Consider the following 57,671-nt stretch of genomic DNA (forward strand, 5'->3'; position numbering starts at 1 on the left):
ACACACCCAGCCAACCAGACACCCCAATCACAGGCCGACAGCAGCTGACCGTTCTACACCCTCAATCATGAAGAGCCGGATTGGTGACCGCTGCGCTGATGGGCATCCCCGTTGGGCGCTGGCTGGATCGTCATGGACCGCACGGGATCATGACCGCCGGTTCGGTTCTCGCCGTCGTGGCGCTGCTGGCGGTGGCCGCGGCACCGACCTATCCGATGTTCGTGGCCGCATGGATTGCGGCCGGCGTGGCCATGAGCGCGGTGTTCTACGCGCCGGCGTTCGCGGCGTTGACCCGGTACTTTGCCCCCGACGCGGTGCGGGCGCTGACGTTGCTGACCCTGGTGGCCGGGCTGGCCAGCACCGTCTTCGCCCCGCTGACGGCCACCCTGGCGAGTCAGATGAGTTGGCGAAGCACCTATTTGGTCCTGGCAGCGATTCTGGCGGTCGTGACCATTCCCGGTCACCTGCTCGGGTTGCGCCGGGAATGGCCGGCGATCACCCATGCGCACGACGTCGAGACGCCGACCCGGATCGCCCGAAGCCGGGCGTTCGTCGCGTTGACCGTCGCGTTCGCGTTGGCGGCGCTGGCCTCTTATGCCGTCATCGTCAACCTGGTGCCGCTGATGACCGAGCGCGGGTTCAGCACCGGCGCGGCGGCGGTGGCCCTGGGTGTGGGTGGCGCGGGCCAGGTCCTGGGCCGCCTGGGCTACCACCGGCTGGTCGAGCGCTTCGGTGTGGTGACCCGCACCGTCGTCGTCATGGCCGCGGTAGCGCTCACCACGGCCCTGCTCGGCGCAGTCACGTCCCTGGCCGCGCTGGTGGCGATGGCGGTCGTCGCCGGTGTGGTGCGCGGCATCATGACCTTGCTGCAGGCCACTGCGGTCACCGAACGTTGGGGTGCAGCGCATTACGGGCATCTGAGCGGCATACTGTCCGCACCCGTCATGGTCACCACCGCCCTTGGCCCGTTCGTCGGCGCAGTGTTGGCCAGTTGCCTGCACAGTTACGCGACGATGTTCATCGTTCTCGGGCTGGCTGCCGCGGTCGCGGCCGCCCTGGCCGCGGCGACCGCGCCGCACGGCGATGCGGCGGCCGTCGACCACACGTCGGCGAACATGGGGACTAGACGGTGAGCCGCTCCCGTTCGGCGGCGAGGCGATGGTCGCGCACCCACGCCTGAGCGGCCATTTGCGTGGCGTCCCACGGCGATCCCAACGGCGGGGTGTAGGACAGGTCGAGCTCGCTGATCGCCTCGACGGTCATCGCGTGGAAGATGGCGGCGGCATAGGTGTCGACACGTTTGGACACTTCCGCGCTGCGGTGCCCGACGAGCTGGGCGCCGAGCAGCCGGCCGGTGGACACGTCGCCGGTGATGCGGATGTTGATCGGCGTCGCACCGGGGTAGTACGCCTTGTGATCGTCGGGCGTGGCGGTGGTGCTGACCGGTGTCCAGCCGCGGTCGGCGGACCGGGCTTCATGTTCGCGCAGCCCGGTGCGCGCGGCCACCAGATCGAAGACCTTCACCGCCTGGGTGCCCAGGCTCCCGGCATAGCGGGCGGTGCCACCGAGGGCGTTCTCGCCCGCCACCCGGCCCTGCTTGTGAGCGGTCGTGCCCAGCGGTAACCAGGTCAGTCCGAGCAGGCGATGGTGGGTGTGCACGCAGTCACCCGCGGCAAATACGTCCGGCAGGTTGGTGCGCATCTGCTCGTCGACGGCGATCGCTCCTTTGGCGCCCAGCTCGGCTCCCGCGTCGGCCGCCAACTCGACATCGGGTTTGACACCCACCACGACCAGAACGAAATCGGCGGTGCGCGAGAGACTGTGCCCGTCGTGGGTGGCGGTGACGGTCAGCGCGCCCGACTCCGACCGGCCGATCGCGTTGACGGTGGTGCTCGTGAGTACCTCCACGCCGTTGCGGGTCAGCTCGGCGTGCACCACAGCGCCGAGTTCTGGGTCGACGGTGGGCAGCACCTCGGGCAGCGCCTCGATCTGGGTGACGGCGATACCGCGGGTGGTGAGCGCTTCGGCCATCTCCAGGCCGATGTAACCGGCGCCGATGATGACCGCAGTTCGGGGGTTGCGGCGGGTCAGGGACTCCATGACGGCGAAGGTGTCGCCCATGGAGTGCAGCAGATGCACCCCGTCGCCCGGGCCGAGCGGGTCGGGCCCGGTCAGTCCGGTGATCGGTGGACGCGCCGATACCGCACCGGTCCCGACGACCAGTGCGTCGTAGCTCAATTGCGCTGGTGCACCGGAGCTGTCGAGCACGTCAAGGGTGTGTTCGACGACGTTGATCTTGGTGGCGGTGGTGTCGGTGAGCACCCGCATGCCGGTGGCGGCCAGATCCGCCGCCGTGCGATGGGCCAAGCCGGTCCAATGGGTCACCTCGCCGGAGACGTAGTAGGGGATGCCGCAGATGGAGAAGTTCGGGTAGGCATCGGCCACCACCACGGTGACCTCGGTCGCCGGGTCGAGCTCGCGGATGCGCAGGGCCGCGGAAATGCCGCCGATCGCGATGATGTGACGGGGTGCCATCGGAACGCTCCTTGAAGGCGTGAGGTGGGCAGGATTCGCCGCGCCGCTTCGGATGTGGCGGCGCGTGAGTGCTTGGGGTTGGGTGAACCGGTGCTAGTGAGGTGCGCCAAGTCCGGTCATGCGGGTGTGAAGTTCGATGACGCGCGCGGCGATGTCGTCGCGGATCAGCCTCATCCGCTCCAGTCCCTCGATGCCGCGCAGGGACGGTTCGTCGGTGTCCCAGACTTCCACCGGTGTGCCGCCCACCGGCTCGACATGGGCCTGGGTACCCAACACGACGACCCGATCAGCCCCGGCAACCATGGCTTCGGTCAGCTGTGTGGCGGTGTGGGTGCTGATATCGACGCCCAGCTCGGCGAGCACCTGCACCGATTGGTCGTTCACCCCCGGCGTCGGGTTGGTGCCCGCCGACGTCGCGATGATGCGCTCACCGCCGTGATGGCGCATGAGCCCTTGGGCCATAACGGATTTCCCGCTGTTGTGCACGCAGACGAACAGCACAGTGGGAGCTGAATCGGTCACGGATGTCTTTCCTGATGCCGCCGGCAGTCAGCCGGTGATGGAGAGGTGGAGGTCGCCGATCAGCCGGCGGACGAGCTCTTCGATCTGATCGCGGATCGGGCGCACGGCATCGAGGCCCTGGCCGGCCGGATCGGGCAATTCCCAGTTCAGATAGCGCTTGCCGGGGAACACCGGGCAAGCGTCGCCGCAGCCCATCGTGATGACCACATCGGCGGCCTGCACGATCTCATCGGTCCAGGGTTTCGGGTACTCGCCGGTGATGTCGATACCGATCTCAGCCATGGCCGCAACGGCCATGGGGTTGATCTCGGTGCCGGGTTCGGAACCTCCCGACCATGCCACGGCACGATCACCGGCAAGGTGGGTGAAGTAGCCCAACGCCATCTGGGAGCGTCCGGCATTGTGGGTGCACAGAAACAGCACCGTGGGCTTGCCGTCGACAATCTTGCCCTCCACGCGGGCCAGGGCATGCAGGCGCTGACGGGCGAACCGTTCGGCCAGCAGCGGCAGGAAGTTGGGAATGGTGGCCCGTCCGGCGAATTGGTCATAGGACGAGTGCAGGAACCGTTCGATGGTCTCCGCACCGAAGGTGTCCTCGAACTCGGTCCGTAGCCGGCTTGTGGCGGTCTTGAGTGCGAGCTTCTGGTCGATGGACAAGGTTTCGCGCGGTTGATGGGTGGCAGGGGTCTGTGTCATGAGGTCGGCTCCGTTCTCGTCACTGGGTCGGTGCGTTGGTGCTCGGAGGTGTGGTGGTGGAACCGCTTTCGCAAGGCCAGTGAGACGTAGACCAGGGCGACCAGGACCGGCACTTCGATCAACGGGCCGACGACACCGGCCAGGGCTTGACCGGAGGTGGCGCCGTAGGTGGCGATTGCCACGGCGATGGCGAGTTCGAAGTTGTTGCCCGCGGCGGTGAATGCCAGGGTGGTGGTGCGTTCGTAGCCGAGGTCGAGCAGGGAACCCAGCAGATACCCGCCACCCCACATGATCGCGAAGTAGGCCAGCAGGGGCAGCGCGATGCGCACGACATCGAGTGGGCGGCTGGTGATCTGTTCGCCCTGCAGCGCAAAGAGAATGACGATGGTGAACAGCAGGCCGTACAGCGCCCACGGCCCGATACGCGGCAGGAATGTCGATTCATACCAGGTGCGGCCCTTGGCTTTCTCGCCCAGGCGCCGGGACAGGTAACCGGCGGCCAGGGGGATACCGAGGAAGATGACCACCGATTTTGCGATCTGCCAGGGCGAGGTGTTGATGGTGGTTTGTTCCAGGCCGAGCCAGCCCGGCAGCACCGACAGGTAGAACCATCCCAGAACGGCGAACATGACGACCTGGAAGATCGAGTTCAGTGCGACGAGGACGGCGGCGGCTTCGCGGTCACCACAGGCCAGGTCGTTCCAGATGATGACCATGGCGATACAGCGGGCCAGGCCGACGATGATCAGCCCGGTGCGGTATTCGGGCAGGTCCGGCAGCAGCAGCCAGGCCAGGGCGAACATCAGTGCCGGACCGAGGGCCCAGTTCAGGATCAGTGAGGACAGCAACAGTTTGCGGTCGCCGGTGACGGTGTCGAGGCGGTCGTAGCGGACCTTGGCCAACACCGGGTACATCATGATCAGCAGGCCCAAGGCGATGGGCAGCGAAATCCCGTCGATCTGAACCTTTTCCAATGCCGTGTTCAGGCCAGGGATCCAGCGACCCAGCAGCAGGCCGGCGACCATCGCCGCACCGATCCACACCGGCAGGAACCGGTCCAGGGTGGACAGCTTGCCCACGACGCCCGTCGCGGTGCTGGTGGCGTCGGTCATGCGGTGACTCCCATTCGGGTATCGGCGCCCAGCAGCACGGTCAGGCTGGCGAGCGCTTCGGGGACGACGGCGTAGTAGACCCAGGACGCGCGGCGCTGCGAGGTGAGCAGCCCGGCATCGCGCAGGACTTTGAGGTGGTGCGACACGGTTGGCTGCGACACCTGCACTCCGTCGGATATGTCGCAGACGCAGGCCTCGCCGCCTTCGCGGCTGGCAATCGCCGAAAACAGTTGCAGCCGAACCGGGTCGGCGAGCGCCTTGAGCTTGACCGCCATATCGGTCGCTTCTGTCACCGACAGGGGTTCCCGCAGTAGGGCACCCGGCGGGCAACATGCGTCTGGATCGGTGGCGACGGCATGTTGTTTCGACATGCATCGATATTGACAGTTATCGATACCGAGCGCAAGGCGGTGTCGGGTGAACGGTTGGCGAACGTGATGAGCGACGCGCTGGCGGCCGAGCGGCCGCGGTGGCGTGCCCGCACGACATCGAGGTCAGTGGTCGGAATCTGGATGCCACGAACGCAGGCGGCGCAGCAACGCATCCTTCTTGTAATGGTGACCGCTCATGCGGTGCAGGATGTCATCCAGGGCCGTCAATGCGTCGTCGATGTGCGGGCCCTTGTTCAACATCACGCATTCGGCGCGTTCCCCCATCGCGGCGTCGCTGATTTCGGCGCGTGAGGGCAATCCCGTGGCGGCCAGCTGCTCCAGGACTTGTGTTGCCCAGATGACGGGCAGATGTGCGGCCTCACACAGCCACAGGATCTCTTCTTGCAGTTCCGCGAGGCGCTCGTAGCCCACCTCGACCCCGAGGTCACCCCGGGCGATCATCACACCGAGACGGGGCCGCCGCATCGCCGTGAGCAGTAGTTGCGGCAGGCGTTCGAAGGCCCTGCGCGTTTCGATCTTCAGCACGATACCGATCCGTTCACCGCCCGGGCGATCCAGTAGCTCGTGCAGCTTGAGGACGTCGGCGGGATCCTGCACGAACGACATCTCGACCAGATCGGCGATCTGTACGGCCGTGTCGAGGTCGGCGATGTCCTTGTCGGTCAGTGCCGGCACCGGCAGGGCAGTGTCCGGGACGTTGATGCCTTTGCCTGCCCGCAGTTTGGAGCCCGTCGCGGACGCGTGGTCGATTCGCACCGCCAATTCGTCGGCCCGTACGCCGACGATCTGCCCGCTGATGCGGCCGTCGTCGAAGTGGATGGCCTCGCCGATGCGGGCGTTGTCGAACACTTCGGGCAGTGTGCAGCCGATCCGGGGCGCACCAACGGTATTCATCGGTGCCGGCGAACAATCGCGGGTGACTGTGAGCACGTCGCCGCGGTGCAGAACCAGGCTCTGTTCGAGTTCGGGCAGCACGCCCACCTGTGCGGGGTCATCGTCGCCGTGGACCCTCAGCTCGGTGCCGGTCAGCAGGTAGGTCGTCTTGTCCGTCGTTGCGATCAGTCCGCCGCTGGTGTCGGGGTCGGCGACCAAGGTGAGGCGGCGTTTCGCGCCGCGAGCGTCGCGCAGTGTGATCACGTCGCCCGCGCTTCTGCGAGCCAACCATCGCGCGGGTACCGGGATGGCCGGGCCCTGCAGGGCTGGCGCCAGGTCGCAATCTTGGGTGGCCGACAGGCGTGCTTGCGCAGGCGCGAGAACATGACCGAGGGCGTCGCGTTGCGGTCGGAGTTTCACACAGCGTGGTCCGGGTTGTAGGGGGCCGGTGCGGAGTTTCGGTCCGGCGAGGTCCACGGCGATGCGGCAGTCGCGGCCCAGCGCCCGACTTGCCTGGCGCACGTGGCCGGCCATGGCGCGCCACGCAGCGGCGTCGTCGTGCGCACAGTTGATTCGCGCGATGTTCATCCCGCCCGCGATCAGCCGGCGCGTCAGTTCTGGGTCGGTGGCGGCCGATGAGGGCAGGGTCACCATTATCCGGACCTCACGTCCTTGCGGAGTGGGGCCGAGCAGCTGCACCGATCGGGAGCGCAACAGCGCTCGTCCCTCCTTGGCGCTGATGACGGCGGGGGTGGGTGGACGCCACGACTTTCCCAGCATGGCCGCAACGGCGCATCGCACCAGCCTCAGCGTGGCCTGCACGTGGGATTCGCTGTGGCCCAGGGAAGACAGTCCGAATGCGGCGAGGCGGCGCTGCAGAGGACGCAGGTCGGCTTGCCGCAGCGCCCAGTAGTGGACGGCGTTGCGGGCGCTCGACCGATAGTCCGCTGTCACCTGGGAGAGCAGCGTGTGCCACCGCGTCTCGGCTGAATCCAGATGGTCGAGCAAGTCGTCGAGGAGCCCGAGCAGTCGGACGAGCTCTCGGGCGGTGGATGCGTCTTCACTGCTGTGATGACCATCGTCGGACAGCGCGGACATCGATGGCTCCTCACCAGTCGAAAGGGGACGGCAGTTCTGGGCGCTCGGGCACTTCACCGTGTCGAAGACATCGCCGTGGCCTGGTAAAGTGTTGGTACCGAGCCGGATTCAACGGACGGGCCGGTGGTTCGATCAGTCTTGCTCCGCTCCGCGTGCTCGGTCGTGGCGTTCACGGAATATGCGGTTGTTGACGATGTGTTCGACCAGGATCGGTACGAAGGTCTGGATCCGCGCGTCGTCGAACTGGGCGGCGGCCTCCCGGCACCAGTCGAGAATCTCGGCGTCACGCTCGGCGTCGTCGCAACCTTCGTGGTCGGCGAGTTTCCTGGCGACTTCGACGACCGACCGTGCCACTGCCGCCTCAGCCCCGGTGGTGGCTCGCCGTGGCACCGCGTCGAGGGCGAGGAAGGCAGCTTCTTGGGCCGTATCCGGTGCTATCACCCGCAGCGTCAGATGATGCCCGTCCTCGCCGATGATGATCAGGCTCTCGGAGTCCTCGCCGCTGAGCCCGAGGAGTTGGATGGTGCGCCCGTCGGCGATGAACTGGGCTGCGGTGTCAGTCCAGCGGGCGCGACCGTAGCCCACCAGCGCGACCGGGCCCAGCCGACCTTCGACAGCGGTGAGGAGATCGGGCAGTTCGTCGGTCAAGCGGTAGGACCGCGGCCACCAGGCACCGTCCACGTGCTCGCCGGAAGCCCGACTTCCGGACATCCGCAGGCGCTCCTCATGGGGCGCGTTGTGTTCGATCCGTGCAGTCCTTACGACAATCGCGCACTGGTCAGGCACGTGACATGTCCTTTCCCGTGAGCGGTATCAGAAGGCGCGGCGTCGATGTGCTTTCGGCCACGTGCGCAACGCTACGAATGGACATGTCCGGGCGACAGGGCCGAAAGTCTCTATCAACGCATGGCTTGTAGATCCAGTGTTCGTCTTTACCGAATCTTGAGCCGACGCTGAGCGTGGCCATACCGGCCCAAGACAGGCTGGGGTGAGCGCGGTGACGACGCCCGGACCGAGCGCGCCGCGATCGACCCGAAAGGAAGCCTCGTGAAAAGAACTGTGTTGGCAGGCGCGGCCGCGGTGGCGGCGGTCACGCTCGCCGCGTGTAGCAACTCCACGCCCGCGGCCGGGCCGTCACCGGCCGCGACATCCACCTCGGCGTCGGCCCCGACATCGGCCCCGACATCGGCCGTGCCCTCGGCCGCCGCGCACAACCACGCCGACGTGATGTTCGCGCAGATGATGATCCCGCATCACCAGCAGGCGATCGAGATGAGCGACATGATCCTGGGCAAGCAGGGCATCGACCCGAAGGTGACGGATCTGGCCACCCAGATCAAGGCGGCACAGGGCCCCGAGATCGACCAGATGAAGGGCTGGCTGTCCCAGTGGGGCACCCCGGCCATGGCTCCCTCCTCGTCCATGCCGGGCATGGGGATGCCGGGCATGGATATGCCCGGTATGGGCATGCACGGCGAGGGCATGATGTCGGAGCAGGATATGACCGCGCTGCAGAACGCCCAGGGCATCGCCGCGAGCAAACTGTTCCTGACGCAGATGATCGCGCACCACCAGGGCGCAATCACGATGGCCGAGAACGAGATCCGTACCGGTCAGTTTCCGGACGCTGTCGCCCTGGCCAACAACATCAAGACCAGCCAGCAGCGCGAGATCGAGACGATGAGATCGATCCTGGCAACGTTGTAGAAAGCTAGGGAGTCGGACCGGCGATCGGTACGACCACGGTGAACGTCGCTCCGTGGCCCGGTCCGGCGCTGGCCGCGGTGAGGTCGCCGTGGTGAGCCTCGGCGAAAGCCTTGGAGATGGCCAGGCCGATGCCCGCACCGCCGTGCTGCCGATCCCGGGCGGCGTCGACACGGTAGAACCGTTCGAAGATGTGCGGCAGGTGTTCGGCCGGAATGCCGTCGCCGTTGTCGGACACCGTGACCGTGAGGTTGCGCTGGTCGGCGGCGACCCGGACGCGCACCCGGCCACCGGGTGGCGTATGCCGCAGGGCGTTGTCCAACAGGTTCTGCAGCACCTGACCGATTCGCTGCGGGTCCCACCGAACCTGCGGCAGTTCGGTGGGGATCTCGCTGGTCAAGGTGACGGACTTGGCGGCATAGCCGTCGGCTGCCGCCGCCACCGCATTACGCACGACCGGGGCCGCTGCGCCGAGCTGCAGGTCGAGCGACGCGCCCGCCTCCTCGGCGCGCGCCAACGCCGCGAAATCCTGGGAGAAGCGCACCAGGCGATCCGCCTGGTCGCGCAGCATGGCCATCGTCTCGGCGTCCATCACCCGCACACCGTCCTCGACGGCCTGCAGATAAATCTCCAAAACCGAGACCGGTGTGCGGATTTCGTGCGCCAGGTCGCTGAACATCCGTCGGCGGGTGAGCTCCACACTGCCCAGTCGCTGGGCCATCTGATTGAAGGCGGCGGCCAGATTGTCGAAGTCTTTTCCCAGGCCGGCCGGCGCGACGCGAATATCGTAGTGGCCGGCGGCCAACGCGCTGGCGGCCGCCGAGACCTCGGACACCGAACGCTGTAGCCGGCGACTGAAATAGGCGCTCACGACCAGCGCGGTGAGCGCGGCCACCGCCACCGCGACCGCGGTCGACAGCGCGGTGGCATAGCGGTAGGCCTGCTCGGCGTGGAACTGCTCGTCGGATCCATGGCTGACACCGGCTCGGCGCAGATGCTCGCGGAACAGCGGCGGACCGACCACCGCGGCGACGACCAACGTCGTCATCCCGCCGGCCAGCAATACCAGGGCCTGCGCGCCCAGGAGCCGCGCACCCAGACCGAATGTCGGTCGCCGCCAGCCGAAAGCACTGGGCTGCAATGTCGTTGAGGCGGTCATGCGCCCGTACCCATGCGGTATCCGACGCCCCGTACCGTCTGGACGAAACGGGAATTGGCCGCGTCGTCGCCGAGCTTGCGGCGAAGTTGACCGATGTGGACGTCGACGAGGTGGTCGTTGCCCACCCACGAATCACCCCACACCGCCTGCAGAATCTGGGCGCGGGAGAACACCACGCCCGGCCGTGCGGACAGTGTTGCCAGAATGTCGAACTGGGTGCGCGTCAACGTAATCGACATGTCGTCGAGCGTCACCTCACGGCGGTCGATATCGATGGCCAACGGCCCGAACACCCGCGGGGGTGCGGATTCCGGCGGCGCGGGATGGCGCAGATCAGCCAGTGCCGACACGGTGCGGGGACGCCGCAGCATGGCCCGGATGCGCGCCACCAACTCCCGCGGGTTGAAGGGTTTGGTGACGTAGTCGTCGGCGCCGACCGAAAGGCCGACGATGGTGTCCGTCTCGGAATCACGGGCGGTGAGCATGACCACGTAGGCGTCGGAGAACACCCGTAGCTGTCGGCACACCTCGACGCCATCGATACCCGGCAGGCCCAGGTCGAGCAGCACCACGTCGGGATCGACTTCACGAGCGAGCACCACGGCGTCGGTCCCGGTGTGACACACCGTGACCTCGAACTGTTCGCGCTCAAGGTAACTGCCCACCACGTTGGCCAACCCCACCTCGTCGTCGACCACCAATGCACGGAAACCCGAGCCGGGTCCGGCGGGTGCTGTCGCGTTGTCCATGAACGTATGGTGCCGCCTACCTGCGGCCGAGGGGCGCACCGGGCCGACTTTGACCGAATCTTCATCAAAGCAATACCGATTTCGGCGGTGAACCCGCTCATCGTGGCAGAGGGCGAAGGGGGTGTCGATGAACGGGAGACCAGCCCTGACGCGCCGCGGGTTTCTGGCGGCCACCGCACTCGGCGGGCTCGCGCTGGCCGGATGCGGTCAGCGAGTCGACACCGGCCGCGTCGCATCAGGACCCGCCGACGCGATCGCCGCGGCCGAGGCGGCCCGCCCGCACACGGGGCGCACGGTCGCCGTGCGGCTGACCGCTGGATCGGCGGCCGTGGACCTCGGTGGCACTCGGGCGCAGGCGTACGCCTACAACCAGATGCTGCCGGGGCCGGTGATCCGGGCCAATGTCGGCGACGAACTGGCGGTCACGCTGGTGAACGGTCTACCGCATGCGTCGTCGGTGCATTGGCACGGTTTGGCGTTGCGCAACGATATGGACGGCGCTGCGCCGGCGACGCCGGATGTCGCGCCGGGGGAGGAGTTCACCTACCGCTTCGTCGCGCCGCACCCGGGTACCTACTGGGCGCATCCGCATACCGATCTGGATGCCGACCAGGGGTTGTACCTGCCGGTGATCATCGACGACCCGCGTGAACCCGGTGCCTACGACGCGGAATGGATCGTGATACTCGACGACTGGACCGCGGGAATCGGCAGCAGCCCGCAGCAACTGTTCGACGGGCTGCAGGCGATGGGTGGTATGCCGGGCATGGGCTCGACTCCGGCAGTGCCCGGGGTCGGTGGTGTCGGCATCAGCGATCTCCTGGGTGGGGATGCCGGCGATATCAGCTACCCGATCTACGTCGTCAACGGCCGGGGCCCGGCTGCACCCTCGGCGTTCACGGCCAAACCCGGTCAGCGAGTACGGATCCGGTTCATCAATGCAGGATCTGACACCGCGTTTCGGGTGGCACTGGCCGAACACACGATGACCGTGACCCACACCGACGGATTCCCGGTGGTGCCGACCGACGTCGAAGCCCTGCTGCTGGGCATGGGGGAACGCTACGACGTGGTGATCACCGCAGGTGACGGTGTTTTCCCGTTGGTGGCCTCGGCCGAAGGCAAGAACGCGTACGCCCGCGCGGTGCTGTCCACGGCCTCCGGTACCGCACCGGCGGCGGATTTCGTGCCGGCCGAACTGCGCGGGCGGATCGGCACGGTGAGCATGTTCGCCGCCGCACCCGATGCGATGCTCCCCGGCGAACCCGCCGACACGACGCTGACCGCCCGACTGGCCGGCGACATGATGAGCTACGACTGGACCATCAACGGCCACCCCTACGGACAGGCGCAGCCGCTGCGCGTTCAGCAGGGCCGCAACGTCGACCTCGTCTTCGTCAACGACACCACGATGTGGCACCCGATGCACCTGCACGGGCACACATTCGAGGTGCTCACCGTCGACGGACGGCCCGGCCCCCGTAAAGACACCCTGATCGTGTTGCCCCGGCAGAGGATCGGCGCGCGGCTGGTCACCGACAACCCAGGCACCTGGATGTTGCACTGCCATAACACTTATCACCAGGCCGCCGGGATGATGACCACCCTCGATTACGTCACCGAGTGACGGGCATGTCGTGCGGGGCGCGCCTGGCACCGTTGAACCGGGGGCGTCATCTACTATGCTACTCAGTAGGTTGCTTGACCGTGGCAGGTGCCGAGTGCACCCCACGGCGTATTCGAGGAGACCGCAGTGAGGTTCGGCCGCGCCAGCAGGGTGCGACTGCTGACGTCGGCCATGTTGGCGGCCGCTCTCGTCGGCGGCGCGCTGCTTCTCGCCCTGGACAGCTGTACCCCGACCTGCTCGCCGCCGGTGATCGCCGACGCCCAGGCGGCGGAGATCACTGCGGCACCGCCGGGGCCGGTGCAGCTGCTGTTCACGCCGGCCGCGTCGGAATCAGGCATCGATCCGCTGGCCTCGATCACCGTGACCGCCGTCGACGGCACCTTGACCGACGTCGTGATGGTCAACGAGGAGGGTAAACGTATCGAGGGTGTCACGACGCCGGACCGCACCGTGTGGAAACCCGGTGTGCCCCTGGGGTATGGGCGCACCTACAGCGTCGAGGCCACGGCGGTGGGGACCGACGGAGTGGCGCGACGGCAGGCCTCGAGCTTCTCGACGTTGGTTCCGGTCGACCAGACCACGGTGTCGCTGCGCACCACCGGCGGAGCGGCGCTGCGAGAGGGGCAGCGTTACGGCGTCGGCACCGTGATCGTCGCGCACTTCGATGAGCCGATCACCGACAAGGCGGCCGCCGAACGGGTACTCGTGGTCCGCACCGATCCACCGGTGAGCGGATCGTGGTTCTGGGTCGACGACCAGAATGCGCACTGGCGTCCGCCCCAGTACTTTTCACCCGGAACCACGGTGACGGTGGCCGCTGACATCTATGGCAAACCGGTCGGCGACGGTCTGTACGGACGAGAAGACGCACGGGTCAGCTTCTCGATCGGCGATGCGCACGTCTCGATCGCCGACGATGTGACCAAGCAGGTCAGCGTGTATCGCAATGGGGAACTGGTCCGCACCATGCCTACGTCGATGGGGATGGGGGGCAGTGAAACGGTCAACGGGCAGACGATCTCGTTCTGGACTCAGCGCGGAATCTATACCGTGCTGGACAAGGCCAACCCCGTCATCATGGATTCGTCCACCTATGGATTGCCCATCAATTCGCGACTCGGCTACCGGGAGACCATCTCCTGGGCCACCCGGATCAGCACGGACGGGGTGTATCTGCACCAACTGGACAGCACGATGTGGGCACAGGGGAACACCAATGTGTCGCACGGGTGCCTGAATCTCAGCGGTGAGAATGCCCGCTGGTTCTATGACTTCTCGCAACCCGGCGACATCGTGGAGATTCGCAACACCGGTGGCGAGCCACTGCAACTGTGGCAGAACGGTGACTGGAGTGTGCCGTGGTCGCAGTGGGTGCAGGGCAGCGCCTTGACATGAGCGCACGCATGGTGGTCACCGGCCGGGATGCTCGCCCGTGTCGGTGCGATGCTCACGTCGGTCTGCCTGCGCGTGCGCCCGGCACGGTAAACTTCGTCCCAACAATCGGAGGGTGTGACCAGTGGGTGTGCGAGGTTTCGGGGATCTGGAAGCCGTCGTGATGGACAGAATCTGGAATCGCGACCCCGACACCGTCACCGTGCGTGACATCTTCGAAGAGCTCTCCGCGGAACGGCAAATCGCTTACACCACCGTGATGTCGACGATGGACAACCTGCACACCAAGGGCTGGTTGGAACGCGAACGCGACGGGCGTGCCTACCGGTACTGGCCAATCATGACGCGCGAAGAACACACCGCCCGGCTGATGCGGGAGGCCCTCGACGAGGGTGGCCGATCCGAATTGGTGTTGAGTTACTTCATCGAGCAGATAGGGCCGACGGCGTCGGAGAGTCTGCGCGATGCGTTGCGCCGGATGAGTCGGCGGGCCGGCAGGGCCAAGAAACGGTGACCGCGCTGACCGGGCTGGCCGTCTACAACGGCGCGCTGCTCGTCCTGGGGCCGGCGATGCTGACCCGATTGACGCGCAGCGGCCACGCTCCGCGCACCGCGGTAGCACTGTGGCTCACCGCGATCGTCAGCGCGGTCAGCACCGCGCTGCTCATCGCGATCTTCCTCGTGGTGGATGTGATCGCCCACTGGGGCGACCCCGGAGCGTTCGTGGCATCGTGTCTGGAGCTGCTGTGCGACTTGGCTTCTGGTGCCGCCGGTCCGATACCCCAGTTTGGTGTGCTGGCCGTCGTGCTGGCCGCCGTGGCGACCACCGTCGTGCTGGTTGTCCGATTGGTCCGCACCATCACGAGGTTGCGTGACCACGCCCACGATCACGGTGAGGCGATCCGGATGGTCGGTCACCCGATGCCCGGCGGCGACGTCTACGTCGTGAAGTCCGGTGAAAAGGCCGCCTACTGTGTGGCGGGTCGGCCGTCGACGATCGTGGTCACCAGTTCCGCCGTCGCCGCACTCGGTGAACGTGAATTGGGTGCGGTACTCGCGCACGAACGCGCGCACCTGGCCGGCCACCACCAGAGCATCGTGACAGTCCTGCGCGGGCTGGCCGCCGTGGCTCCGCGGATCGGGTTGCTCACCCGCGGCGCCACGGAAGTGGCGCGCCTGCTGGAAATGTGCGCCGACGACGCTGCGGTGCGCCGCTACGGGGAGCACGCCCTGTTGGACGGTCTGCTGGCGCTCGTCGGTGCCGCACCCGCTCCGGCGCTCGGCGCTGCCGACGTCGCGGTGCTTCGTCGTGCGCAGCGCCTGGCGGAGCCGGCCACCAAGGGTGCCCGGCTGACGACACAGATCACGCTGGCCGGCGTGGGCACCGCCATCGCGGCGGGGCCGGCCGGCATGCTCGGTCTCGCCCTGTCCGGCTTCTCGCTGTGCCTGGGTTGACCGTGCCCCCGGTTGGGAACCGGAATACCCTGCGGCTGAGTCGATTTCAGGTCTCGATGATGCGCGTGACGTAGGGGGTCATTCCACTCGTCCGAACCGGCGACACTTTGACCGGGACGCCGGTCTGCTGCGCTTCCAGCATCTGTCCGGCACCGAGATAGATTGCCTCGTGTTGCCCTCCGCCCGGTCCCCAGAACAGCAGGTCGCCGCGCTTGGCTTGCGACGGCGCCACTTTGCGGCCCGCGTCGTACTGATCGCCGGAGTACCGCGGTAGCAGGATGCCGACGCCGGCGAAGGCGTAACGGGCCAGACCCGAGCAATCGAACCCCACCGTCCCGGCACCGGAATCGATCCCGCGGCTGGGGCCGGTCAAGCTGCCGCCGCCCCAGGAATAAGGTACCCCGATCTGCGACCCGGCGCGCCGAATGACGTACTCGACCGCCTGCCGGCCGTAGACGCGGTTACCGCGCAAGGCCGGCGCCGTATTGTCCGCCGGGCCCAAGATGCCCAGGCCGCCCAAGAACTTGCGCCCGAGTTCCATGGTCGTCTGCGCCGCCATCGCGCTGGCTTGTAGCGAGGCGTTGGCGATGGCCAACGGATCCCCCGGCGCCCCGGCGCTGAGCAGGCTGGGCAGGGTGGGATCCCAGGCGCCGGCATTGGGTTGGCTCAGGGCCCGTCCGGCGGGGGCGAGCAGGACCGAAGCCAACGCTGCACCGCCCAGGGCCAGTGCACGCCGCCGACCGACGCCGGGCGCAGTGACGCACCCGGTGCGCGTTTGCGGAGAAGTCCTCACGTCACGATCCCCTTTTTGGCGGTCACGCAGGGCCGCCACGCATAGTTGCGGTGCCGTCCGGCTGTCGAACCCACGCCATCGATCTACGTTCTGTTCAAGTACGTAGTCATTACGTAATCACGTGTACAACAAGAGTCACGCTACACCACATTGGCAACATTGGTAACACAGCTGGCAAATATCACGTGTGTAATTCGTTGCCGGAGTTCGTGACTCAACATCATGCACCGCTTGGTGCCCTGGATGACGACTTGGCGGAGTGCCGGAACTCCAGCGTGGATGATCGGACCTATCTACGTATCAGTTCAGTATTTTCCCGTTTGCATGGATAGCTCGACGCCGGAACGCTTCTCGGTGCCCTCTCGGGAGAGGGAGGCGGCACGACGGCAACCTACTATTCGAGACAGTACTGTTGAACACAGTAGGAATACTTCTGGAGGAGATTGTCAGGGATGAGGCCGGTGGGCGCTCAGGGTGGCCGAGCGCGCCGCCGGCGGTGGTGGATCGGTGCCGTGGTCGCGTCGACCGCGGTAGTGGTAGCCGTATCGATCGGTGTTCTGACCCGCACCGCGCCGCCGGGCAGCGCACCGTCGGAAGCGGCGGCGCGGGACCGATGCATGATCGACGTCCGCGCGCGGTTGCCGGAGTCGTCGAATCCGTCGATCTCGATCGAGAACGCGGTCACTGACCCGCTGGATCCGGACGCCAAGGACCTCTTCCCGCTCATGCTCGACGAGCCGCTCAAAGGTGTCGATCGGTCCCGGATCACGGTATGGGCGGTGACGGGCGTGGTGCGCACTGTCACCGAATCCGGCAGCACAATGCGAGGGCCTTTCGAATGCCGGGCCTACACCGTCGACGGAACTACCGTCGACACGCTCGTCCTGCTCGACCACGGTCATTGACACGCGCGGACGGCGGCACATGCGTCGGGGTTGCCGGAAATTCGTTCAACGGTCGAGGATCGCCCGGGTGCTTGCCTCGGGGGTCAGGTCGATGCGGCGCAACAACTGGGCGTTGAGCGCGACCACCACCGTGGACAACGACATCAGTATGGCCCCGACCGACATGGGTAGCACGAATCCGATCGGTGCCAGGACGCCGGCGGCCAGGGGCACCGAGATCAGGTTGTAGCCGGCGCCCCACCACAGATTTTGCTTCATCTTCCGATAGCTGGCCTGGGAGAGCTCGATCACCGACAGCACCGATCGCGGGTCCGAGCTGGCCAGGATGACCCCGGCCGATGCGATCGCGACGTCCGTACCGGCACCGATCGCGATGCCGACGTCGGCTTGCGCCAATGCCGGGGCGTCGTTGACGCCGTCACCCACCATGGCCACCTTCTTGCCCTCGTGCTGCAGACCGGATACCTTCGCCGCCTTGTCCTCGGGTCGCACACCGGCGAACACCCGGTCGATCCGCAGTTCCGTTGCGACCGCGTGGGCGACCGCCTCGGCGTCCCCGGTGATCATCACGACCTCGACGCCCACCTTGTGCAGGGCCTCGACGGTTTGGCGTGACTCGGGCCGAACCTCGTCGGCCAACCGGACGCCGCCGATGACACCGCCGTCGCGCACGACGTGCAGGATGATTGCGCCCTCGCTGCGCCATGCCGCGGCGGCGCCGACTTCGTCGGCCCCGACCTCTGCGAGGAGTCGTGGGCCGCCCACCCGCACTTCGTGGCCGTCCACGGTTGCGGTGACACCGACCGCGGGTGAGGACGTGAAACCGCTTGGGCGGGGCACTTTCAGACCGCGTTCCTGCGCGGCGCGCACGATGGCGCGCGCCAGCGGGTGTTCGCTGTCCGATTCGGCGGCGGCGGCCGCCGCGAGCACCGAATCGCCATCGAGGTCGCCGACGGGCTCGATCGCCGTCACGGTGGGCTCGCCCTTGGTCAGCGTGCCGGTCTTGTCGAAGAGCACGGTGTCGACGGTGCGCATGCTCTCCAGCGCGAGTCGATCCTTGATCAGCACTCCACCGCGTGCGGCCCGCTCGGTCGCGATCGAGACCACCAGCGGGATGGCCAGACCCAAGGCATGCGGGCACGCGATCACCAGCACGGTGATGGCCCGCACGACCGCGGCATCGGAATGCCCGGCCAGCGTCCACACCACGGCCGTGACGGCGGCGGCAGCCAGGGCGAACCAGAACAACCAGCCCGCCGCGCGATCGGCCAGGCGCTGGGCGCGTGACGAGGAATTCTGGGCCTCGGCCACCAGCCGCTGGATACCGGCAAGCGTGGTGTCGTCGCCGGTCGCCGATATCTGGACCCGCAATCCGGAATCGGTCGCGACCGTTCCTGCGGTCACCTTGTCGCCGGTTTCCTTGGCTATCGGCCGTGACTCGCCGGTCACCATCGACTCGTCCATATCGGCACGGCCGTCGACGATCACGCCGTCGGCGGGCACGCTGCCACCGGGACGGACGATGACGACCTCGCCCACCCGCAGCTCGGATACGGCCACGGTGACCGCCCGGTCGCCGTCGATCTTCTCGGCCTCATCGGGCAGCAGGGCGGCCAAGGAATCCAGCGCTGACGTCGTCTGGGCGAGCGAGCGCATTTCGATCCAGTGCCCGAGCAACATGATCGCGATGAGCAGCGCCAGTTCCCACCAGAACTCCAGTTCATGGTGCAACAGTCCGAGACTGGCACCCCACGACGCCAGGAAGGCGACCGTGATCGCCAGCCCGATGAGCAGCATCATCCCCGGTGCGCGGGAACGAATTTCGCTGATCGCTCCGGCCAGGAAGGGGCGTCCGCCGACGACATACATGACCGTGCCCAGCACCGGGGCGACCCAGCGGGCGCCGGGGAAGTCCGGCACCTGATAGCCGATGAGCATCGCGAACATCGTGGAGAACGCCGCGACGGGAATCGCGATGGCCAGGTTGATCCAGAACAGCTTTCGGAACTGTGCGACGTGATCGCCGTGGCCGGCATGACCGCCGTGGCCGGCATGGGCACCGGATGCGGATGGCGGGGCGTGGTCGGTGTCGACGGCGTGGTGGCCACCGTGGGGATGAGCCATGCTCACTCCTCGGTCGGCGTGCTCATGGCACCCGTACCGCCGAATAGCCGGCCTCGTCGACCGCCGCCAAGATCTCCGCGTCGTCGATCGGGTCTTGGGCGGACACGCTCAGCTTGCCCGTCTTGGCGCTGATGTCGACATTCTGCACACCGGCGATCCGACCGATCTCGGTACGCACGGATGCTTCGCAGTGGCCACATGACATTCCGGTGATCTGGTACTCGCTGGTGACCATGTGAGACTCCTTTCCTGGATACCCCTCGGGGGTACACGTATCCACCATATACCCAAGCGGCGCAGCCTACGTATTGCGTACGTAGATGGGCCGCCCGTCGCGACGCCAGGCGCGCCGCGCGCCCCTGTGGATTTGCCAGGCCAGGTGGGTGCCCGCCCGTCCGACCGGGCGCGGTCGGCGCGTTGTGGGCGATCCGCTCCCTGCCGGGGCGTGGCACCTGGGGTAGCCGGTGGCGACGGGTCGGTGTTCGGCGGAGCCCGGGCGCCCTCCGGTTGCGCGCCAACGAGGTTACGTGTGGGTTTGACCCGTGCCTGCCGAGTCGGGATGGGAGAGTTGTTGATGCGCGCCATTTTTGACGATGCCTTTGGTTGCGCACCGCGACCGGGATTGCGCTCACGCTGCCCGTTTCGATGTTGACACCCGTGCTTTGAGTATTAGCTGAAACATCCAGCTAAGCGCAGATAAAAACGAGTAGCGTATCAATCTGAAGAAGCGCACGATTTGCCAGAGATGGGTCCGCCGGGGTGTTGAGCAGGGGCTGTCGCGGCGGGAGGGATAACCGGTGCGGGTCGGCCCGTTGGTGGAGCCTGCGACGTGCGGGGTTTGCATGCGCCGCCGTCCGGTTGCCGTGGCGGCGAGAGCCCTTGTGGTGCAGAGCATGTCGGCGTTGCGATCGGTGTTCCCAGCAGGTGTATCGGATTTGCTGCCCGATGGGCCGTGCGCCGATGTTAGCTGCAGAAGCGGTGTGATCGAGCCTCGCCCGGGGTGGATCGTCCTGATTCGGCGCCAGTGCGGGTGCGGCGGTGTCGCGCCGCGCCGCAACGGTGGGTTTGCCGACGGTACTGCGCTCGCCCGATGGTCGACAACCGTTGTGGCCGAACACCTTTCGATGGCAAACATTACTATGCGGCAGCGTCCGTGATGTCGTAGGGTCGCCGAAAAATGGAGGACGCCGGTCTCACCGGTCGTCCGGTTCCGTGAGATCCTCAGAAGGAGGCGCCGTGACGGCACGTCACCGGGTCAGGAAGAACAACCGCGCGATCGGGATTCTGGTTGTCCCCGCGACCGCCGCACTACTGGTGACCGCGGTGGTCGATCAGCCGGTGATCCAGCAGATGCCGCATGCGGTTCATCAGCCACACCGAACGGTCTCGGCCGAGGCTGTGGACCTGGCCGCGCTGGCCCTGTTCGCCGTGCCCGGCGCCGGGGTCAGCTTTCCGCCCGGGGCGCTGGCCGAGCAGGATGGCGGCGTCTGGCAACGCATTCAAGACGTCACCCTGCTCACCGATCGGACGCGCTATCCGGGTGACGTCACCGCGGCGTCGCTGGACTCCGGCGCCAGCTGGCTCACCGAGTTGCTCCTGGCCCGGGACCCTTCGACCACGGTCAGCGGAATCGACACCGGCTCGTTCGGCGGGCGGGTCGCCGCCGAGGCGCTGAACCGCCTGGCCGCCACCGGTTACGACATGGCGAGTGTTTTCGCGGTGTTCTACGGCGATTCGAACACCCCGGGCACCGGACTCTTCGACCGGTACCGCTCGCAGAATTCCACGTTCGGATCCGACATCCCCGGCGGAGCCGTCCCCCTGCCCGACGGAACATACCTGCGGGTCAACCGCGAATACGATCCGATCGCCTATTTCCCCAAGTACCTGTGGAATCCGGTCAGCTGGTTGCAGATCGCGGCCGGATTCCTGTTCGAGCATTCGCGGCTGGACAGCTTCGACTTCGACGATCCACAGAATGTCACCACCGTCGAGGGCAACGTCGTCACCGTCCGGGTCAACAGCCCGGTGATGCCGCTGCTCATGCCGCTCAAACTGCTCGGGGTTCCGACCAGGATCATCCAGGCGCTGCAGGACATCATGCAGCCGATCGTCGAGAGCACCGGGATGTACGAGAGCGGAAAGGTGGGCTTTCTGCCCACCCCGGAGAAGACGATCCAGTACCTGAGCGCGATCGCCGCGGGGTTCGCCCGGGCGGGCCAGCGCCTTGCCGGAATCGATCCCCCGGACCCGCAGCCGAGCGAACCGCCCGTCACCACGGCCCCCACGACGACGTCGGAGATCATCGACGCCATGGAGGCCAGGGACCGCGAACTGAACGGGACCCCCGCCCCGACCGCACGGTTGGCCACCGCGCAAACGAGCGCCTTACATCTCGCGGCCGCCGGCGTCGCCGCCGATTCCGTCACGGCGGATCAGCCGGAGTCGAAGCCGGTCGACGAGACGCCGGTCGACACCACGGCACCCGAGGGTGGGGCTCCCGAACCCGACCCGTCCAGCACCGTCACGACAGCATCGCCGCCGGCTGCGGGGTCGACGACCGCCGACGTCGATGAGGCCACCAAGCCGCCGGTGCCCCCGCGGAAGTCCGCGACGACACGGAAGCCAACGGGCGATGCGCCCAAGGATGTATCCACCACCGCGCATCCGGTGGCGTCGCCGCCCGCATCCGACACGGCGGGCTCGGCAGCCGGCGACGGTGACAAGAGCGCCGACAACGCCGGTGCGACCGGCACCGGCGATCAGTCAGCGAAATAACAACGGCCGGAAGCCATCCCGCAGGACTGGCTTCCGGCCGCCGGTTCGTCGTGGTTCAGTTGCCGGGCTCGACCTCGGCGGCAGCCTGCACCACCGTCGCGGCCGGGGCGGCGGGAAGACCCAGCCGGCCGACCACGAAATCGGCTGCCTGATCGGCCATCCCGTTGACCTTGTACGAGCTGTGCGCGGAGCGGTCCAAGCCGCCGGGGTAGCAGACCGGGTCGCCGGTGGCGCACAGCTGGATCGTCTTGCCGGCGTACAGGTCACCGACGGTGATCGGGGGAGCGGAGCGGTCGGCCAGGCCCAGGAACCAGCTGTCCGGGGTGCCGAACAGCGCCACCGCCGCGACGTGTGAGGCCACCGAGGCCGGCATCGGGCCGGACAACCCGGCGGGCAGCTCCACCCCGGCGGGCACCGTGCTGCTGGTGGTGTACCCGGCGACGGCCGCACCCTGTGAGTAGCCGCCCAACACGATCTTGGTCGACGGGCACTGGGCCGCGATCGTCTGGATCCGGTTGGCGGCGTCGGCGACACCGTCGACCGCGCGCCCGAAGTCCAGCGATGCCGGGTAGTTCACCCCGTACACGTCGACCGTCTTGCCCGGCAGCCGGGCGTTCAGGGCATCGACGAAGGCCTGGCCGGTCGCGCCGACGCCCGGCCCCTCGAAGGTGCCACGAGCGAAGACCACCTCTACGGCGGCGCAGGAGTCGTCGGCGGCGCTCGCGGTGGCGGCGGGGCCGGCGAACAGACCCACCACGATGGCGGCCAGGGCCAAGGTGGTGAATGCCGTCGATTTCGCGATGCGGGCTGGAAGAGATGTGCTCATGAGGTGGTCCCCGTCCTTGGGTCAGCTTCGCCATCGCTTCTGCGTAGAGGTGGCAACTGCCTGCTATAAGTCGGGATGCCTGAGCTGCGATTCCACACTTGTCAAGTGATGTATCTCACCTGCGGAAAGTTGCGCCGGACGGGATGGACCACGCTTCCTGCGACGTTTGCTACGGGCTCTCCAGCACCGTCGTCACCGGCGCTTGTTCGGAATGTCCGCTGCCACCGGAATCGCTGTGCGACGACCCGCCGGAGGGCGATTCGGCCGACGGCGCCTTGGTCACCGGCGGCGCCTCGACAACCGGCGGTTGTTCGACCGGCGCGACCGGAGTCACCGGTTGCACCGGGGTGACCGGCTGGACCGGGGTGACCGGCTGGACCGGGGTGACCGGCTGGACCGGGGTGACCGGCTGGGTGGGCGGTTCGGCGGACGATGTCGGCGGCTGACTGGACGTCGTCGGCGGCGCGCTCGTCGTGGTGGGCACCGACGTGGTGGGCACCGACGTCGTGGTCGTCGGGGCCGATGTGGTGGTGGTCGGAGTGCTCGTGGTTGGAGTGGTCGGGGTGGTGGAGACGGTCACCGTCGGCGGTGTCCACGGCGTCAGCGGTGGCAACACGATGACCGGCGGAAAGGGAATCGGGACCGCCGGTGCCCCGGCGGGCGGGGGTGGTGCGGCCGGCGGAGCCTCCACCGGCGCGGGCGCCTGCGGTATCGGTGTTGCCGCCGGCGGGCTGACACTGCGGGAGCGCGCCGGGGCGGCGGGTGCCGCCGGTGGCGGGGTGAGCACGGCGACCGGCAACGCGACCGGGTCGGGCTCGTGCGGGACGGGCGGCAGATACCGGCCGGGAACGGTGTCGGACTGCACGGGCGCGGGTTGCGCGCTGACCACCGCCGCCGGCCGGATGTTCACGGCGACCGTGACGGCCAACGTCGCGAAGCTGGCCACCAGGAACCCCACCGCGCTCCCCATCAGGATCAGCCGTGGCGGCGGCGCCGGGATCGCCTCGGTGAAATCGGAGCCCGCATAGGCCGCCTCCTCCTGCTCGGGCACGAATTCGGCGATGGCAGCCTCGGACATCTCGTCGTAGCCCGACCACGGTTCGTCGTCGGATGCCTGCGAATACGCCAGCTGCGGAGCCAGCTCGGTGTTCGCCGCGTTGACCGGTGCGGCCTGCGTGGCGTCCACGGCGGGGGCGGCCTGTGTCGCATCGAGCACCGGCGCGGCAGCGGTGGCATCCACCACCGGGGCCAATTGGGTGGCCGCGCCGGCCGGTGCGGCACCCGAACCGTCGGCGGTGTGCGCGGCGCCGCGGGCGATCGCGTAACCGGCGTCGGCCGGTATCTCCACGGGCGTCGTCGAACGAAGCTCTGCGGCAATGGAATCCAGGTCCAGGCGTTGGCCCGTCAGCATCACCCTGATCTCCGGTGGTGCCTGCTGCAGCACCGTCGCGCAGGCGACGGCCGCCCCCGCCGAGCCGATCGGCACCGACGCCAGTGTGGACGCCAGCGCCGGATGGTCGCCGACGACCGTCAACGACACCGTGTCGTCGCCGGCCAGCAACAGCGACGCGTCGATGCCCTGGCTGCGGGCCAGCGAAGCGGCCGCCTCGGCCTCGGTGACCACGTCGACATTCGGCACCCCGGCGTCGACCACGGTCTGACGCAGCGTCTCGGCCTCGGCAGCGTCCGGCAGGCACAGCCGTATGGCGGCCAGCCGGTTACCCGAGGCGGCGATCTCGCGATGGGTGCCGATGATGGTCTCGGCGAGCTCGCCCAGCGCGTCGTCGGCCAGATCGAATGCGTACTGGTCGAGCACCTGGGTGCCGGGGGAATCGATCATCGCCAGCCGCGCGACCTGACCGGTGACCGCGACCCCGAGGACTACGTCCACGGTTTTACTCCTTGCCTCACGCGTGCTCTGCCACCCCCGACGCTTCGACCGTTCCAAGCTACCGCACAGCACGGGGTGCCGAGCAGAAGTCGATACCCTGCCCACCGCACGCGTGGAAGGATCGGGCGGGTGAGCGATCGCACCGGCTACGTTCCCCGCCGCACCAACCGGGTGCGCGACGGTGTCGCCGTCGCACTGCTGATCCTGGCGCTGCTGCTGCCGTGGAATCTGCGTTTCGGGCTCGGCATCCCCGGCAGCGGCGGATCGTTGTTCGTCGTCCTGATCGTCGCGACGGTGTCGGCCATCGGCGCCGCCGCGGTGCCGCATGTCGGCCCGCTCGGCGATATCCGGCGCGCCGCGCGGGTGCGGATGCTGTTGTGTGCCCCTTACCTGCTGATGGTCGTCGTCTTCGTCGGCTACCACCTGGCGCAGACGGTGCAGCACGGCGGCACCGGAGCGGTGCCGCCCGGCATCGGGCCGGGCATGCTGCTCGGGGTGGCCGGGGCGCTGTTGGCCGCCCAACCGCCGATCACGTCGATCACCATCGAGGACAACGGTTTTCGGCGTTGGTATGCGACCGCGCGGGTCATCGGTTTCGTGTCGATCGCGTTGGCGACGCTGTCGGTGGCTTTCAACCTGTATTGGCGGTTGCGGTACCTGTTCGTCACCGAAGGTGCCTTCGGAGGGCATGACATCGCCGTTGTCGTCACCACCCTGCTGTACGGCGTCGAGGCGTTGATCGCCGTGGTCATAGCCTCACGCTGGTTGACGGAGCGGACCGCGGCGGCGCGTCTGGCGACGACGGCGCTCGGCGCGGCGGGCGCTATCGCCGCCACGCTGACCTGGATCAGCGGTATCGGCCGCGATATCGATGCGTTCCACGGCATCGCCGAGAACACCTCGACCGCGGCCATCGGCTACGAGGGCTACCTCGCCTGGGCCGCGGTGGCCGGAATCGTCGCGCCGACAACGTTGTACGCCGTCTTCCTGATCAAGCCGCCGACCATCGGTGCCTACCGCGGTGCCGCACAGAAATGCCTGACGCTCATCGCGTTCTGGGCGTTCGCGTCCGCCGCCCTGCGCGTGGTCGACTATCTGGTCGCGCTGTCCTTGCAGCTGCCCCGAGCGCTGTACGACAGCGTTGCGATGACGGCGTTCAACCTGGTCACCGCCGTCATCGCGCTGTGGCTGCACCGCAACCTCGGCAGTGCGGTGGTGGCGGCCGCGTTCAGCGGCGTGTTGTTCGTCTTCAGCATCGCCAATGTGGCGATCGGGGTGGCGCTGGCGCCGCGGTATGCCACCCCGGCGCCCGAGGCCGTCTACGGCAACAACCTGGCTCAGCAGATCACCAGCACCTTCGATGTGACCATCGTCGTGCTGAGCCTGATCATGCTGGTCGTCGTCCTGTTCACCGGCCCGTTGGCGGGGTTGGTGATCCGGCGGCGCACCCCACCACCGCCCGATCCGGTCGTCGAGCCGCCCACCGTCGTGCAACCCCAGCAGGCCACCATGCCGAGAATCGTGCGGCGTCAGGATGACCGGACGACGGTGCTGGAAGCGCCGGAGACCACCGCGCTGGACGCCCCGACCCAGACGCTGCGCATCCAGCGCAGGCCGACGAAACCGCGCTGAGGGTCAGCGGCGCCGGTTGAGCACCCAGATGTGCGTCGACAACACGGTCGCGAACGCGCACCACAACGGGTAGAGCCCCAGCGGCGCCGCCTTGGCCCCGTTCACCCGGGTGGCGCGCCGGGTGAGGTCGGCACTGCTGACGGTCAGCGCTCCCGCCGCCAGTGCCGCGGTGCCCAGCTTGCGCCGGCTGAAGAAGATCCACGACCAGCCGGCGTTGAGGGCGAGGTTGCCGACGAGCGCGGCCAGGTAGGCCCTGCGCTGGGTGGTCTCGCCGCGGGCCGCCAGCGCGTCCAGCGCCGTAGCCGAAGTCACGGCGATATCGGTGTAGAGGATCGGCCAGACGATCGGAAAGGCTTGGCGCGGAGGCTGATACCGCGGCTTGCGCAGATTTTCGTACCAGGACGACTGGGCCGGCCGGCTGGCCAGACCGCCGATCACCGCGGTGGCCGCGACGGCGGCCGTCGATGCAAGCTTGGTGCCGATCGCCATGCCGACCACCATACGGGCGCCGCGTCAGATCATGTCGTTACGGGTCAGCCACCGCATCACCGGCCAGCCGACGAACACGGGCAGCCAGCACGTCAGGACCCGATACAGCAGCACCGACGGCACCCCGATCGCCGCGGGGACCCCGAAGGCGGCCAGACCACCGATCAGCGCGGCCTCCACCGCTCCGACACCGCCCGGTGTGGGAGCGGCCGACGCGAGTGTCCCGCCGACCATGGTGACCACCGTGACGGTGACGAACGACGTGTCACCGCCGAAGGCCTCGACGCTCGCCCACAGCGCCAGGGCGGCGCCGAGCGTGGTCCCGGCCGCGCCCAGCACGATGAGGCCCAACCGTTTGGGCTCCCGGGACAACTCGATCAGGTCGCCGGTGACCTCCTTGAGTTTCGGTCGCAGCGACGACGCCAGCCAACGCCGCAGCTTGGGCACCGCCAGGAACATCCCGATCAGCCCGAGGGCCACGCCGGCGGCCAGATACAGCACCGTCGCGCTCGGGACGAAATGCGACAGGTTCGCCGACGCGCCGGCGATGGTGGTGAACAGGATCAGCAGCAGTACGTGCACGATCACCTGCACGGTCTGCTGCAGCGCCACCGCCGCCGTGGCGCGCAGCGGGGTGAGCCCGGCCTTCTGCAGGAAGCGGGCGGACAGAGCGAGGCCGCCGACGCCGGCCGGGGTGGTGGTGGCCGCGAAGGTGTTGGCCACCTGCATGATCGACAGGTTGCGGAAGCTCACCAGTCCGTCGGCGCAGGCCCACAGCGCCGCGGCGGCACCGACGTAGGTCAGCGCCGACACCATCAGCCCCAGCAGCGCCCACCACCAATTGGCCGAGCCCAACTCGGAGAAGAAGGTCGGCACCGTGCTGATGAACGGATAGGCGACGTAGACCAGCGCGACCAGCAGCACCAGCTGGATGACCTGGACGCGAGTGAAGCGGGTGATGGTCTCGGGCCGGATCTGGCCGGCGCCGGTCTGGTCCTGCACCTGCTCGCGGGCCGCCTTGATCACGTCCGAGGCATCCGGCACGTGCTCGCGGATCCGCTTGGGTACCGCCGATTTGGTGAGCCTGCGCGACGCGGTCAGCACGGTGTCCCGGCCGAAGGCGTCGATCGCGGCGGCGACGGCGGTCGAGGCGCCGTACAGCGCCGTGGTGGTCACCAGGAGATGCGCGATATCGGACTGCAGCTGCTGTTCGGTGGCGCCGTATTCGGCATAGGCGAAGCCGCCGAAGCGCACCGCGCCGTCGTCGACGGTGATCTCCTTGGCCCGCAGATCACCGTGCGAGATGCCGTGTTGGTGCAGTGCGCTCAGGGCCGTCCAGACCTCACCGGCGGTCGCGACATCGGCCGTCAGGGCGGCACCGCGCGCGGGTTTGCGGGCGTACAGCGTCCAGCCGCGATCCAGGGCGGCCATTGCGACCGTGGACGTGTTCGCCAAGCCCAGGTCGCCGATGGCGATCGCCATCAGCGCCCGGTGCTCGACGGCGCGCCGCATCGACGTCTGCAGGGGAGCGGTCTCGTCGTCGCGCAGCCGGAACTTGATCCACAGCTGACGCAGGGCACCACCGCTGCGCTGGTTCGGCCCGTACAGCTCGGCCACCGCGGTGGCGTCGGAGCTGGTGGCCGCCAGCACCAGCGGTCCCGGGCCGGGCGGGTGGATGACGGCCAGGGACGTCGCCACGAACCCGCGCCGGTCCAGCGCCCGGATCGCACCGTCCAGCGGGACTTCCAGGGCCGGTGTCCCGACCACCCAGACCACCAGTGCGCCGACGAACCAGCCGACCGCCAGCCCGAGCAGCGAGCGGGCCGGCACCACGGCGCTGACCACCAGATGAATCGGCACGAATGCCAGCAGCAGCGTCCACCACCACCGCCGCAGGCGCCGCGACAGCCACGGCCCCGACACCGTGAGCACCGCGGCCAGCAGCGCGATCCAGCGGGGATCGTCGAGGAACTGGGACAGCTGGGTGTCCAGCCGGTCGGACAGGTCGAAATGCCACTGCGGAGCGGCGATGCCGTTACCGGAGATGGACAGCGACAACACCGCCAGCAGGCCCGCCGCGGCGTAGGCACCCAGCAGTTTCATCTGCCGGGACAACACCAGGCTGACCAGGATGACGAACGGCAGCGCCAGGATCGCCACGCCGTAGGCCAGGTAGACCAGGTTGGACTGGGTCGGCGTGAGCACGCCGATGATCTCCGACACCGACCGCTCCAGGGCCACCCAGTCGTTGCGGGTGATCAGTGAGCTGGTGATGACGGTGGCCAGGAACAACGCGGCGAGCATCAGCCGCAGGATGTCGTTGGTGCGCCTGGTCAACGGTTGCAGCAGGCTCCCGGTGACACTGATGTCCCGGCCGTCGACACGCACGTGGACAACGTAACCGCTCGTCATGCCAAGCACGGGTACCGGCGCCACGTGAGATGCAGCTGATTTCCGGCTGACACGTGACGACAATTTTGCCACTGTGATGTAGCTTCGATCGACACTGAGACTCAGCCAAGAACGCGACACAGGGGCCAGCGCCGAGAGGGAACACGGTGGACGCGACACCTTTCGGGCATTATCAGCTTCGGGAGTTGATCGGTCGCGGCGGGATGGGCGAGGTCTACCAGGCCTACGACACCCGGACCAAACGGGTCGTCGCGCTCAAGGTGTTGCCACCCAACCTTGCGCTGGACGCCACCTTCCAGGCCCGGTTCCGGCAGGAATCGCAGGCCGCGGCGGGTGTGAACGATCCGCACGTGGTGCCGATCCACGGCTTCGGTGAGATCGACGGGCGGCTCTACCTGGACATGCGGCTGATCGAGGGGCGCACCCTCGGCGCCATCCTGGCCGACGCCGACAAACCGCTGGAGCCCGAGTTCGCGGTCACGGTGATCGAGCAGGTGGCCTCGGCGTTGGACGCCGCGCACAGACAGGACCTGATCCACCGCGATGTCAAACCGTCCAACATCCTCATCACCAAGCAGGACTTCGCGTATCTGATCGACTTCGGCCTGGCCCGGGTGGCCGGTGAGGTCGGAATGACGACGGCGGGCAGCACGCTGGGCACGCTGGCCTACATGGCTCCCGAACGGTTCGACGGTGGCCAGGCCGACCCGCGGGCCGACATCTACGCGCTGACGTGCGTGCTCTACGAATGTCTCACCGGGACGCGGCCGTATCCCGCCGACAGTCTGGAGCAGCAGATCGCCGGGCACATGGTCGCCCCGCCGCCGAAACCGTCGGCGGTCGATCCCCGGCTGCAGCCCTTCGACGAGGTGATCGCCAAAGGCATGGCGAAGAAGCCGGGTAAGCGCTACCAGACCGGCGCCGAGTTGGCGGCCGCCGCCCGGCGGGCGGTGCACACCCCGGCGCGGGTGACCGGTTCGGGGCGGCATTCGGTGCAGCGCGGTGCCGGTCGCCGGGTGCCGCAGCGTGCGTTGTTGGCGGCCGGGGTGCTGGTGTTGGTGGGAGCCAGCGCCGTAGCCGCGTGGAAATGGTGGGACCCGGACAAGGTGGTGGCCCCCGACGGGCCGCCCGGATCGGTCGCCGCGATCGCCGCGACGGTGCCCGCCGACATCCGCGACGCCGGCAAACTGGTGATCGGGGTGAACGTGCCTTACGCGCCCAACGAGTTCAAGAATTCGGCCGGTGAGATCGTCGGCTTCGACGTCGACCTGATGAACGCGGTGGCGCGCACCCTCGGGCTGACACCCGAGTATCGCGAGACCGAATTCGACCAGATCATCCCTTCCGTTCAAAGCGGCGCGTTCGACGTCGGGATGTCCTCGGTCACCGACACGCGCGAGCGCCAGCGGCTGGTCGACTTCGTGACCTATTTCGAGGCGGGCACCTTGTGGGCTCAGCGCGCCGGTGCGACGGTCCGCCCGGATTCGGCATGCGGGTTGCGAATCGGTGTGGCGGCCAGTGTGATTCAGGAGACCGTCGAGATTCCGGCCAAGAGTGACCAATGCGTCGCGGCCGGCCTGGCCCCGATCGAGAAGGTGGTCTACAACCGGCAGGACGACGTGACGGCGGCCCTGATCGCCGGTGATGTCGTTGCCATGTCGGCGGATTCGCCGGTAACGGGTTTCGCCATCAAGCTCAGCGGCGGCGCTCTCGTTCCCGCCGGCGACGTGTTCGATGCGGCGCCCTACGGCTGGCCGGTGGCCAAAGGCTCACCGTTGGCGCAGTCGCTGATGCAGGCGTTGGCACACCTGATCTCCACCGGCGAGTACAAGACGATCGCCACCATGTGGGGTGTGGAGAAGGGGATGGTGGCCGAGCCCGTGCTGAACGGGGCCGTGCGTTAGAGCTTCTTGGGTTCGTCGGCCTGGCCGGCGCGTTTGATGGCGCGTTTCTCCTTGAGGGACTTACCGGATTTCTTGGTCATGCTCTGACGCGGAGACTTGTCGGCCATGGTGGACCCCTCTGATGTGGGGGCCTGTGGCGGTCCCGGTCCCTCGACCATACACGTTGACACGGTCCGAGCTTCGGCGTTGACTGGAGTCACAGCCGACCGATTTTATTGGCATTTCGCGATTTTCGTGTTGGCGATGTAGAGAGACCGTGATGACGCACATTGCCGAACCCCGTGTCATCGGTAACCATGCCGACATGGGCCCCTCCATTCGCCCGGACGTACCGGAGGTGAAGGGTGCCCAGGAGCTGCGCCCCGATGCCTCCGACACCAATGCCGACCAAGCCACCTGGGATTCCGAGGGCGGCGCCCTCCGGCCGGACGATGTCCTAGTCGGCCGACCGTAGCCGCACCAGTCGGGTCGTGGAGCTCTCATCCAGCTCGACGGTGTCGGACCGTGATCGCAGAAAGTCACTGAAAGACCGGAACCCCAACGATTTTTCGCTGAACGACGGATCCATCCGCTTCATCTGAGCCTTCACCGCGGAGTTGTGCAGCCAGTCGACATCGTCCTTTTCCAGGCCGATCTGCAGTGCCCGGGTGAGTAACGCGGTGGCGGCAGCTTGGGGATCCGGTGCCGCGGGTTCGGCCGGATCGGATTTCTTGGTGCGCCGGACCGGGCCGCTGGGCTCGGCGGTCGGCGTCGGCACGAACGCCGGCACGCCGGGCAGCGCGTCGTAGACCACGAACTCGTCACAAGCGGCGGCCAGGGCACGGCTGGAGGACCCGGCGACCCCGATACCGACGACGTAGCGGCCGAGCCGTTTGCAGCGCTGGGCGAGCGGGATGTAATCGGAGTCGCCTGCCACGATCACGACGTGCGTCAGGTCGGGCAGCCGGAACATGTCCTCGACGGCGTCGACGGCCAGTCGGATGTCTGCGCCGTTCTTGCCGTAGGCCGCCGCGGGGAACAACTGGACCAGATCGACCGCCCGCCCCACCAGCTGCTGGCGATAGCCGGCGTTGACGTCTGCCGACCAGTCGGCATATGCGCGGGTGAGTACCAGGGTTCCGAATGACGACGCGAAATCCAGCACTGCCCCGACATCGACGGTGGCTCTGGCCAGATGATCCGGTTGCAGACCTTTGGCTTTGTCACGCTGAAAGGAATTGCGCCCGTTGACCTGGTCGTATCTCGATATCACGATATTGTCGAAGTCGAGGTAGACCGCGACTCGGGTGGCGGAGACGTCTGTCATGGGTCCAGTGTTGCCCATGGGGTCGTGCCGTGGCGAGGACGGCGGCCGGGGCCTACGCTGGCGGCAACGCATTCGAGTGGCCCGGATCTCGCAGCCGCGCTCAGACGGACTGGGAATCAGGTGGCAATCAGCGATATCGCGGCGTACGCGAACATGAGTCCGGCGGACGTCGAGGCGTTCGGGGCCGAGCTCGACAACATTAGGGCTGACGTCGAGGAGTCCCTCGGTGCCCGTGACGCGGCCTATATCCGTCGCGTCATCGCATTCCAGCGTGGCCTCGACATCGTGGCCCGCCTGGCGATCGCCACAACCAGGTCCAGGGCCGGCTGGGTGGCCGCGACGGCGGCACTGGCGTACGCGAAATCCGTTGAGAACATGGAGATCGGGCACAACGTCTCGCACGGCCAATGGGATTGGATGAACGATCCGGAGATCCATTCGACCACCTGGGAGTGGGATATGGTGGCTCCGTCGGCGCACTGGCGGTACTCGCACAACTATCGGCATCACGTGTTCAGCAATGTCCTGGGTGTCGACGATGACCTGGGGTTCGGGGTGCTTCGGGTCACCAGCGACCAAGCCTGGAAGCCCGAGCATCTGCTACAGCCGCTGCGAAACCTCTTGCTGGCCACCATCTTCGAATGGGGCATAGCCCGGCACGGGTACCACTCCGAACGAGCGGCGGCCAGCACCGATGCCGGTCGGCGCGAGGTGACACGGACCATGCTCGCCAAGATCGGCCGTCAGGTCAGCAAGGACTATGTCATCTTGCCGGCCCTCGGTCTGCGCCGGTGGCGCCGGGTGCTGGCGGCCAACGTCAGCGCCAACCTGCTGCGGAACCTCTGGACATACCTGGTGATCTTCTGCGGGCATTTCCCCGACGGCGTCCAAACCTTCACGCCGGAGTCCGTGCAGGACGAGACCAGGGCAGAGTGGTACCTGCGGCAGATGCTCGGCGCGGCGAACTTCGACGCCGGCCCGCTGTTGGCATTTTCCAGCGGCAATCTGTCCTATCAGATCGAGCATCATCTGTTCCCGGACCTGCCGAGCAACCACTACGCGAGGATCAGTGTGCGGGTGCGCCAACTGTGCGAGAAGTACGGCCTCGCCTACACCACCGGGTCGTTGCCTCGGCAGTATCTGCAGACGGTGCGGGCGAACTTCCGGCTCGCGCTGCCCGACGACATCGGCGGGCGGTGGCACGCTCGGTGAGCGGCGATGACCCGATGCGGCACCGATCCGCCGATCTGGAGGCGGGATTGGACAGTCTCGCCGGTTTGGTTGCCGACAGTCTCGACCTTCGCCAGGTGCTGACCGAGGTCGCGACGTCGGCCGTGCGGGCCATACCGGGCGCCGAGGGCGCCGGTGTGGCCGTGCTGAAGGTGGAACGAGGTGAAGATCCGCTCGTGGAAACGGCAGCGAGCGCGCCCTTCATCGTCGAGATCGACGATATCCAGTACGCACTGTTGCGTGAAGGGCCGTCGATCACCGCCGCCTCGTCACGACGTCCCGTGCGATCCGGATCCTTGGGCGGTGACAAGGCATGGCCGCGATTCGGCCCGAGGGTCGGGCGGCTGGGCGTGCACAGCGTGCTGGCCGTGCCGCTCTTGTTGCCCGATCATGTCGTCGGTGCCCTCAGCGTGTATTCGTTCGGCAAGGACGTCTTCGACGATGACGCGGCCCGGTTGGCCGAACTGTTCGCCAAACCCGCTGCCGTTGCGGTGCACAACGCGCGGACGCTGGCCGAGGCACTCGCCGTTGCCGACCAGCTGCGGGCCGCGCTGCTCACCCGCCCCGTCATCGATCAGGCAATCGGCATCATCCGAGCGCGTACCGGATGCGGCTGTGACGAGGCGTTCACGAAGCTGCGCGTGCTGAGTCAGACCGAGCAGCGCAAGTTGGTTGATGTAGCCGGGCAGATCGTGGACGAAGCCGTCCGCCGGGTCCTGGCGGCACGGGCCCAGCAGGCAGGGGTGGGGCCCGGGGTGTAGCGTTGATGTGTTGGGACCTCAGCCGGTCCGGGATGAGTCAGCTGTCCGCCGCTGATTTCACCGAGCATCCGCTCGCGCCGGACAAGTCGGTGATTTCCGACTGTCTGGATCACCTTGAACGCCATCTCCACTCTTCAGCTTTCGAATACCGGACTGTCCCATCGCTCGTGCATTCCGAGCTTCGGGATCCTGAGCTCGTATCCCCCTACCCCCTGTGGCCTCGCGAGCTTCAGTGCCGCGCTGGCCGACGGGTTGTCGGCCGGCGGTGCCGAGGTGAGCATCGTGCGGGTGTCCGACGGGTCGCCGACGCGCAGCGGCCGCGTCGTCGGTGAGCTGGTGAACGGGTCACCATCCTCGGTGGCCGCCTGCTCGGAGCTGCTCAGTGCAAGTGATGTCGCCATCGTTCAGCACGAGTACGGGATCTACGGAGGCACCGACGGGGAAGAGGTGGTGGAGGTTCTCGGCGGGCTGCGGGTCCCGGCAATCTTGGTGGCGCACACCGTGCCTACGGATCCGAGCCCCCACCAGCGGTCGGTGCTGGCAGCCGTCACCGCGCTCGCCGATCATGTGGTCGTCATGTCAGAATCCGCAGGCGTGCGCTTGTGCGCCGGGTTCGGTGTCGAACGCGGGAAGATCACGGTCATCCCACACGGGGCTGCCGTTGCGCCGGCTCTGCACACCAACCGAGGCGGCCGACCGACCTTGTTGACGTGGGGCCTGCTCGGGCCCGGCAAAGGCATCGAGCGGGTCATCGATGCGATGGGTTCCTTGCACACCCTCAGGGGACGTCCGAGGTACCTGGTTGCCGGTCGGACACATCCGAAAGTCCTTGCCGCCGCCGGTGAGGAGTATCGGGCGGCGCGCGTCGAGCAGGTTCGGCGCGCGGGTCTGACGACATCGGTGCACTTCGACGCCGGCTACCGCGACGTGGCGTCGTTGGCGTCGCTGGTGCAATCGGCATCGGTGGTCGTCCTGCCGTACGACTCCAAGGATCAAGTGACCTCGGGGGTATTGGTAGATGCCATCGCGTGTGGACGACCAGTGGTCGCCACTGCGTTCCCGCATGCTGTCGAGTTGCTCGGCAGCGGTGCCGGCATCGTCGTCGACCATGACGATCCGGACGCGATGCGGCGGGCGTTGACGTCGGTGTTGACCCAGCCCCGACTGGCCGGCGCGATGGCGGCAGAGGCACGGCGGCTCGCGCCCGCTATGGCGTGGCCTGTGGTGGCAATGTCGTATCGGACTGTGGCGCAACGGGTTATTGCGAAGCGGAAGGCGCGGAGATGTCTTTCCTAGCACCGAAATTCGATCATCTGTTGCGGATGTCGGATCATCACGGGACTTTTGAGCACGCCTACGGCGCGACACCGCGCCGCGGGCACGGCTACTGCACCGACGACATGGCCAGGGTGCTGGTGGTCGCCAGCCGGCAACCCAGCGCGGACGACGCGGTGCACGGGTTGGCCCGTCTGGCGGTGCGATTCCTCGATGGGGCGCAGTCGTTCTCCGGCGGGTGCCGCAACCGAATGGACCACACCGGCCGGTGGATCGACGACTTCGCCCTGGAGGACTCCTGGGGTAGGTGTCTGTGGGGCCTGGGCACGGCGGCCGCGCATTGCGATGTCGGCTTGATCCGCAGGTTGTCGGTCGTGCAGTTCGAGAGGGCCGCGCACGGCCGTTCGGCGTGGCCGCGAGCCATGGCTTTCGCCGCAGTCGGCGCAGCAGAGTTGCTCGGCGTCGAACCCGACAACATCGCGGCACGCAAACTCATCTCTGACTACGTCACGGGGCTGGCACGTGCTGGTGATGATCCCGGGTGGCCGTGGCCCGAGCCACGCCTTACCTATGCGAACGCGGTGCTCGCCGAGGCGATGATCGCGGCCGCCGTCGTCACCGACGATTCGGCGCTGGGGCAGCGTGGGTTGGATCTGTTGGGCTGGTTGGTCGAACGTGAGACGAACGCAGGCCATCTGTCCCCCACACCGGCCGGCGGCTGGACGTCGGGTGAGACACGGCCCGGTTTCGATCAACAGCCCATCGAGGTGTCGACCCTTGCCGATGCCTGCGCCCGCGCCGCAGGGCTGGACCCAGCCTCGGTCTGGCTGGATACCGTGCGGGCTGCGGCGGCCTGGTTCCAGGGCGACAACGATGCCGGGTTGCTGATGTGGAACCCGGACAGCGGTGCCGGATACGACGGACTTCACGCCGACGGCGTGAACGCCAACCAGGGTGCCGAATCGACGCTCGCGGTCATCTCCACATTCCAGCAAGCCCGGCGGTTTGCTCAGGTTCCGAGTTGAGCTCGGCGGGTGGAGGGCTTGCCGTGCGCCACTCGCTTCGGTTGTCCGCCGATCCGTCGCGCGTGATCACCAGGTTGTTCGTCCCCGGCCACGAAGGATTCGAGGCCCAGGAGTCGCGGACGGGAGCCGTCTTGGCACGGATTCTCTCGTTGACCGAACGCGAGGTCGGTGCGGCCTGGAACGATGTCGCCGTCAGGTTCGGCACGCGGCACCGCGATCTGGTCGGCACCTTCCGGCGCCACGCGGCTGAACTCGCCGATCGTCTGGATCCGGGTCTGGAACTCTCCGAGCAGCGGACATTGCTGTTGGGCGCGACGTTCTCCAACGAGTTCGCGATAGAGGGAGCGGCGTTGTGCAATCCCAGCATCGTCGAGCATCCCGATCAGTCCGGTCTCGCGGCCGGCAGCCTGCGTTTCGTGATGAGCGTGCGGGGCATCGGCGAGGGGCACCGGTCCTCGATCGGATTCCGCACCGGAACCATCGACGACGCCGGTCGAATCGGCGTGGATGCGGCGGGGCCGTATGCGACGGCAGGCACCCCCACACCGACCCTCCTCGACGCAGCGGTGTTCCGCAGTGAACTGGCCCGGGTCGATGCCGTGGCAGAGGCCGTCGCCTTTGTGCTCGACGGGTTGGGGGAGCGGTTCAGCCGGGCAGATCTCGATGCGCGGCTGCAGCGGTTACAACGCAACCGCGTGACCCGCAGACATGCGCTGGACGCCGTCGCGGCGATCACCGCGATCGCCGATCGGAGTTACGCGGTCGAGTTCCCCTCCTGGACAATGCTTTCCGAACGCGTGCTGTGGCCGGCCACCGACGCCGAGGCGGCTGGCATCGAGGATGCCCGGTTCGTGCGCTTCGTCGAAGATGACGGTGTCGCCACCTATTACGCCAGCTACACCGCCTACAGCGGATCGCTGATCAGTCAGCAGCTGTTGTCGACCAACGACTTTCGTTCCTTCACCTCCGAGCCGATGGTCGGCGAGGCATCCGCGAACAAGGGGCTGGCACTCTTTCCGCGCCGAATACGTGGGCGCTTCGCCGCGATGTCGCGATCGGACCGGGAATCGAACACCGTCGCCTTTGCCGATCGACCATCGGTGTGGACGAGGGCGACGGCGTGCCAGTATCCGCTGGCGGCCTGGGAAGCGCTGCAGCTGGGCAACTGCGGTGCTCCGATCGAAACCGACGCCGGGTGGTTGGTACTCACCCATGGGGTGGGTCCGATGCGCACCTATTCCATCGGGGCGATCTTGGTCGACTTGGAGGACCCCACCCGGATCATCGGCAGGCTATCGGAACCGCTGCTGAGTCCTTCCGCGGACGAACAGGACGGGTACGTGCCCAACGTGTTGTACTCGTGCGGCTCGTTGGTGCACTCCGACACCATCGTGCTGCCGTACGGCATAGGCGACCGCGCGATAGGTTTCGCCACGGTGTCGTTGCCGGCGTTACTCGCTGCCCTGAGGCCCTGACCCGGCGCGACCACGTTTGCCAGTTTGTCGGCCGACCGGCAAGGTTGCACTGGCCGACAGGCTTGTAAATGTGGCCTTCTGAGCAGGGCAAATGCGCGAAAACGAGGCTCCACCAAATTGTGCCCAGTGTTGGTGTGATTCAACCCACCAAGTGCGCTACATTGTGACGGCAGTCATAGGAAAGGGTGGACATGGGCGGAGTTTTGTTAGCAGGCCTGCTGGTCGTTCTCGGCGTCGGTTCGATCGCCGCTGTCGTCGCAGCCGCCGTTCTCGGCTACGGCACACTGGCGCTGGCAATCGGCATTGTGTCCAGCGCTGCCTTCGCGGCGCGGACCGTTTGAGAAGTACCGAGACGCTACCGGCGCAGCCGTAGCCCCAACCCCGTCGCGCGCACGGCGCGGCGGGCGATGGCCGCACGGACTTCGGCCGCCGAGCCGACCACTCGCACCGTCCGCTTCGCGCGCGTCACCGCGGTGTAGAACAGCTCCCTGGTCAACAGCCTCGAGTCCGCCGAGGGCAGCAGCACGGTGACTTCGTCGGCCTGGCTGCCCTGGGATTTGTGGATCGTCATCGCGTGCATGGTCTCCACGTCGGTGAGCCTGCTCGTCGAAAACGACGCGTCACCGAACACCACCCGCAGACCGTCCGGTGACGCGACGGTGATCCCGGTGTCCCCGTTGTACAGTTTCAAGCCGTAGTCGTTGGTGGTCACCAACACCGGCCGACCGGCATACCAGTTGGACCACATCGGTTCGCCGGTGGCCTCGGTCAGCCAGCGCTGCACCTGCCGGTTCCACTGCGCCACGCCGAAAGGCCCGTGCCGGTGCGCACACAACAGCCGGTGCTCATCCAGGGTCGACGTCGCGACGTGGTGATCACCGAGAATTGCCGCCTCGCGAAGTCGCAAGGCGTGCGGCAACATCACCTCGCGTAGCGACTCGGCGGTCTGCGCCCAGACGATGTGCGGCCCGCCGGCGCCGAGCACGTCCAGCGCACCGTCGGCGTCACCGTCCCGGATCGCGGCGGCCAACGCGCCGATCGACTCTCCGAACCGATGTGAAGTCCGCAGGGCGGCAACACGTTCGGTACCCAAGCCGGTGACCAGATCGGCCAGCACCGCGCCGGCCTCCACCGACGCCAGCTGATCGGGATCGCCGACCAGGAGCAGCCGGGTATGCGGACGCACCGCCTCCAGCAATCGGGCCATCATGGTCAGCGACACCATCGACGCCTCGTCGACGACGATGACGTCGTGCGGCAGCCGATTGCCTCGGTGATGGCGGAACCGCGACGACGTGTCCGGCCGCGGACCGAGCAGCCGGTGCACGGTGGTGGCCGACAGTCCGCTCAGCCGGGCGCGGTCGACCTCGTCGAGGCGGCCGACCTCCGCCCGCACCGCCTCCTGCAGCCGGGCGGCGGCCTTGCCGGTGGGGGCCGCCAGGGCGAGGCGCGGTGTCGGTCGACCGGCCAGCGCCGCCTGTTCGGCGAACAGTGCCAGCAGCCGCGCCACGGTGGTCGTCTTGCCGGTGCCCGGCCCTCCGGTCAGTACCGTCAGGCCTTGTCCCAGAGCACGATCCGCCGCCACGCGTTGCTCGTCGAACCCGTCCGGGAACAACCTCGCCACGTCGGGTACCGGCCCGACCGGCCGCGCGGCCAGCAAGGCCAGGGCGTCATCGCAGACCTGCTGTTCCTCGCGCCAGTACCGGTCGAGGTAGAGCAGGTCACCCAGCAGGTGCAGCACCGGCGGTGCACCGGTCAGCGGACTGGCCCGAACGGCGTCCAGCCAGGCATCGGCGTCGACGCCGGCCTCGCCCGCAGCGGCCCGCAGGTCCACACACACCGATCCGCCGCGCAGGGCCCGCACGGCCAGCGCCACCGCCAGTCGCACGGACTCGTCGGTCTCCCCGGCGAGTGCCGTCAGGCGCCGGGCGACATGGGTATCGGCCGGCTCGAAGTCGGTGATCATGGACCCTCCAACGACGCGGACAGCTCGGTCACCAGAGCGGCGGGGGGAAGCCAGCTGAACACCCCGGCCGGATGACCGTCGAGCACCGGCGTTGCCGGACCGCACATTCCGCGCACGAACAGATAGATCGCCCCGCCGAGATGGGTGTCGGGCCGGTAGCCGGGCAGCCGCCAGGACAGGTAACGATGCAGCACCACGCTGTACAGCAGCGCCTGCAGCGGGTAGTCCGAATGCAGCATCGCCTCGACCATGCGGTCCCTGCCGTAGTCCGCGGCGGTCAGCGGCGCGTCCCCGGTGCCAAGCCAGTTGGTCTTGTAATCGACCACCAGGAAGCGGCCGTCGACCCGCAGCACCACGTCGATCGAGCCCGACAGATATCCGCGCAGCGACTGTCTGCTCAGCGCACCGGTCGACAACCGCTCGGCATAACAGGCCAGGGGATCGTCGGCCGGCAGGTGCCGCTCGAGCAGGGCGCCGATATCGGCCAAGGTGCGGTGCTCACCGGCAAGGGGGAATTCGAAGTCCAACTCGCACAACCGGTCCGGCAACCCGATCCGGCGCAGCGTGGCGCCCTGCGCGAGCGGTCCCAGTGGGGTGTCGTGCATCGGCACCAGCGCGGCGGCCACCTCGGCCGGCGCCACCGCGACCGGCCACCGCGCGGCATGGGCGAGCACCTGGGTGTGGAGTTCGCCGACCAGGTCCGGCGCCAACGGATCCGTGGTTTCCAGCACCGCGTGCACCAACGAGCCGAAGGTGGCACCGGTGGGCAGATCCGCCATCGGCGAGGGCACGTCGGCGCCCAACGCCGGGGCCGACAGCGCGATATCGGCGACCTCGTCGTCCAACTCCGGGACCTCCGGCTCGCTCGATACGCCGGAGGGCTGGGCCTCCTGGGCCGAGCGCAACAACCCGGAATAGGACGTGCGGCGCCAGCTGGTGTCGATCGACCGGTGGAAATGCCGCACCGACAGGTCGGTGGCGGGCACCGGAGCCGCCGGCGCAGTGAACGACGCGATCACGGACTCCTCCAGGACCGGTCCACCCGCCTCCTCCCACGCCCGCAACCTGGCCAGGGCGTCGGCGTCGGCGATCTTGCTCGGCGCGCACACGTCGGGAACTTCGGCGGTGCCGGGTGACCGTCCGCGCAGCAAGCGCGACAACCCGCCATTGGGTTCGTAGTACGACGGTGCCCACCATGCCACCACCTGAGACTGTGCCCGGGTCAGCGCCACATACGTCAACCGGCTGTCGTTGGCCGCCGCCTCGGCCTTACCCGCCCGGATCACCGCGGGCGCGGCGCCACCGAGATACAGGCAGCGGACCGAATCCTCGTGGTACAAAACGGGATCCGGATCCGGGGTATACCGGTTGAAGGCGAACGGCAGGTACACGATCGGATATTGCAGGCCTTTGGACACCCACACCGTCATGATCTGCACCGCGGCAGCGTCGCTGTCCAGGCGCCGGTTGCGCTCGGTTGCCCCGGTACCGTCCGAACTCTGGCTGCGCAGCCAATCCCGCAGCGCCGGCAGCCCGAAACCCGCGCCATGCGCGGTGTCCTGCAGCAGTTGCGTCATGTGTGACAAGTCGGTCATCAACCGCTCACCGCCCTGGCGGGACAACACCCGGCTGCCCATGCCGGCCAGTTGTGCGGCCTCGAACACCGCCGCCACGCCACGCTCGCGGGCATGGCCCGCCCACGCCCGCAGCGTCGCCGCGATCCGGTCGGTCAGTTCGTCGCCACCCAGCGTGAGGCTTTCCGCGGTCTCACCGAAGAACGCCGTGGCCGCCGCCGCGCGCACCAGCCCGGTGCGGTGCGGCTGGTCGAAAGCCTCGAGCAGACACAGCCAATCGGCCGCGGCCTCCGAACCGAGCACATTGGTATCGCCGGTGTAGACCGCCGGGATGCCGGCGGCGGCCAGGGCGTCGAAACACGCCCGCGCGTCCCGGTGGGTCTCGACGATCACCGCGATGTGACGGGCTTGCACCGGATCGCCGTCGAAGGTGGCGCCGCTGGTCAGCAGCGCACCGATATCGGCGGCCAGATCCTTGCCGATGTGCGAGCGCAACCGGTCGATCGGCAGGGTCCGCGTCCCGCTGTTGCCGCGGGTGACGACGCGCAACCGGAACGGATCATTGTGCGGCGCACCGGCCAACCGGTGCCCCTCATGATGGGCCTGCACCGGGTGCACCACGATGCCCGGGCCGCCCAACTGCGCCCCGCCGAGCACCACCTGCAGCCGCTGCACCAGTGCCGCGTCGCTGCGCCAGTTGGTGCCCAGGGTCTGCTTGTCACCCGCCGTCTCGGCGGCCCGAAGGTAGGTGTCGATATCACCGCCGCGGAAGGCGTAGATGGCCTGCTTGGGATCACCGATCAGCACCAACCTCGACCGCCCGGTGAAGGCCCGCTCGATCACCTGCCACTGCACCGGGTCGGTGTCCTGGAATTCGTCGACCATGACGATCGGCCAGCGTTGCGGCATCCGGACCCTAGCTGCCGACCCCGGACTGTCCAGCGCGGCCGCCAGCCGAGTCAACAGATCGTCGTAGCCGAGGATGCCCCTGCGCCGCTTGCGGATCTCCAGTTCGGCCAGCACATCCCGGGCGAACGCCAGACACACCGCCGCATACGAATCCGGCTCCGGGTCGAGTGGCCGCAACTCGGTGGCGGGATTGTTCACCACCTCCCGTGCCAGCTTGAGCGCGGCGCGGTAACCCAGTATCGGGTCGTCGCGCTGCATGCCGAAATGTGCCAGGTACACATCGTCGACAATCTCGGTCACCAGCTCGTCCAGGCTGTCCACCAGAGTCACGCCGCTGTCGCTGTCACCGGCCACGCCAAGGGATTTCAGCACGATATGACAGAACTGGTGCGTGGTGGCGATGGTCGCGGCGTCGAACCCGGCCAACGCGTCGTGCAGCCGCAGCCGCCGCGCCGGCCGGTCGGTGGTGGCGATGTGACGCTCCAGGTCGTTGCACGCCCGCGCCGGATCGTCGATGGCGACCAGCGCGCCGACGATCTGGGCGCGCACCCGTTCGCGTAGCTCCTGGCTGGCCGATCGGCTGAAGGTGATCAGCAGCATCTCGTCGAGCGTGGCCACCCCTTCGGCGACCATCCGGGTCACCAGCCCGGCGAGTGCGAACGTCTTGCCGGTACCCGCACTGGCCTCCAACACCGTCGTCGACAACGGCGCCGGCAGCGGGCCGAGCAGATCGAAAGTCTTCACCGCGAACCGCTTTCGGCCCGCAGCAGTGGCACCCACAGGCGCTGGGCATAGTCGTCGAGGCCGGTCAGGTCGGCGAGCCGGGCGCCGCGTCCCCACACCCGTTCGACGGCCTCGTCCTCGCATTCGTTCTTCCAGCGGTAGCCGGCGGCCTGCTCGGGATCGTCGCCGGCTTCGCGGGCCACCGCCCACGCATACGATGTCTTGACCGGCAGCGGCAGGGGCGTCCGGCGGCCCTCGTCGTACAACGCGACCAGCTCGCGCAGCACCGGCAGCGCGGAGTCCGGCGCCTGCAGCACCTGCACCCGCGGTGTGGTGCCTTGCCTTGGCCGGCCGACGCAGACGGCCGACCAGGATCGCTTCGGCTCCGCCGCGGCCAACGCGAGTACCGGGATCCAGGACTTGAGCAGATGTTTACCGTCCAGTTTGGAGTAGGTCACCGCCGACAACCGGTTCCCGAAAACCGGGGTCACCGTGCCGGTCAACCGCCGGCCCGGCTCCAGCTCGACATCCACGTCGAAGACCGCCGCTTCGGTGGTGCGGTGCCGAAGCGCCTCGGCGGCCAGCTCGGCGGCCTGGTCCCGGATCTCGATGGCGCGCCGCCAGCCGAGCCGGCCCGGCGGCAGCGTGCCGCGTCGCCACTCGGCCTGTTGGGCGTCCTGCGGCGTCAAGCCGGCCATGATGTCCGCCAGCATCCGATCGCCCACCGTCCATTCCTCGAGCGCGTCGATGGCCACCGGCATCTCGTCGGACACGCCGTCGACGTCCCAGGGCAACGTGTAATCCAGCGCGCGGAAGAAACCCTTCACCGGGTCGTTGAAGAACCGGATCAGTTCGGTCAGTTCGACATCGGCGACCGGCGGCGCGGGTAGCGGGCCGGAGACGAACACCGGGCGCGGTTCGCGATGCCCGGACATGGCCAGGGCTGCGGTCAGCGCCGTCGGATCGAAGGTGAACGGCCGGCCGCTCTCGTCCGGTTCGACGTTACGGATATCGAACGGCTGCAAGGGGTGGCGGGTCAGCACCGACACCGCGCCGGAGCAGGTGAGGTCCAAGGTGTCGAGCAGTTCGGCGACCGGCACCGCGGGCGGGCGAATCTGCCCGGTGTATTCGTTCGCGCCGGTGTAGGTGATAACCAGTGTCTCGGTGGCGGCGCCGATCGCGTCCAGCAGCAATTGCCGGTCCTCCGAGCGGATGTCGCGCTCACCGGTCATCGGGTCGCGCGCCAGGATGTCGTCGCCGTCGACGGCGCCCAACCGGGGGAACATGCCGTCGTCGAGCCCCAGCAGGCACACCACGCGATGCGGAACCGACCGCATCGGCACCATGGTGCACACCGTCAACGTGCCGGTGCGGAAGTTGGCGCGGGTGGGCCGCCCGGCCAACCGCCGGTCCAGCAGCGCGCGAATATCGGTCAGCCGCAACAACGTGGCGCCATCGGCGGTGTCCAGAATGTCGGTGAACTCCTGCTGCGCCTGTGCCCGCGGCCACTCCTCGTCGTCGTGGGCCAGCGCGTCGATGCCGTCGAGCAGTGCGTGCAACCAGTCGGCCAAGGGGCGGGTGCCGCTGAGTGCGACGACGGTACGGTGCAGTTGATCGACGAATTCGGCGAAGCGGCCGGCCAGTTCGACGCGGTTGCTGCCCACGTCGTCCAGCGGCAAGGTGGTGTCCAGCCAGGTTCGTGAATCATCGGAGAGCGCGACGCCCGCGAGCACCCGATCCAGTCCGAAACGCCAGGTGTTGTGCAGGAATTCGACACCGTAGGGGGCGCGGTGCTGCTGGTCGAAACCCCAGCGGATATTGGCCTCGCGTACCCAGGCGGTCACCGCGTCCAGGTCGTCATCGGTGAACCCGAACCGCGCGCGCACCGGCGCGGTCGCGGCCAGGTTGAGCACCTCACTGGCGGTGGCGCGCCCGCCGGCGAGGGTCAGCAGTTGCGCGGCGACCGCGAGCAACGGATTGGTCTGCACCAGTGCGCGATCGGCCAGCCGGACCCGTAACCGGTGTGCGGGGTGGGCGCCGTGCACCACCTCGCCCAGCCCGAAACCCGCCGAGATCAGCGGTGCGAACGTCTCGATATCCGGGCACATCACCAGGATGTCGCGCGGTTCCAGGGTGCGGTCGTCGGCGAGCAGACCCAACAGGACTTCGCGCAGCACGTCGACCTGGCGGGCCGGGCCGTGGCAGGCGTGCACTTGCACGGACCGGTCGGTGGACCGGAACGTCCGGCCTTCGGGCCGCAGCCGGTCGGCGGCGATATCGGACTGCAGCCAGCCCAGCAGCGTGTCGGGATACGTTGGGGCAGGTAGATACTCGTCTGATGCCGGGGTGGGCAGGGCGCGCTGCAGTTCCCGCAGATCCCGGCCGAGGGTGGCCAGCAGTGGATGGCCGACGGCGCGATGACTCGTGTCCTCGCGGCGGGGGATGCGGGCTCCTTGGTCGGCGAGCGAATGCCACGCGCGGTCACTGGGATGGGGCAGCCACAGGTGCAGGTCGTGATGGGTGGACAGGGCGCCGAGCAGTTCGATCTCGGTGGCGGGCAATCGGGTGTGGCCGAACAGCGACAGCCGCTGCGGTAGCCGATCCGATGGCGCTTCCCGCAGTCGTGCAAGGGTTTTCGTATGCCGGATATGCGGCGGGTCGGTGTTCATCCGGGCCAGCAGGGCCTGCCACAGCGGGGACTGCCAGGCCAGGTCGGCGTCCACGCCCGCCCAGTCGACGAGCAGCTCGGGGCGTTGGCGTGCGTAGGACGCGAACAGCCCGGCCAGCCTGCGCGCCACCGCGTACCGGCGGCCCTGCCGCAGCTCACGTTCCTCACCGGTCTCGAAGTGGCCCAGATGGGTGGCCAGGGTGGCGCACCACGGCTGGTCCAGGTTCTCGTCGATGGTGGCCAGCAGTGGCCACACCAGTGCGTCGGGCGACCACGGATCACGCTGTGAGGTGCCGGTGAGCTCGGCGATCAACGAGCGGGGGCTGCGGAACTGCACCCCGGCGCACACACCCAGCCGGTCCGACAGTCGTTGGCTGAGCCAGCGTTCCACACCCTTGGCGGGCACCAGGACCAGCTCCTGGGCGAACGGGTCGGGCAGTGGCTGCGACAGCAGCGCACCCAAGCCGTCGGCGAGCAGATCCGTGCGCTCGGCGCGGTGCAGGTGCAGGGCCATCGCGAGTCACGATAGTCACTCCCGGGCGGGGACCGGAGCACGTATCCGAATGCCCGCCTCCGAGCGACTTTTCAGCGACAGCTGATCATCGGGTCACCGCCGCCGATTCGGGAGGAGGTACGTGGCGATTGCCCGCCTCCGAGCGACTTTTCAGCGACAGTGACGAACTTGTCGGAGGCGCGTACGAACATGGCGGCATGTCCACGTATCTGCGGGTCCGCGGTGTCGAGTTGCGATACCTGCTGACCTGGCTGCTCGCCCATGAAGGGCCGGCGACGGTGGCCGAACTGGTCGACCGGCTGATGCGCTCCGGGTTCGACGTCGGCGGTCGACCGTCGAAGACGGTATCGGATGCGCTGCGCTGGGAGATGAGCCACGGCAGGGTGTGGCCCCGGGGTCGCGGCCGCTACAGCTTCGGCGAGATGCCGCGCGCCACCGAGTACCGGATCGAGAAGCGCGTACGGGCGCTGATTGCCCGCGTCGACGCGCTCGCCCGGGAACCGGCGCCCTGACGACCATCCCGGGGTTGTCGCTGAAAAGTCGCTGCGAGGCGGGCATTGGCTACATCGGTGCGGGCGCCGAGACAGGCAGGCAGGCACGCAGGCGGGCGGGTGTGGGCGCTCGTCGTCGCTGAAAAGTCGCTGCGAGGCGGGCATCGCACACGCCCCACCCTCGGTCCGCCGCCGCTACTTCAGCGTGAGCGCGAACTCCTCGGGCAAGCCGTCGATACCGGCTCGAATGGCCTCGATGGCCGATGCGCGGGCCTTGGCCTTACTGGCCACGTGCGCCTTGAGGTTCAGGGTCGCGGCGTACTCGGCGGCCACCGCCTGCGCCCGGCCCAACACGTCGTCACGCTCGACGATCTCGTCGAGCCAGCCGGCCGCGATCGCGGCGTCGCCCGAGAAGGTGGCCGCCACCGACACGGCGCGGGAGAACGCGGCACGGGTCAGGCGCATTCGCATGATCTCGACGGCCGAGATCGGCAGCGTCATCCCGATCGCCACCTCGTTGGCCTGGCAGCGAGATTTCTCCGATCCCACCCGATGGTCCCCGCTGAGCAACAGGAACGAGCCCATGGCGATGGCCGGCCCGGTGGCCGCCATCACGATCGGCGCCGGGAAGCTCAAGGCCCGCACCGACAATTCGAATCCGGCGGTCAGCATCGCCAGCCCTGCGTCGGGGTCACCGGAGGCGAACACGCTCAGTTCGAAGCCGCCGCTGAACACCCGCGAATTGCCGGCCAGCACCACGGCTTTCACGGTGCCCGCCGAGATATCGGCCTCCGCTTGATCCAGCGCGCCGTTGACGGTCGCCAGCATGGTGGGCGATAGCGCGTTGACCTTGCCGTCGTCCAACGTGATCGTCGCGACGGATTCGTTGACCGAGTAACTCACCGGGGTCGTCATGGAGCGGATGTTACGGAGCGTGGTTGCGAATTCCGATGGCGGGGCTCGAGTGATGTCTGCCGCCGGTCCGCTTGTCGTCGATCCACGGGAAGTCGAGCTCGGTGGTCTGGTCGACCTGGCGGGTCCGCCAACGGTCCTGGGTTTCCCGCACCGCGCGGTTCATCCGGTCGATCTCGGCCCGGAACACCTCGGGGCGGGTCTCCTTGGATGCGTAGTGGAAGTAGGTGAGCAGGCTGCGCAGCAGTTCCAGCTTCTGCTTCTCCCGTTTGGCCAGATCGTGGTTGAGCATCAGGTCGAGGCGTTGGGCCGGTGGCAGGCTCTCCCAGTCGAGCTGCACCGCCGACGTGTAGTGCTGCGGCTTGCCCTTCTCACCCGAGGCGCGGTCGCGGTAGGTCAGAGTGCCGTCGAAACGCGACCGGATCTCGCCGCCGAGTTGTTCCCGGCTGATCGCCGAATCCCAGACGGTTCGCCACTCCTGCCCGGGGGCCAGCTGTTTGAGTTCGCTGGGGAGCCGGAGTTCGGTGATGTCCGGCGGCCCGTCGTCGTAGGCGTCCTCGTAGTGGCCCACCGTCAGCGGGGTGGGGAAGTCGAACTCGATATCGTGCGCGGCGGACTTGCCGAAGTTACGCACCACCAACTCGATGACATGCCAGTCGGTGGCACTGGGCTCCATGTACATCACCACGTGGGGACGCAATTCATCCCTCTTGAGCTGCCGATTTCGTTTGACCACACGTGCCACGAAGACCAGGGCGAGGATCGCGAGGAGTAGCCCCGTCCACGCCGCGATGGTTAACCAGGCTGCAGAGCCCAGGCCGGCCAGATCGGTCCATCGATCGCGAAACCACTCCACAGCGCCCTCATCAGTTCGTCCGATTGCGCTCTGGACAGTAGCGCTTAGCCAAGTGTCGCGTAAACAGCGACCTTCGGCATTGCTAGCTGGCGGCCGCCAGGGCCTGAGTGGCAATGGGCTGCCGCGGTACGCCCTGGACCAATCGCTCGGTCCGGTCCAGCCACTCGATGTCGGTCCACACCACTTCGGCGGGCAGTCGGCGCCAGTACGCCGGGTGCGTTCGCACATGCTGTTCGACGCTGGCGTGCACGGCCGCGGCGTCCGGTAGCCGGCGCACTCCGCGGGCGCGCGAATCGTGCCGAGTGCCCGGCGAATGCACGGGATCGGTGCCGATCCGCAGCCCGGCGCGGGTGGCGCCGTCGAGCATCCAGTCCAGCGTGAGCGCGTCGGTCAGGATGCCGCGGTGTGTGCCGCGGAACCAGACCTCCTCGACACCCTGCACTCGTTGCAGCAGGGGCCCGCCGTCGATGGCGATCGCATGCCTGCCCTCGACCACCTCCACGGGTCCGGCGGTGCCGCGCGTTCTGGTGGCGTCCCATAAGCCGAGGAAGCGAACGGGCACCGCGATATCGGACTGCGCGGTCAACCCGGCAGCGACGGCCGCGATGGAGCGCCAGTCATCGCCGCTGCGCGGCGTGCGCGGTACGGCATAGGTGGCCAGCATGTAGTCGATCAATTCGCCGTCGAGCACGCCGATCGTGCCGAGTAGCCGGCTCAATGCCTGGGCACATGCCGCGCCGCGGCCGGCTCCGAACACGAAGATCTCATCGCCCGGCTGCCATGCCCGCACCAGATGCCGGTACCCCTCGGTGATAGCGATCCTGGCCTCGTCGGATGCCGCCCGCCGGCGCCTCGGGACGTCGTGACACCAGATCGACTGCGTGTCGTCGAGCAGAGCGGACAGCGTGGTGACGAGGGAGGGCCGCCCTTCGTCGAAACACAGCACGATGTTCGTCACAGCAACCCCCGACGGATCCGCCACAAGCGAAACTACCGATCAATTTCTGCCAACGCGGCCGGCTGGGTGCCGGTCCGCGAATCCACCGAAAACCGCCCCTTGCTCGACGAAATCCGGCCCGGCAAGGCTACCGTGCAACGGAATCAGTCGTCTGTCCGTTGTTTGACGGACATTTCCCTACCCGATCTGCGTTGCGGGTGTCGAAGTGTGGCTAACTCAACGGCAGAACGGCGCCGGCGCTGGACAGGTCGCCGTGCACCTGCAGTGATTCCGGCACGGTCCCGGGCGGGACATCGAAGGCGATGGAGACGTCCGCGGGCTCACCCGGGTACACCACCGTCGAGGTGCCACCGAGATAGAAGGTGGCCTCGGTTTCCGGGGTGTAGGTCTGGCCGCCGGCGGTGAGGACCTGCTGGTCGGCCACGAACGCGGCGGGCGTCTGACCGTTGTTGGTCAGCGTCAGATGCACGACGACGAACTCACCCGTCGCCGTCTTGGTCAGCTGATCGTTGTCCGGGGCGACCACCGTGGGCCCGATGTCGATGCCGTTGGTGGTGAAGGTGACGTCACCGTCGACCGCCTGACCGGCGACCGGTGCGGCGGTTTCCGCCGGTGTCGCGGTCTCCGATGGGCTCGACGCCGTGGTGGACTCGGTGCTGGACGGCTCGCTCGACGCGGTACCGGGCAGGCTCAGCTGGCTGGATTCCGGCTTGTGGATCACGAACGCGAACACCAGGACCGCGACCAGGGCGACGAGCAGCACTCCCACCGCAGCGAGGTAGCCCTTGAGCAACGTGCCGTTGCCGGCGGTCGGGTCGGCCGGCGGCGGGGTATAGGGCGGGGCAGGGGTATAGGTGGGGACGACGGTCGTGGCCGGTTCGGGCCGCGGTACTTCGACGGTCTCCTGCTCGGTGGCAGCTGTCGGCTCGGCCGGTTCGGGTGCCGGGTCGGCCTGCGGAACCTGGACGACGGAGGTCGGCTGCTCGCTGGCGGCCTCGTCCCACGACGGCATTTCCATATCCGTCGGCCACGGCGGCAGCTCCGACGGCCACGACGACGACGGCTCCTGGGCCGGTGGCGCCGGTTCCGGTGCCGGCGCCGGTGGCTGCTGCGCGGGCGCCTGGTGCTCGGTCCACGCCGTGCCATCCCAATACCGTTGACCACCCGTTCCGTCGGGGTCGGGGTACCAGCCGGCGGGGGTCGGCGGTGTCGTCATCGCAGGGCTTCCTCCCCATCACGCGCCGCAAGGGGCGCTGTGACCCCGCACAATAGCCGAGCCCGGATAACGCCGCGCGGCTTTGTCCGGCCGCGTCGGCCAGGTCAGCCGCCCATCAGCAGGCGCCACTGGTCCAGGTCGCGCGCCCGGTAGACGTAGTTGGAACGCTTGACCGCCGACAGCGGAGCGCTCGGATCGCTGGAGTACCAGTGGCCGGGAAACACCGTCGGGTCCCCGGACAACGCCGCCAGCGCCTGCAGGCTGCGGAACATGTCGTCGACGTCGCCGCCGGGAAAATCGGTCCGGCCGCACCCCTCCAGGAACAGCGTGTCACCGGCGACCAGCCGCCCGTCGAGCAGGAAGCACTGGCTGCCGGGAGTGTGGCCGGGGGTGTGCAGCAATTCGATCTCGATATCGCCGATGGCCACCTTGTCCCCGTGCCGGTGTCCGGTCAGTTCGCTCGGCGCGATACCCGTGACCCGCGAAACCCATTCGGTCTCATGGGCATTGACGTGAACCGGCACGCTGACCCGCTCCAGTAGTTCGGCCAGTCCCTTCAACTCGAAGCCCATCATCGATCCGCCGACGTGGTCGGGATGGTGATGCGACACCAGCACGCCCGACAGGTGCATCCCGTCGGCTTCCAGTGCGTCCACCAGATCACCGGCCGCGTACGCCGGATCCACCACCACCGCGTCGCCCGTCTCGCGGTCGCCGATCAGGTAGGCGAAGTTGCGCATCTGCTCGGCGATCATGTCGCCGGCGGCGAAATCGCGGCCGGACAGCAACTGGCGGAAGTACAGGCGGTCTTCAGGCATGGGCACAGCGTAGGGCGCGGGCCGGGGGACGGGGAGACGCCTGCGGTGACGGCTCCGGCCGCCGAGACTGAGGCCAGGTACCAAAAACCCGGCGCGCGGAGTCCCTGGCTTCAGTCTCGGTGTTGCAGCCGGGCGGAACCCGGCCGCAAGGGGTCTTCACGGGCCGGCGGAAGCCGATTACGCTGCCGTTTTGGCGACTGAATCAGCGAGAATGTACCCTCTTTAAGGCCCACGGGCCGCAAGCAGTGCACGCCCCCTTAGCTCAGTCGGCAGAGCGTTTCCATGGTAAGGAAAAGGTCAACGGTTCGATTCCGTTAGGGGGCTCGGTGGACGCCAGGCGGATCGCCGCCTTCGTCTAATCGGGGCGGTGTAGCTCAGCTGGTTAGAGCGCACGACTCATAATCGTGAGGTCGGGAGATCGAGCCTCCCCACCGCTACAGGCAACAACGAGAGGCAACTGACGTGGCGTCGAGTACCGACGTACGGCCGAAGATCACTTTGGCCTGCGAGGTGTGCAAGCACCGCAACTACATCACCAAGAAGAACCGGCGTAACGACCCGGACCGGCTGGAGATCAAGAAGTTCTGCCCGAACTGTGGTCACCACCAGCCGCACAAAGAGTCCCGCTGATCCTTCGCCGTGGCTCTGTCATCGAATATCGTCGGGATGCATTACCGCTATCCCGATGCGTATGAGGTGGGACGCGAGAAGGTGCGCGAGTACGCGCTTGCGGTGAAGAACGACGCGGCGTACTTCCAGGATGAAGCTGTCGCCGCCGAGCTGGGTCACCAGACCCTGCCGGCGCCGCTGACCTTCATCAGCATTTTCGGCTACACGGCGCAGTATGCATTTTTCGAGCACGCCAATATCGGGATTCACGACGCCCAGATCGTCCAGGTGGATCAGGCCTTCAAGTTCGAACGACCCATCCGGGTGGGCGACAGGCTGTACTGCGACGTCTACGTGGATTCGGTGCGGCAGGCACACGGCACCGACATCATCGTCACCAAGAACATCGTCACCAACGACAAGGGTGAGGTTGTCCAGGAGGCCTACACGACCCTGGCGGGCCGTGCCGGCGACGGGGAAGAGGGTTTTACTGATGGCTCTGCGTGAGTTCAGTTCGGTCAGCGTCGGCGACATCCTGCCGGAGAAGGTCATCCCGCTGACCCGGCAGGATCTGGTCAACTACGCCGGCGTGTCCGGGGACCTCAACCCCATCCACTGGGACGACGACATCGCCAAGCAGGTCGGCCTGGACACCGCCATTGCGCACGGCATGCTGACGATGGGCCTCGGCGGCGGCTACGTCACCGACTGGGTGGGCGACCCGGCGGCCGTGACCGAGTACAACGTCCGCTTCACCGCGGTGGTGCCCGTCCCGAACGACGGCGTCGGAGCCGAGATCGTCTTCAACGGCCGGGTGAAGTCGGTGGAGCCGGAGGACAAGTCGGTCACCATCGCGCTGTCGGCCACCACCGGCGGCAAGAAGATCTTCGGCCGCGCCATCGCCGTCGCGAAGTTGGCCTAACCCATGGCATTGCGCCCCGATCTGCTCGGGATGGTCTACAAGTACCCCGAGGTCTTCGTCGTCGGTCGTGAGCAGGTGAAGCTGTTCGCCAAGTCGGTCAAATCCGAGCACCCCGCCTCGTTGTACGAGGAGGCCGCCGCCGAACTCGGTCACGACGCGATCGTCGCCGGCCCGACCTTCGTGTCGATCTTGGCGAATCTGGTGCAGCAGGATTTCTTCCGCAATATCGACGTCGGCATGGAAACCATGCAGATCATCCAGGTCGATCAGCGGTTCGTGTACCACCGGCCGATCAAGGTGGGCGATCGACTGCACGCGGAACTGGAGATCATGTCGGTCGACGAGCGCTTCGGCGCCGATATCGTCGTGACCCGCAACATCCTTCGCGACGACGACGCCGACGATGCCTTCGTGGTCATGGAGGCGTTCACCACGCTGATGGGTCACGAGGGTGACAACTCGGTGTCGGTGCAGTACGACCGGGAATCCGGACAGGTGCGGCGTACGGCGGTCGCAGGGGATTAGTAACTAACACTTGGGCCGATGTACACTCGGTCCTCGGGGTTTTCCCACATCAGCGCGCTGTCCGTCGGTTCGGAAATCGGCCGGTCGGGGAGCGCGCGAATTGTGTGAGGGCCGCAACGAAGGGGCGTAGCTCAACTGGCAGAGCAGCGGTCTCCAAAACCGCAGGTTGCAGGTTCAAGTCCTGTCGCCCCTGCTCAACTGAATACTCGACGAGTGTGGACACTGGAAGGTGACCACCCGAACCAGATGAAAGGCATGCGGTGAGCGACGAGCGCGACAGTGCCGGCTCCGAGGGCACCGAGGATGCGGGCATCGAGGACGCGGCCGGTCAGACGGCCGTCGTGACCCGTCCGGTGCGCCCGACCGGAAAGCGGTCCCGGCGCGCGGCGACGGCCCCGGTCGAGGATGCGGAGCCGTCCGAGACCGACACCGAAGCCTCTGACGGCGACGCCGACGAGCCGGCCGCCACGAGCGGTAAGCGCGCCAAGAACGCCAAGGCTGGCAAGTCCAGGAAGAGTGACACCAACCGGGTGAACCCGTTCGCCTTCGTGTGGAACTACCTCAAGCAGGTCGTCGCGGAGCTGCGCAAGGTCATCTGGCCGAACCGCAAGCAGATGGTCAGCTACACCACGGTGGTCCTGGTGTTCCTGGCGTTCATGGTCGCGCTGATCGGTGGGGTCGACCTCGGGCTGGCCAAGCTCGTGTCGATCGTGTTCGGCTGACCGGAAGAATTGAGAGAGGACTGACAACCGTGACTAGCTTCGACGGCGACGAACAGCTCGACGCCGAGACGCCTTCGGGTGATGCCGTCGACGTGCTCGACGAGACCCTGGAGGCAGGCGAGGCGGAAGCCACCGAGGCTTCAGCGGCTCCCGAGACCTCTGATGCTGCGGAGGCCTCGGAGGAGGCCGCCGAGGCACCTGAAGCCCCCGAGGAAGACGTCGATCCGGCGACCGCGCTCAAGAAGGAACTGCGTCTCAAGCCCGGCGATTGGTATGTCATCCACAGCTACGCCGGCTACGAGAACAAGGTGAAGGCCAACCTCGAGACCCGCGTGCAGAACCTGGACGTCGGCGACTACATCTTCCAGGTCGAGGTGCCCACCGAAGAGGTCACCGAGATCAAGAACGGCCAGCGCAAGCAGGTCAATCGCAAGGTGCTGCCCGGTTACATCCTGGTGCGGATGGATCTCAACGACGAGTCGTGGGGTGCCGTGCGCAACACGCCCGGCGTGACCGGCTTCGTCGGTGCCACCTCGCGCCCGTCGCCGCTGAGCCTGGACGACGTGGTCAAGTTCCTGCTGCCCCAGGGCGCGGCGAAGAAGGCCGCAGGCAAGGCCGCCTCGACGGCCGCCGCGGCCGCGTCTTCCGAGGCGACCCTGGAGCGCCCCGAGATCCTGGTCGATTTCGAGGTCGGCGAGTCGGTCACCGTCATGGACGGCCCGTTCGCCACGCTGCCCGCCTCGATCAGCGAGGTCAACGCCGAGCAGCAGAAGCTCAAGGTGCTGGTGTCCATCTTCGGCCGCGAGACGCCTGTGGAACTGACCTTCAACCAGGTCGCCAAGATCTAAGACTCGAAGAAGAGAAGAAAAGGAACGAACAACAATGGCCCCGAAGAAAAAGGTCGCCGGGCTCATCAAGCTCCAGATCCAGGCCGGGCAGGCCAACCCCGCCCCGCCGGTCGGTCCCGCGCTTGGTCAGCACGGCGTCAACATCATGGAGTTCTGCAAGGCGTACAACGCCGCGACCGAGTCGCAGCGCGGCAACGTCATCCCCGTGGAGATCACCGTCTACGAGGACCGCAGCTTCACCTTCGCCCTGAAGACCCCGCCCGCCGCCAAGCTGCTGCTCAAGGCCGCCGGTGTGCAGAAGGGTTCCGGCGAGCCGCACAAGACCAAGGTCGCCAAGGTCAGCTGGGATCAGGTGCGCGAGATCGCCGAGACCAAGAAGGAAGATCTCAACGCCAACGACATCGACGCCGCGGCGAAGATCATCGCCGGCACCGCCCGCTCCATGGGTATCACGGTCGAATAGACCAGAACGCGTGGGAGAGCCCGCTTCGGCTCGCCAACCACACCTCTTGAACAGGAGACACAATGAGCAAGAACAGCAAGGCATATCGCGAAGCCGCCGAGAAGGTGGATCGCACCAACCTCTACACCCCGCTGCAGGCCGCCCGGCTGGCCAAGGAGACCTCGTCGAAGAAGCAGGATGCGACCGTCGAGGTGGCCATCCGCCTGGGCGTCGATCCCCGCAAGGCCGACCAGATGGTCCGCGGCACCGTGAACCTGCCGCACGGCACCGGTAAGACGGCCCGTGTCGCGGTGTTCGCCGTGGGCGAGAAGGCCGAGCAGGCGCTGGCCGCCGGCGCCGACGTGGTTGGCAGCGACGACCTGATCGAGAAGATCCAGGGTGGTTTCCTGGATTTCGACGCCGCGATCGCCACGCCCGACCAGATGGCCAAGGTTGGCCGCATCGCCCGCGTGCTGGGCCCCCGCGGTCTGATGCCCAACCCCAAGACCGGCACCGTGACCGCTGACGTCGCCAAGGCCGTGCAGGACATCAAGGGCGGCAAGATCAACTTCCGCGTCGACAAGCAGGCCAACCTGCACTTCGTGATCGGCAAGGCGTCGTTCGACGAGGCCAAGCTGGCCGAGAACTACGGTGCCGCCCTCGACGAGGTGCTGCGTGCCAAGCCGTCGTCGTCGAAGGGCCGGTACCTGAAGAAGGTCACCGTGTCCACGACGACCGGTCCGGGCATCCCGGTGGACCCGACGGTCACCCGGAATTTCACGGAGGAGTAGGCCGTAGGCCGGATCCGACCATGTGGCCGGAGGAGTAGGCCGTAGGCCGGATCCGACCATGTGGCCGGAGGAGTAGGCCGGGGGAGCAAGACTCGGTCCGAGTGGCCAGTCGTTGCGCGGGTTGATCGAAAACCCGTGCAATGACTGGCCATTCGGCATTTCAGGCTCTCCCCAGCACCACCTGGGCTACCAGCGCGCGGTGATCCGAGCCCGGCACCCGCACAGCGCGCACGGCGGTGGCGGTGGCGTCCCTGGTCAGCACATGGTCGACCGCGACGACCCGCGGGATCGGTAGGTCATCGGGGTGGGTGCGCAGGAAGCCGGCCCCGGCCTGGGCGGCACCGTCGGCGTAGCCGTCACGCAGGAGGGCTCGGAAGTCCCGCACATCGGATGTGGCGTTGAGGTCACATCCCACGACCACCGGACCCTCGGCGTGGACGCGTTTCAGTGCGGGCCCCAGCCGCTCGATATCGGCGCGCCAGTGCCCGAATGCCGACCGCGGCGGAGACAGATGGGTGCAGACCACCGTCGTCGGCACCGGCATACCGGGCACGCGGATCCGGGCGGTGATGAACCCGCGCTGGAAACGCCCGTCGCTGCCGGTGGCAATCATCGGATGACGGCTCCACAATCCCACTCCGGACGCGCGGTCACCGGGTTGCAGCATGGCGAACGGGAAGTCCGCCTTGAGCAGCGCAGACAGCGCGTCGGCCAACTCGGGGGTCAGCTCCTGCACGGCCAGCACGTCCGCGTGCCGCTGGGCCAGCTCGGCCACGGCCGTCGGATCCGCTTGGCCGTAGCGCAGATTGGCGGTGACGAAGCGCAGCGTGGGGCCCTGCGGCGCCCGACGGCCGACGAAGGACGGTAGCTGGGTCGCCAGCGCGGCGACGGTGACCACTGCCGCGATGGTGGCCGCCGTCCCGCAGCCGGATACCGCGAACACAGCGACCGCCACCGGGGCGCCCAGCATCAGATACGGCGACAGCGCCGCCGCCAGCAGGACGCTGCGACGGGTGGCGGGCAGGAATCGGGCGGCCAGCGCGGCGGTGGCGATTGTCAGCAGCGCG

The 57,671-nt window shown here is 67.7% G+C and carries 51 protein-coding genes, 3 tRNA genes and 1 pseudogene (1 of these 55 running past the window's edge); 29 read left to right on the forward strand and 26 right to left on the reverse strand.

Translation table 11 applies throughout. The features are described 5' to 3' along the window. Nucleotides 1-74: 74 nt before the first annotated feature. Nucleotides 75-1,133: pseudogene (locus AWB94_RS23725) on the forward strand (MFS transporter); the annotation flags it as partial. On the opposite strand, the gene AWB94_RS23730 reads toward AWB94_RS23725, so the two are convergent. The 7 genes from AWB94_RS23730 to AWB94_RS23760 form a co-directional block, all read right to left on the reverse strand. After that, complete coding sequence (locus tag AWB94_RS23730; protein WP_062658156.1) at nucleotides 1,123-2,535, reverse strand: FAD-dependent oxidoreductase; 1,413 nt, start codon at nucleotides 2,533-2,535, stop codon at nucleotides 1,123-1,125. The pseudogene AWB94_RS23725 and the gene AWB94_RS23730 overlap by 11 nt on opposite strands. Nucleotides 2,536-2,628: 93 nt before the next feature. After that, nucleotides 2,629-3,057 (reverse strand): arsenate-mycothiol transferase ArsC, encoded by a 429-nt coding sequence (locus tag AWB94_RS23735; RefSeq protein WP_062658155.1) that lies wholly within the window; start codon nucleotides 3,055-3,057, stop codon nucleotides 2,629-2,631. Nucleotides 3,058-3,084: 27 nt separating this feature from the next. Next, nucleotides 3,085-3,753, reverse strand: coding sequence for an arsenate reductase ArsC (locus tag AWB94_RS23740; protein WP_062658154.1), 669 nt, complete (start codon nucleotides 3,751-3,753; stop codon nucleotides 3,085-3,087). Beyond that, nucleotides 3,750-4,865: an ACR3 family arsenite efflux transporter gene (gene arsB / locus AWB94_RS23745; protein ID WP_062658153.1), complete on the reverse strand. Its 1,116-nt coding sequence runs from the start codon at nucleotides 4,863-4,865 to the stop codon at nucleotides 3,750-3,752. Before arsB ends, AWB94_RS23740 begins: the two co-directional genes overlap by 4 nt. Next, complete coding sequence (locus tag AWB94_RS23750; protein ID WP_062658152.1) at nucleotides 4,862-5,236, reverse strand: ArsR/SmtB family transcription factor; 375 nt, start codon at nucleotides 5,234-5,236, stop codon at nucleotides 4,862-4,864. The genes arsB and AWB94_RS23750 overlap by 4 nt, the downstream gene beginning before the upstream one ends. Before the next feature lie 123 nt (nucleotides 5,237-5,359). Beyond that, nucleotides 5,360-7,228: a pyruvate kinase gene (locus AWB94_RS23755; RefSeq protein ID WP_084395326.1), complete on the reverse strand. Its 1,869-nt coding sequence runs from the start codon at nucleotides 7,226-7,228 to the stop codon at nucleotides 5,360-5,362. 132 nt (nucleotides 7,229-7,360) lie between these two features. Beyond that, nucleotides 7,361-7,939 (reverse strand): DUF5994 family protein, encoded by a 579-nt coding sequence (locus AWB94_RS23760; RefSeq protein ID WP_062658151.1) that lies wholly within the window; start codon nucleotides 7,937-7,939, stop codon nucleotides 7,361-7,363. A 336-nt stretch (nucleotides 7,940-8,275) separates the two neighbouring features. Between AWB94_RS23760 and AWB94_RS23765 the strand changes: the two genes are divergently transcribed. Continuing rightward, complete coding sequence (locus AWB94_RS23765; RefSeq protein ID WP_062658150.1) at nucleotides 8,276-8,935, forward strand: DUF305 domain-containing protein; 660 nt, start codon at nucleotides 8,276-8,278, stop codon at nucleotides 8,933-8,935. Between the two features lie 4 nt (nucleotides 8,936-8,939). On the opposite strand, the gene AWB94_RS23770 is transcribed toward AWB94_RS23765, so the two are convergent. Together AWB94_RS23770 and AWB94_RS23775 are read right to left on the reverse strand one after the other, a co-directional pair. Further along, entirely contained in the window at nucleotides 8,940-10,091 is a 1,152-nt protein-coding gene (locus tag AWB94_RS23770; protein WP_062658149.1) for a sensor histidine kinase, read from the reverse strand. Then, nucleotides 10,088-10,840 (reverse strand): response regulator, encoded by a 753-nt coding sequence (locus AWB94_RS23775; RefSeq protein WP_062658148.1) that lies wholly within the window; start codon nucleotides 10,838-10,840, stop codon nucleotides 10,088-10,090. The genes AWB94_RS23770 and AWB94_RS23775 overlap by 4 nt, the downstream gene beginning before the upstream one ends. Nucleotides 10,841-10,967: 127 nt before the next feature. Between AWB94_RS23775 and AWB94_RS23780 the strand changes: the two genes are divergently transcribed. From AWB94_RS23780 to AWB94_RS23795, 4 genes are all read left to right on the forward strand, one after another. Further along, nucleotides 10,968-12,467: a multicopper oxidase family protein gene (locus AWB94_RS23780; RefSeq protein ID WP_062658147.1), complete on the forward strand. Its 1,500-nt coding sequence runs from the start codon at nucleotides 10,968-10,970 to the stop codon at nucleotides 12,465-12,467. A 171-nt stretch (nucleotides 12,468-12,638) separates the two neighbouring features. Then, complete coding sequence (locus AWB94_RS23785) at nucleotides 12,639-13,862, forward strand: L,D-transpeptidase (protein WP_062658169.1); 1,224 nt, start codon at nucleotides 12,639-12,641, stop codon at nucleotides 13,860-13,862. A 121-nt stretch (nucleotides 13,863-13,983) separates the two neighbouring features. Continuing rightward, nucleotides 13,984-14,373, forward strand: a complete 390-nt coding sequence (locus AWB94_RS23790; protein ID WP_062658146.1) for a BlaI/MecI/CopY family transcriptional regulator — start codon at nucleotides 13,984-13,986, stop codon at nucleotides 14,371-14,373. After that, entirely contained in the window at nucleotides 14,370-15,314 is a 945-nt protein-coding gene (locus AWB94_RS23795; RefSeq protein WP_234811860.1) for a M56 family metallopeptidase, read from the forward strand. Before AWB94_RS23790 ends, AWB94_RS23795 begins: the two co-directional genes overlap by 4 nt. A 46-nt stretch (nucleotides 15,315-15,360) precedes the next feature. Here the strand turns inward: AWB94_RS23795 and ripB are convergent, their stop codons facing one another. After that, on the reverse strand, nucleotides 15,361-16,041 hold the full coding sequence (gene ripB / locus AWB94_RS23800) for an NlpC/P60 family peptidoglycan endopeptidase RipB (protein WP_234811865.1): 681 nt from the start codon (nucleotides 16,039-16,041) through the stop codon (nucleotides 15,361-15,363). 527 nt (nucleotides 16,042-16,568) lie between these two features. Here ripB and AWB94_RS23805 point away from each other — a divergent pair. Then, nucleotides 16,569-17,012: a hypothetical protein gene (locus AWB94_RS23805; RefSeq protein WP_234811861.1), complete on the forward strand. Its 444-nt coding sequence runs from the start codon at nucleotides 16,569-16,571 to the stop codon at nucleotides 17,010-17,012. 45 nt (nucleotides 17,013-17,057) lie between these two features. On the opposite strand, the gene AWB94_RS23810 is transcribed toward AWB94_RS23805, so the two are convergent. Together AWB94_RS23810 and AWB94_RS23815 are read right to left on the reverse strand one after the other, a co-directional pair. After that, nucleotides 17,058-19,136 (reverse strand): heavy metal translocating P-type ATPase, encoded by a 2,079-nt coding sequence (locus AWB94_RS23810; RefSeq protein ID WP_062658166.1) that lies wholly within the window; start codon nucleotides 19,134-19,136, stop codon nucleotides 17,058-17,060. A 22-nt stretch (nucleotides 19,137-19,158) separates the two neighbouring features. Beyond that, nucleotides 19,159-19,371: a heavy-metal-associated domain-containing protein gene (locus AWB94_RS23815; RefSeq protein WP_062658144.1), complete on the reverse strand. Its 213-nt coding sequence runs from the start codon at nucleotides 19,369-19,371 to the stop codon at nucleotides 19,159-19,161. A 1,001-nt stretch (nucleotides 19,372-20,372) separates the two neighbouring features. Between AWB94_RS23815 and AWB94_RS23820 the strand changes: the two genes are divergently transcribed. Next, nucleotides 20,373-21,914, forward strand: a complete 1,542-nt coding sequence (locus AWB94_RS23820; RefSeq protein WP_062658143.1) for a PE-PPE domain-containing protein — start codon at nucleotides 20,373-20,375, stop codon at nucleotides 21,912-21,914. Between the two features lie 55 nt (nucleotides 21,915-21,969). Here AWB94_RS23820 and AWB94_RS23825 read toward each other — a convergent pair whose 3' ends face one another. Beyond that, nucleotides 21,970-22,740, reverse strand: a complete 771-nt coding sequence (locus tag AWB94_RS23825) for a cutinase family protein (protein ID WP_062658142.1) — start codon at nucleotides 22,738-22,740, stop codon at nucleotides 21,970-21,972. A 169-nt stretch (nucleotides 22,741-22,909) separates the two neighbouring features. Next, entirely contained in the window at nucleotides 22,910-24,631 is a 1,722-nt protein-coding gene (locus tag AWB94_RS23830) for a DUF7159 family protein (protein ID WP_085122514.1), read from the reverse strand. Between the two features lie 129 nt (nucleotides 24,632-24,760). Between AWB94_RS23830 and AWB94_RS23835 the strand changes: the two genes are divergently transcribed. Then, on the forward strand, nucleotides 24,761-26,263 hold the full coding sequence (locus AWB94_RS23835; RefSeq protein ID WP_234811862.1) for a DUF7937 domain-containing protein: 1,503 nt from the start codon (nucleotides 24,761-24,763) through the stop codon (nucleotides 26,261-26,263). Nucleotides 26,264-26,266: 3 nt separating this feature from the next. On the opposite strand, the gene AWB94_RS23840 is transcribed toward AWB94_RS23835, so the two are convergent. After that, nucleotides 26,267-26,752, reverse strand: a complete 486-nt coding sequence (locus AWB94_RS23840; RefSeq protein ID WP_062658165.1) for a TspO/MBR family protein — start codon at nucleotides 26,750-26,752, stop codon at nucleotides 26,267-26,269. Nucleotides 26,753-26,776: 24 nt separating this feature from the next. Continuing rightward, complete coding sequence (locus AWB94_RS23845) at nucleotides 26,777-29,140, reverse strand: lysylphosphatidylglycerol synthase transmembrane domain-containing protein (RefSeq protein WP_062658164.1); 2,364 nt, start codon at nucleotides 29,138-29,140, stop codon at nucleotides 26,777-26,779. 170 nt (nucleotides 29,141-29,310) lie between these two features. Here AWB94_RS23845 and stpK7 point away from each other — a divergent pair, with 170 nt between their 5' ends. Further along, a complete protein-coding gene (stpK7, locus tag AWB94_RS23850; protein WP_062658139.1) occupies nucleotides 29,311-31,068 on the forward strand; it encodes a serine/threonine protein kinase StpK7 in 1,758 nt (585 codons plus the stop codon). Nucleotides 31,069-31,327: 259 nt separating this feature from the next. Continuing rightward, complete coding sequence (locus AWB94_RS23855; protein WP_062658138.1) at nucleotides 31,328-31,522, forward strand: hypothetical protein; 195 nt, start codon at nucleotides 31,328-31,330, stop codon at nucleotides 31,520-31,522. Here AWB94_RS23855 and AWB94_RS23860 read toward each other — a convergent pair. Beyond that, nucleotides 31,505-32,374 carry an NYN domain-containing protein gene (locus AWB94_RS23860; protein WP_024454111.1) on the reverse strand — a complete coding sequence of 290 codons (870 nt, stop codon included), beginning with the start codon at nucleotides 32,372-32,374 and terminating at the stop codon, nucleotides 31,505-31,507. The two genes, AWB94_RS23855 and AWB94_RS23860, sit on opposite strands and share 18 nt — an antisense overlap. Nucleotides 32,375-32,494: 120 nt before the next feature. Between AWB94_RS23860 and AWB94_RS23865 the strand changes: the two genes are divergently transcribed. The 6 genes from AWB94_RS23865 (at nucleotide 32,495) to AWB94_RS35235 (ending at nucleotide 38,481) form a co-directional block, all read left to right on the forward strand. Further along, nucleotides 32,495-33,586, forward strand: a complete 1,092-nt coding sequence (locus AWB94_RS23865; RefSeq protein ID WP_062658137.1) for a fatty acid desaturase family protein — start codon at nucleotides 32,495-32,497, stop codon at nucleotides 33,584-33,586. Then, the gene (locus AWB94_RS23870) at nucleotides 33,583-34,365 is read left to right on the forward strand and encodes a GAF and ANTAR domain-containing protein (RefSeq protein WP_234811863.1); all 783 of its coding nucleotides are present in this window, start codon (nucleotides 33,583-33,585) and stop codon (nucleotides 34,363-34,365) included. The genes AWB94_RS23865 and AWB94_RS23870 overlap by 4 nt, the downstream gene beginning before the upstream one ends. 123 nt (nucleotides 34,366-34,488) lie before the next feature. Then, nucleotides 34,489-35,661, forward strand: coding sequence for a glycosyltransferase (locus tag AWB94_RS23875; protein WP_234811866.1), 1,173 nt, complete (start codon nucleotides 34,489-34,491; stop codon nucleotides 35,659-35,661). Further along, a complete protein-coding gene (locus tag AWB94_RS23880) occupies nucleotides 35,649-36,665 on the forward strand; it encodes a hypothetical protein (protein ID WP_062658135.1) in 1,017 nt (338 codons plus the stop codon). Before AWB94_RS23875 ends, AWB94_RS23880 begins: the two co-directional genes overlap by 13 nt. Then, on the forward strand, nucleotides 36,662-38,140 hold the full coding sequence (locus AWB94_RS23885; RefSeq protein WP_062658134.1) for a glycoside hydrolase family 130 protein: 1,479 nt from the start codon (nucleotides 36,662-36,664) through the stop codon (nucleotides 38,138-38,140). Before AWB94_RS23880 ends, AWB94_RS23885 begins: the two co-directional genes overlap by 4 nt. Before the next feature lie 185 nt (nucleotides 38,141-38,325). Beyond that, nucleotides 38,326-38,481, forward strand: coding sequence for a hypothetical protein (locus AWB94_RS35235; protein WP_165605358.1), 156 nt, complete (start codon nucleotides 38,326-38,328; stop codon nucleotides 38,479-38,481). 14 nt (nucleotides 38,482-38,495) lie between these two features. Here AWB94_RS35235 and recD read toward each other — a convergent pair whose 3' ends face one another. From recD to recC, 3 genes are read right to left on the reverse strand one after another with little or no spacing between them, the layout of a single operon-like run. Beyond that, nucleotides 38,496-40,106 (reverse strand): exodeoxyribonuclease V subunit alpha, encoded by a 1,611-nt coding sequence (recD, locus tag AWB94_RS23890; protein ID WP_062658133.1) that lies wholly within the window; start codon nucleotides 40,104-40,106, stop codon nucleotides 38,496-38,498. Beyond that, nucleotides 40,103-43,333 (reverse strand): exodeoxyribonuclease V subunit beta, encoded by a 3,231-nt coding sequence (gene recB, locus AWB94_RS23895; RefSeq protein ID WP_062658162.1) that lies wholly within the window; start codon nucleotides 43,331-43,333, stop codon nucleotides 40,103-40,105. Before recB ends, recD begins: the two co-directional genes overlap by 4 nt. After that, nucleotides 43,330-46,494 carry an exodeoxyribonuclease V subunit gamma gene (recC, locus tag AWB94_RS23900; protein ID WP_062658132.1) on the reverse strand — a complete coding sequence of 1,055 codons (3,165 nt, stop codon included), beginning with the start codon at nucleotides 46,492-46,494 and terminating at the stop codon, nucleotides 43,330-43,332. The genes recB and recC overlap by 4 nt, the downstream gene beginning before the upstream one ends. Nucleotides 46,495-46,691: 197 nt before the next feature. On the opposite strand from recC, the gene AWB94_RS23905 reads away from it, so the two are divergent. After that, nucleotides 46,692-47,006 (forward strand): hypothetical protein, encoded by a 315-nt coding sequence (locus AWB94_RS23905; protein ID WP_024454120.1) that lies wholly within the window; start codon nucleotides 46,692-46,694, stop codon nucleotides 47,004-47,006. A 174-nt stretch (nucleotides 47,007-47,180) separates the two neighbouring features. On the opposite strand, the gene AWB94_RS23910 is transcribed toward AWB94_RS23905, so the two are convergent. From AWB94_RS23910 to AWB94_RS23930, 5 genes are all read right to left on the reverse strand, one after another. Further along, nucleotides 47,181-47,900, reverse strand: a complete 720-nt coding sequence (locus tag AWB94_RS23910; protein WP_062658131.1) for a crotonase/enoyl-CoA hydratase family protein — start codon at nucleotides 47,898-47,900, stop codon at nucleotides 47,181-47,183. Between the two features lie 10 nt (nucleotides 47,901-47,910). Continuing rightward, entirely contained in the window at nucleotides 47,911-48,753 is an 843-nt protein-coding gene (locus AWB94_RS23915; RefSeq protein WP_062658130.1) for a DUF8453 domain-containing protein, read from the reverse strand. 82 nt (nucleotides 48,754-48,835) lie between these two features. After that, nucleotides 48,836-49,711, reverse strand: a complete 876-nt coding sequence (locus AWB94_RS23920; protein ID WP_062658129.1) for a phospholipase effector Tle1 domain-containing protein — start codon at nucleotides 49,709-49,711, stop codon at nucleotides 48,836-48,838. 211 nt (nucleotides 49,712-49,922) lie between these two features. Next, the gene (locus tag AWB94_RS23925; RefSeq protein ID WP_062658128.1) at nucleotides 49,923-50,927 is read right to left on the reverse strand and encodes a DUF4352 domain-containing protein; all 1,005 of its coding nucleotides are present in this window, start codon (nucleotides 50,925-50,927) and stop codon (nucleotides 49,923-49,925) included. Between the two features lie 104 nt (nucleotides 50,928-51,031). Continuing rightward, on the reverse strand, nucleotides 51,032-51,745 hold the full coding sequence (locus AWB94_RS23930; RefSeq protein ID WP_062658127.1) for an MBL fold metallo-hydrolase: 714 nt from the start codon (nucleotides 51,743-51,745) through the stop codon (nucleotides 51,032-51,034). Nucleotides 51,746-51,996: 251 nt separating this feature from the next. Here AWB94_RS23930 and AWB94_RS23935 point away from each other — a divergent pair. From AWB94_RS23935 to rplA, 11 genes are all read left to right on the forward strand, one after another. Next, nucleotides 51,997-52,069 (forward strand) — tRNA-Thr (locus tag AWB94_RS23935). Between the two features lie 39 nt (nucleotides 52,070-52,108). Next, a tRNA-Met gene (locus AWB94_RS23940) sits at nucleotides 52,109-52,182 on the forward strand. A gap of 25 nt (nucleotides 52,183-52,207) precedes the next feature. Further along, complete coding sequence (gene rpmG / locus AWB94_RS23945; protein ID WP_023985310.1) at nucleotides 52,208-52,375, forward strand: 50S ribosomal protein L33; 168 nt, start codon at nucleotides 52,208-52,210, stop codon at nucleotides 52,373-52,375. A gap of 9 nt (nucleotides 52,376-52,384) precedes the next feature. Further along, nucleotides 52,385-52,861, forward strand: coding sequence for a (3R)-hydroxyacyl-ACP dehydratase subunit HadA (gene hadA, locus AWB94_RS23950; protein WP_062658126.1), 477 nt, complete (start codon nucleotides 52,385-52,387; stop codon nucleotides 52,859-52,861). Beyond that, on the forward strand, nucleotides 52,848-53,276 hold the full coding sequence (gene hadB / locus AWB94_RS23955) for a (3R)-hydroxyacyl-ACP dehydratase subunit HadB (RefSeq protein ID WP_062658125.1): 429 nt from the start codon (nucleotides 52,848-52,850) through the stop codon (nucleotides 53,274-53,276). Before hadA ends, hadB begins: the two co-directional genes overlap by 14 nt. A gap of 3 nt (nucleotides 53,277-53,279) precedes the next feature. Next, nucleotides 53,280-53,801, forward strand: a complete 522-nt coding sequence (hadC, locus tag AWB94_RS23960) for a (3R)-hydroxyacyl-ACP dehydratase subunit HadC (protein ID WP_062658124.1) — start codon at nucleotides 53,280-53,282, stop codon at nucleotides 53,799-53,801. A gap of 120 nt (nucleotides 53,802-53,921) precedes the next feature. Then, nucleotides 53,922-53,994, forward strand: a tRNA-Trp gene (locus AWB94_RS23965). Between the two features lie 67 nt (nucleotides 53,995-54,061). Next, nucleotides 54,062-54,523 (forward strand): preprotein translocase subunit SecE, encoded by a 462-nt coding sequence (gene secE / locus AWB94_RS23970; RefSeq protein ID WP_062658123.1) that lies wholly within the window; start codon nucleotides 54,062-54,064, stop codon nucleotides 54,521-54,523. Between the two features lie 29 nt (nucleotides 54,524-54,552). Then, on the forward strand, nucleotides 54,553-55,371 hold the full coding sequence (nusG, locus tag AWB94_RS23975; RefSeq protein ID WP_062658122.1) for a transcription termination/antitermination protein NusG: 819 nt from the start codon (nucleotides 54,553-54,555) through the stop codon (nucleotides 55,369-55,371). A 34-nt stretch (nucleotides 55,372-55,405) separates the two neighbouring features. Beyond that, the gene (gene rplK, locus AWB94_RS23980) at nucleotides 55,406-55,834 is read left to right on the forward strand and encodes a 50S ribosomal protein L11 (RefSeq protein ID WP_024454133.1); all 429 of its coding nucleotides are present in this window, start codon (nucleotides 55,406-55,408) and stop codon (nucleotides 55,832-55,834) included. A gap of 62 nt (nucleotides 55,835-55,896) precedes the next feature. Further along, the gene (rplA, locus tag AWB94_RS23985) at nucleotides 55,897-56,604 is read left to right on the forward strand and encodes a 50S ribosomal protein L1 (RefSeq protein ID WP_062658121.1); all 708 of its coding nucleotides are present in this window, start codon (nucleotides 55,897-55,899) and stop codon (nucleotides 56,602-56,604) included. A gap of 160 nt (nucleotides 56,605-56,764) precedes the next feature. On the opposite strand, the gene AWB94_RS23990 is transcribed toward rplA, so the two are convergent. Next, nucleotides 56,765-57,671, reverse strand: partial view of an endonuclease/exonuclease/phosphatase family protein gene (locus AWB94_RS23990; protein ID WP_062658120.1) — the 3' portion only. Its footprint extends 17 nt past the window's final position; the window shows 907 of its 924 coding nt (coding positions 18-924); the start codon falls outside the window, past its right edge; it ends in the stop codon at nucleotides 56,765-56,767.

It is taken from the genome of Mycolicibacterium canariasense (genome assembly GCF_002101555.1).
Taxonomy (GTDB): domain Bacteria; phylum Actinomycetota; class Actinomycetes; order Mycobacteriales; family Mycobacteriaceae; genus Mycobacterium; species Mycobacterium canariasense.

Bases quoted from the DNA above. Each gene is read 5' to 3' on its own strand.
- AWB94_RS23755 (WP_084395326.1), bottom strand. From the start codon at position 7,228: ATGTCCGCGCTGTCCGACGATGGTCATCACAGCAGTGAAGACGCATCC.
- AWB94_RS23750 (WP_062658152.1), bottom strand. From the start codon at position 5,236: ATGTCGAAACAACATGCCGTCGCCACCGATCCAGACGCATGTTGCCCG.
- AWB94_RS23910 (WP_062658131.1), bottom strand. From the start codon at position 47,900: ATGACGACCCCGGTGAGTTACTCGGTCAACGAATCCGTCGCGACGATC.
- AWB94_RS23925 (WP_062658128.1), bottom strand. From the start codon at position 50,927: ATGACGACACCGCCGACCCCCGCCGGCTGGTACCCCGACCCCGACGGA.
- AWB94_RS23770 (WP_062658149.1), bottom strand. From the start codon at position 10,091: ATGACCGCCTCAACGACATTGCAGCCCAGTGCTTTCGGCTGGCGGCGA.
- AWB94_RS23855 (WP_062658138.1), top strand. From the start codon at position 31,328: ATGACGCACATTGCCGAACCCCGTGTCATCGGTAACCATGCCGACATG.
- AWB94_RS23905 (WP_024454120.1), top strand. From the start codon at position 46,692: ATGTCCACGTATCTGCGGGTCCGCGGTGTCGAGTTGCGATACCTGCTG.
- AWB94_RS23775 (WP_062658148.1), bottom strand. From the start codon at position 10,840: ATGGACAACGCGACAGCACCCGCCGGACCCGGCTCGGGTTTCCGTGCA.
- AWB94_RS23730 (WP_062658156.1), bottom strand. From the start codon at position 2,535: ATGGCACCCCGTCACATCATCGCGATCGGCGGCATTTCCGCGGCCCTG.
- AWB94_RS23860 (WP_024454111.1), bottom strand. From the start codon at position 32,374: ATGACAGACGTCTCCGCCACCCGAGTCGCGGTCTACCTCGACTTCGAC.
- hadC (WP_062658124.1), top strand. From the start codon at position 53,280: ATGGCATTGCGCCCCGATCTGCTCGGGATGGTCTACAAGTACCCCGAG.
- AWB94_RS23785 (WP_062658169.1), top strand. From the start codon at position 12,639: ATGTTGGCGGCCGCTCTCGTCGGCGGCGCGCTGCTTCTCGCCCTGGAC.
- AWB94_RS23760 (WP_062658151.1), bottom strand. From the start codon at position 7,939: ATGTCCGGAAGTCGGGCTTCCGGCGAGCACGTGGACGGTGCCTGGTGG.
- recC (WP_062658132.1), bottom strand. From the start codon at position 46,494: ATGGCCCTGCACCTGCACCGCGCCGAGCGCACGGATCTGCTCGCCGAC.
- AWB94_RS23810 (WP_062658166.1), bottom strand. From the start codon at position 19,136: ATGGCTCATCCCCACGGTGGCCACCACGCCGTCGACACCGACCACGCC.
- hadB (WP_062658125.1), top strand. From the start codon at position 52,848: ATGGCTCTGCGTGAGTTCAGTTCGGTCAGCGTCGGCGACATCCTGCCG.
- AWB94_RS23780 (WP_062658147.1), top strand. From the start codon at position 10,968: ATGAACGGGAGACCAGCCCTGACGCGCCGCGGGTTTCTGGCGGCCACC.
- recD (WP_062658133.1), bottom strand. From the start codon at position 40,106: ATGATCACCGACTTCGAGCCGGCCGATACCCATGTCGCCCGGCGCCTG.
- AWB94_RS23930 (WP_062658127.1), bottom strand. From the start codon at position 51,745: ATGCCTGAAGACCGCCTGTACTTCCGCCAGTTGCTGTCCGGCCGCGAT.
- AWB94_RS23825 (WP_062658142.1), bottom strand. From the start codon at position 22,740: ATGAGCACATCTCTTCCAGCCCGCATCGCGAAATCGACGGCATTCACC.
- AWB94_RS23815 (WP_062658144.1), bottom strand. From the start codon at position 19,371: ATGGTCACCAGCGAGTACCAGATCACCGGAATGTCATGTGGCCACTGC.
- rplA (WP_062658121.1), top strand. From the start codon at position 55,897: ATGAGCAAGAACAGCAAGGCATATCGCGAAGCCGCCGAGAAGGTGGAT.
- AWB94_RS23740 (WP_062658154.1), bottom strand. From the start codon at position 3,753: ATGACACAGACCCCTGCCACCCATCAACCGCGCGAAACCTTGTCCATC.
- rplK (WP_024454133.1), top strand. From the start codon at position 55,406: ATGGCCCCGAAGAAAAAGGTCGCCGGGCTCATCAAGCTCCAGATCCAG.
- AWB94_RS23840 (WP_062658165.1), bottom strand. From the start codon at position 26,752: ATGGCGATCGGCACCAAGCTTGCATCGACGGCCGCCGTCGCGGCCACC.
- arsB (WP_062658153.1), bottom strand. From the start codon at position 4,865: ATGACCGACGCCACCAGCACCGCGACGGGCGTCGTGGGCAAGCTGTCC.
- AWB94_RS23880 (WP_062658135.1), top strand. From the start codon at position 35,649: ATGTCTTTCCTAGCACCGAAATTCGATCATCTGTTGCGGATGTCGGAT.